Raw genomic sequence first — 55,721 nt, forward strand, 5'->3', positions numbered from 1 at the left:
AAGCCGGCGGGGTCGCCCGGTGCCCGTGCGAGCTTATCGAGCAGCAGTTTGCTCAGGAGTCGCGCCTGATCGGGTGAGAGCATTGGCTCGCGCAGCGCTCGGGCCAGCGTCTCGTAGGCGAAGCCGTCGCGTATGCGCGGGTCAGGGTGCTCCAGACAGGCGACCAGCCCCGCCAGCTCGGCACGGCCCGCGTCCGGGAGGTAAGCGGCCGGACTGAATTCCTGCGGTGCCCCGGCCCAGGGGCACGGGCTGTCGGCCCCGGCTGGCGCGGCGGGGATCGGCAATGCCAGCGACAGAGCCGTCACTCCCAGCGTCAGGAGCAACGCGTACCGGGTGCTGTCTGTCTTCAGCGGAGTACTTTCCATAATCTGCCGAGATTCCATCGTCCAGGCCCCTGCCGGCTGCCTGTTTGCTTTCCGGGGGGGGTGCTCAGGGATTATCGGGATCGCCCGGTCCGGACGGCACCCAGATGCCGTAGTCGCAGCGCAGGTAGGCCGTACCGCTCCTGACTTCGGTCCCGTGGGCGTAGGGCGTGCCGTTGAAGTAGCAGAAGTCCTCGCCCGGGATGCTCTCGCGCAGGGTCTCCGTATCCTCGTCGCTCTCATCCGCAATGGGGGAATTCCGGAGTTCCGGATCCTGTGCGCCTACGTCGATGACACCGTCGCTCATAGATGGATCTCCTGTTGCCTTCGCCTGCATCGGTCGAGCCGACCGCGGCTGACCGCTTTCGCATTTCCATAATACGCATGGACCGAAGTGCCAGGCGTAAGGGGTTGCGCGTACTCGCCGGCGGGTCCGACCGATGTCGGGCACCGTCAGCCCGCCTTCCCGTCGGCCCTCGGCAGCAGGAGGACCGGCGCGTAGACGATCGAGTACAGGAGGAAGGCGAGCAGCCACAAGGCGCCGGCAACGGCGACGGTCGTCGTATAGCCGAGCGGCAGCCAGACAGGCCCGAAGACCCGTGCCGCGACCGCCGCGAGCAGCAGCAGGTAGGCGGCCGTGACCGTCGGCGAGACCCGCAGTTCGCGGCCCGTGTGACCGAGCGATGCCCGGGTCATGACCGCCAGGATCATGGTGGCCGCGGCACCGGAGCCGAGGGCATGCAGCCACTGGGCGGCCCATGGCAGACCGCCCAGGAACCAGCCGGCCTTCAGCAGCAGGCCGATCGGCAGCCAGAGGTACGCGGCATGCAGTATCCACACGATCGGCTCGCGGAGAGTGCGCCAGCCCTGCCAGCCGGCCAGACGCACGGCCTGGCCGAGGCCGGCTGCGAGTGCGACCGCGCCAACCGCGCTGCCGCCCGGCCAGACGATATCCACCGGGATCGCGACCGCCATGGCGGCGATGACGAAGCGGTTCAGGTGAGTCGATGCACGCAGCCCCGGCGTCTCCCCGCGGCCGCGCAGTGCATTGGCGGTGAAGGCGGGCACGATGCGTCCGCCGATGACGGTGACCAGCAGCAGGACCAGGTTGAGCGCCGCGCGCACGGCCGTGTTGGCGAGGCCGGGATCACCCTGAGCGAGCGCGTAGACGAAGACGGCGTCGGCGGACCACAGGAACAGCAGCACGAACAGCAGCGGCGTGTTGCGGTTGGTGGCACGCAGCAGCGGCGGTGCGAGCAGCAGTGCCAGCATCGGCAGGAAGGCGAGTTCGGCCAGCGCGAGCAGCCAGAACGGGATCGCGTCGCCGGCGAACAGCGCGACGCGCCCGGCGAGCCAGAGGACCGTCAGCGCAACCAAAGGCAGGCCCGCGAAGCCGCGGTCACCCGTCCAGCTGGGCACCGCCGTCAGCATGAAGCCCGCGATGGCGGCGCCGACGAAGCCGAACAGCATCTCGTGACCGTGCCAGAGCTGGGCGGGCAGGGTCGCGAACGGGCCCGGCGCGGCGGGGTAGAGCCACAGCCAGAGGCCGATGGCGATGACGGCGTACCAGCCCGCGAGCAGGAAGAAGGGGCGGAAGCCGTAGGCGAAGGGAACCAGCTTGCGCAAGGTCGGTATCAGGCTACCACGGCGTGCAGTGCGCCGAGAGGATGGTGGGTACGGGCGATCGTGATCATCGCCGCATAGACGCACACGGCGGCGATCAGGAAGGCCAGGCGCTCCCGCCGGCTGTGGCCCCGCTTCAGCGCATAGCTGCCGAGCACGACGTAGGCGACCAGGAACGAGACCTTGGTCGTCAGCCAGCCATTGGCGAAGACCGCGCCCGGCAGGATGGTGAGCAGCATGAAGGCCGCGGTCAGGAGCACTGTGTCGATGGTGTAGCTGGCGTAGCGCAGCGGTGAGGACATGGCCCAGCGGGCTCCGCCCTGTACCGCGAGCCCGCGCAGCAGGAACAGCGATCCGCTCGCGATCACCGCGGCGACGTGCAGCCATTTGATTTCGGTGTAGAACTCGATCATGTCAGGTTGCAGGAACGTTCGGTTGGTTGTTGTCAGTCCGGTGGCGAGGTCCGGGGTGCCCCGCCCGCTCCGGGGAGCGCGGAGGGCAGGGGCGGGACACCCCGGCTCGCCTGCGTATGGCCTCAGCCGCGTGCGGCTCCGGAGCCCGCCGGCAGGCCCTCGCGCGCCTTGCGGGGCGCGATCCAGAGCCGGGCGACGAACCAGGCCAGCGCGATGCCGCCGATGCTGAAGATGATGTCACCGGGGACACGCATCCAGACCAGCATGTCGACGACGGGCTGCTGCATGAAGTCCGCGGAGCGGGCGTACCAGTAGCCGTTGTCGATAGCGGCCACAAGCTGCATCACGCCGAGAGGCAGCAGCGTCATCAGCGACATGCCGACCAGGCCGATGTTGAACGACCAGAATGCGGTCTTCAGCACCGACTCGTTCCAGCGTGCCGCCGGCTTCATACCCCGCAGGCAGAACAGCATCAGGCCGATGCCGAGCATGCCGTACACGCCGAACAGCGCGGTGTGGCCGTGCAGCGGCGTGAGGTTCAGGCCCTGCATGAAGAACAGCGGCAGCGGCGGGTTGATCAGGAAGCCGAACAGCCCGGCGCCCACCACGTTCCAGAAGGCCACAGCCGTAAAGAACATGACCGGCCAGTGATAGCGCGCCATCCACGGTGTCGCCTTGCCCAGCTTGTAGGTCTGGTAGGCCTCGAAGCCGATGTAGGCCAGCGGCACGACCTCCAGCGCGGAGAAGGAGGCGCCGACGGCGATGACAGCTGTCGGGGTACCCGTGAAGTACAGGTGATGGAGCGTGCCCAGCACACCGCCGGCCAGGAAGACGATGGTGGCGAACAGGACGGCCACGGTCGCCGTGCTGACCTTCAGCAGACCGAGGCGCGTGAACAGGAATGCGATGACGGCGGTCGCGAAGACCTCGAAGAAGCCTTCCACCCAGAGGTGGACCACCCACCAGCGCCAGTACTCGACCATCGAGAGGTGCGTGTGCTCGCCCCACATCAGGCCAGCGCCGTAGAACAGGCCGATGGCCACCGTGGAGAGGAACAGCAGCGTCACGATCGGACGCGACTCGTTACGCTGGCGGATCGCCGGCCACAGTGCGCGGCCGACCAGCGTCAGCCAGAGGCCGAGACCGATGAACAGGAACCACTGCCAGAAGCGGCCGAGGTCCACGTATTCCCAGCCCTGATGGCCGAACCAGAAGTTGTTCTCGAGGCCCAGGGTCTGCATGACGGCGAACCACTGGCCGGCGAAGGCACCGACCACGATCACCAGCAGGCACACCCACAGCAGGTTGACGCCCAGGCGCTGGAACTTCGGCTCGTGGCCCGAGATGGCCGGCGCGATGTACAGGCCGGTGCCGAGCCAGGCGGTGGCGATCCACAGCACGGCCAGCTGGGTATGCCAGGTGCGGGTCAGGGAGTAGGGCAGGACCTCACTGAGCGCGTAGCCGTAGAACTCCTGACCCTCTACCTGGTAGTGGGCGGTGAGGCCGCCGAGCAGTATCTGCACCAGGAACAGCGCGAGCACGATCCAGAAATACTTCGCGGTGGCGCGCATGGACGGCGTCACGTTCACCATCGCCAGGGGATCGGAGTCGGGCAACTTCTCGACCCGCTCCTCCTTGCCATGGGTGACGGCGTAGTACCAGCCGAGCAGCGCGATACCGGCGATCAGGAACAGCACACTGAACACCGTCCAGATGTAGGCGTTCGCCGGCGGGACGTTGCCCACCAGTTCCTCGGCGGGCCAGTTGCTGGTGTAGGTGATGTCCTTGCCGGGGCGTTCGGTGACGGCCGCCCAGGCGGTCCACCAGTAGAATGCCGACAGCGCGCGGCGGTGGTCCGCATCGGGCACCGTGTCGTTCTTCATCGCGTACGCCTCGCGCAGCGCGGCGGTCTCCGGCTCGTTCGCGAACAGGCTGTCGTAGTGCTTCGCAACCTCCGCAATCGCCGCCGCGCGGTCGGCGTCGATGGTGATCGAGCCCTGCTCCGCGTCCCAGGTATTGCGGCGGATGCGCTCCTCGAGGCGGGTCTGCAGCGCGGCCTGCTGGGGAGCGGGCAGATCGGCGTAGCCTTCCACCACGTAATCCCGCCGCGCCCAGATGTCGAGCGTGGCGATCGCCTCGCGGTGCAGCCAGTCGGCCGTCCAGTCCGGTGCCACGTAGCCGCCGTGGCCCCAGATGGAACCGAGCTGATGGCCGCCTATCGATTGCCAGACCTGTCGGCCGGTCTCGATGTCCGAGCGTGTGAAGACGAACTCACCGTCGGCGGTGACGACCCGTTCCGGCATGGGAGGGGCCTGGCGGTGGATCTCGCCGCCCATCCACAACAAGACACCGAACGACACGGCGAGCAGCGCCGCCAGTCCGGTCCAGAGTTTCTGTGTGGTAGTCATTTCCAATCTCCTCCAGGAATCGGGGGAGATGGTGCGCCGGGCGCCGGTGCCGCGCCCTGATCCAGGTCAAGTGGACGGTCAGTTTCTGAGGACGTTCTGCGCCAGCTCGTTCAGCCCGGCCAGGTCCAGCAGTTCGACCTCGCGGCGATCCACGCGGATGAGGCCGTTCTCCTGGAAGCGCTTCAGGATGCGGCTCACGGTCTCCGCGGCCAGACGCAGGTAGTTGGCGATGTCGGTACGCGCCATCGTGAGCCGCATGCGGGTGGGCGACAGGCCGCGGTCCGCATAGCGGCGGGACAGCACCAGCAGGAACGCCGCCATGCGCTCCTCTGCGGTGAAATCGCCGGCCAGCAGCGTGGCCTTGCCGATGTCCTCGCTCAGCAGCCGGAAGAGCTGCTGCTGCAGCCCGGGCATGCGCGTGGCCAGCGTCGCCATGCGCGGGAAGGAGAAGCGGCAGAGCAGCACCGTATCCAGTGCCACCGCATTACACGGGTAGCGGGACTGCGAGATGGCGTTCAGCCCGATGACCTCGCCGGGAAGGAAGAATCCCTGGATCTGTTCGCGGCCGGCCAGGTCCGTCACGTAGGTCTTCACCGTGCCGGCGCGCACGGCTGCAATCGCGTTGAACTCGTCGCCCTCGCGGAAGATGTGCTCGCCCTCCCGATAGGGTCCGACGTGCTCGACCAGCACGTGGAGTTCCTGCAGGCGAGACTTGTCGTAGCCGCTCTCCAGGCAGGCCGAGGAGAAAGCGCAGGTGCTGCAGAAATGCAGCTCGTCGCCGTCGTCCGCGAGGATGCCGGCGCGGCGCTCCAGTGCGCCCGCCTCACCGGTCATGGTGTGGCTCCACCGCGGCGCGGGACAGCAACCGGGGTCAGTGCCGGCCTGAAGGGACGGGATGTCGTCCGGCGGCGCCGGGGTCCTGGCCGGGTTTCTGGTAATCGGGCGTGAAGCACATCGCGATTATACGGATAGCGTCGCTGTCCCGCGAAAGGATTCGCATCTCGTCGGGCCCGATGGCGAGCCGGCCCAGTTCCTCGTGGCGGCGCAGTCTCGCGAGCGCTCCGGCGAAGTGCGCGGCGAAGTCCACCTGCCAACGGCGCTCGACGGCCCGGATGTCGAGCCTGCGGCGGCACAGCAGGTCGCGGACGATGTCGGCCCGCAGTCGTTCGTCCGGATCGAGCGCGTGGCCGCAGCACAGCGGCAGGCGCTCGGCGTCGATTGCGCTCTCCCAGGCCCCAACCTCGGAGAGATTCCGGCACCACACGTCGCCTATCCGGCTGAGCGCGCCCGCGCCGAAGCCGATGACGTCGCAGTCGCCCGCCGCGCAGTAGCCGCTGGGGCCGATGCCGAGCGTGCCCGTCGCGGCGGCGATGGTCAGGTCATCTTCGGGCAGGGCGTACTCGTCCGGACCGATCAGGCGGTAGCCGCAGTCGGTGAGCGCGTGATGAGCCGCCGCGGCGACGGCGCCCAGCGAGCGGCCGGTCAGCGCGATCCGTTCCGGCCGGTCCGCGACGAGGGCGGCGATGGCATCCGCCGCCATCTGCTCGTCGTAGGCAGCGTAGTCGAAACGCAGCGTGAGCCCGGTGCTGCGCAGGCCAGCTTCCCGGCACGCGGACACCGCCTGGAGCACCGGCTCGATGCTGCGGGAGCGTAGCGCCGCGGAGCGCCGGCCCGGCACCGTCACGGAGAGCGAGGCCCGGTTCAGCCCCGCCGCGGCGAAGCGCCTTACCTCGGCAGCGGCCGGTGGCGCACCGCCGAACGCCACCCGGAACTCCCGGGCTGGGTCGCGCGAGAAATGGAACTGTCGGCCGAGGCTCTCGACCACCTGCAGCACGTGGGCGACGTCGAGCAGGCCGCTGAAATGCTCCAGCACCAGCTGCACCACGTCCCGGTCCCGGTCGAACAGCGGGGCGATGCGCTCGATCTGGCGGAGCAGACGCTCGACGTACAATTCGCCGGCGGCTCTCGAATACGCCGCCGGCACGCCGTGGATCAGCCGCAACCCGCGGGGCGCGCAGATCTCCAGTGCCAGGGGATGGGGGATGGGCACGGAATTGCTGCGCCTGGCGGCGTCGACGAACTCGGCTTCCCCGAACGGCTTGCGGAACGTGGTCGGCGCGGGGAAGAAGTGGCACGCCTGCACGCCGGTGGACGGCCCGGGCCGGGGGCAGCGTTCGATGAGGGTCTCTCCGTGCATGGGCGCACTATGCGGCGCCGGTCGGGCATCCGCCTTGACCTGGGTCAAGGAGGCCGCGGCGCAGCGGGTCTAGTCTGCAGCCATGGACGATCGACGCACTGCACTGATCCTCACCGCGGCTGCCACCGCGCTGTTACTGGCGATGGCTCTCGCATCAGCCGGCACGGCTAGGGCTGCGCCACCCGCCGACGAGTCCCCTGCCGACGGCACGCCGCTCGAAGAGATCGTGGTGGTCGCCACGAAGTACCGCACGCCGTTGCGGGACGTCGCGGCGGACGTGACGGCGCTCACGCGTGAGGACCTCGAGGAGACGCTGACCGCCACGCTGCCCGATATGTTCCGCTTCGTGCCCGGCGTCAGCCACGAGGGTGCGGGGTCACGCTTCGGTGCCGAAGGCGTATCGATACGCGGGATCGGTGGTAACCGGGTCGCGCTGGAGATCGACGGCGTGCCGGTATCCGAGCAGTTCGCCATCGGCAATTTCTCGCACGCGACCCGGGACTTCATCGATCCGGCGCTGGTCGGACGTGTGGAGATCCTGCGCGGTCCCGCCTCGGCGCTCTATGGCAGTTCCGCGCTGGGCGGCGTGGTGGTGGTGCGCACCCGAGGCGCGCTCGCGGCCGATCTCGACGCCGCCACGGCGGGCGATGCGGGCTTCGTTCGCCACGGCCGCGACGACAGTTCTCATCTGACCGGCGGGCTGCACTGGGCGCGCGCCGACGGCGGTCTCGCCCTGTCGGTGGCCGGCGCTCACCGCGAGGGCGGTGCGATGGAGTCGGCCGCGGCCGAGGGTGCTGCCGACGAACGGGACTGGCGCCGCGATGCCGGGCTGGTCGGCCTGGCCGGCAGCACCGGTGCCGGCCGCGAGTGGCGTCTGACACTGCTCCGGCAGAGCGGGGACGTGACCAGCGACATCCGCTCGGTCCTCGGCGACGGACGTTTTGCCACCACGACGTCGCTCACGGGCGACGACCGCTCGGTGTTCACTCTGGCCAGCGGCGAGTATCGCCTGCCCCGGCCGCTGCCCTGGCTGGACGAGGCACTGCTGCGGGTGTTCCACGCGGCCGCCGACGTGCATCAGGATACCGTCGACGAACGGGCCGCCGCCGCTGCACCGGTGCGGCTGGCGCGCGAGTTCGATTACGAGCAACGACTCCTCGGCGGCGAACTCAATCTGTGGCGGGAGCTGGACGCGGGCGGCTGGTCCCATCGCCTGGGCTTCGGCGCGGAGTGGACCGAGCGCGAGACGACCGAGATGCGCGACGGCGTCGCGCAGAGCCTCGTCGACGGTTCGGTCAGCCGGCGCATACTCGGGGAAGAATTCCCGCTGCGTGACTTCCCGGTGACCGTCACCCGGGAGCTGGGGCTGTGGCTGTCGGATCAGGTGACGAGAGGCCCGCTGACGCTGTCCGCCGCCCTGCGCTACGACGAGAACCGCCTCGATCCGGAGCCGGATTCCGTCTACCGGGAAGACAACCCGGCCGTCGAGCCGGTGGCCGTCTCGGTCTCCGACGTCTCGCCGAAGATCGGCATCGTTTATCGCGCCGGGGCCGGCACCGACCTGTTCCTGCAGTACGCCCGGGGCTTCCGCGCGCCGCCGTTCGAAGACGCGAACATCGGCCTCGACATCCCGCTGTTCAACATCCGGGCGCTGCCCAACCCGGACCTCCGGTCCGAGACCTCCGACGGCTGGGAGGCCGGGTTGCGCTGGGAAGGCCGGCGCGCCCGGCTGGCATTGGCCGCGTTCCAGACCGATTACGACGATTTCATCGAGACGAAGGCGCGTATCGGTTTGGACCCCGCAAGCGGTCGGCTGCTGTTCCAGTCCCGGAATATCGATCGGGCCAGGATCCGCGGCGTCGAGGCGCGCGGCTCGGTGCGCCCGGCCGGGCGCCTGCGCGGCCTGACGCTGGAGGCCGCGGCCTACCTCGCGGAGGGCGAGAACCGGATCACCGGTGAGCCTCTCGGCAGCGTGGGCCCGGCCCAGGCCGTGCTCGGGGCGCGCTGGCGCTCGGACGACGATCGCACCGGTCTGCGCGCGGTCCTCACCCTCACGGACGGCTGGTCCCGGCAGGACGAGACCGGCGGAGAGCGCTTCGAGCCCGCCGGCTACGGCGTGGTGGATCTCTACGCGACCCGCCTGGTCGGCGATCACCTCACGCTGACGCTCGGCATCGGCAATCTGACCGACCGGTGCTACTGGCGCTGGGCCGACGTGAGCGGCCTCACCCCCGACGACCCCGTGTTGCCGATGCTCGCGCAACCGGGGCGGCATTACTCGATCGGTCTGCAGTGGGACTGGTAGTCAGTCCCCGACGACCGTCAAGGAGAAGACAGATGACCAAGCAGGAGAGACTAAGACGCTCAGCCCCCTGGCTGCTGTCCGGCGCCGTCATGGCCCTCGGACTGACGGCCGGCCTGTCGGCCGATCCGTCGGCCCAGGACGCGGAGGTCCACCGCGCCGAGACGGCCACCGATGCCATCGCGGAACTCATGAACACCGGCGAGACGCTGTATCGCACCCACTGCGCCGGCTGCCACCAGCCGACGGGACAGGGCTTGCCGGGCGCGTTCCCTCCGCTCGCGGGCTCCGACTACCTGATGGAGAGCCGGACCCGGGCGATCGAGACGGTGATCCTGGGGCTGACGGGACCGATCACGGTGAACGATCAGCAATTCAATGCCGTGATGCCGCCGATGGGCCACCTGGACAACGAGGAGGTGGCCGCCATCCTGACCTACGTGACCAATACCTGGGGCAACGAGGCCTCGGCCTTCAGCGCGGACGAGGTGGCCGCGGTGCGCACGGGCACCGTCGCCGAGGATCGGGCGACCGGCGAGCGCCATCCGGGCGCCAGCGAGGGCGAGATGCGCTATCAGGGTACTCCGACGCCGGTCGACTCGGAAGACGTCCGCCAGCGCATGGAGCCCGAGGGTCCGGCGCTGAGCCAGGCGGAATACAAGACGGCGACGCGGCTGTATTTCGAACGCTGCGCCGGCTGTCACGGCGTGCTGCGCAAGGGCGCCACCGGCAAGCCCCTGACCCCGGACATCACCCGGGACAAGGGCACGGAGTATCTGAAGGCGCTCATCACCTACGGCTCGCCCGCCGGCATGCCGAACTGGGGCACGTCCGGCGAGCTCACCGAGGCGGAGATCGACATGATGGCCCGCTTCCTGCAGCAGGAGCCGCCGGAGCCGCCCGAATTCGGGCTGGCGAAGATGAAGGAGACCTGGGAGGTGAAGGTGCCGCCGGAAGAGCGTCCGACCGAGCCTCAGCACGACCGCAACACGGCGAACTTCTTCGCCGTCACCCTGCGCGACGCGGGCCAGGTGGCCATCATCGACGGCGACACCAAGGAGGTGGTCTCGATCGTGCCGACGGGCTACGCGGTACACATCTCGCGGCCTTCGGCCTCCGGCCGCTATATCTACACCATCGGCCGGGATGCGCGCATCGACATGATCGACCTGTGGATGGATCCGCCCCAGGTGGTCTCCGAGATCAAGATCGGGCTCGAGGCCCGCTCCGTGGAGACGTCGAAGTACCCGGGCTACGAGGATAAGTACGCCATCGCCGGCGCCTACTGGCCGCCCCAGTACGTCATCATGAAGGGCGACACGCTGGAGCCGCTGAAGGTGGTCTCCACCCGGGGCATGACGGTAGACACCCAGGAGTACCATCCGGAGCCGCGGGTGGCGGCCATCGTCGCCTCCCACAAGCACCCGGAGTTCATCGTCAACGTGAAGGAGACCGGCCACATCCTGCTGGTCAACTACGCGGACATCGAGAACCTGACGGTGACCGACATCTCCGCGGCGCGGTTCCTGCACGACGGCGGCTGGGACAGCACCCGACGCTACTTCCTGACGGCGGCGAACCAGTCCGACAAGATCGCGGTGGTCGACTCGCAGGATCAGGAACTCGAGGCGCTGGTGGACGTGACCAAGATCCCCCATCCGGGCCGCGGCGCCAACCTGGTCGACCCGGAGTACGGTCCCGTGTGGGTGACGAGTGCGCTGGGCAACAGCAACATCACCTTCATCGGCACTGACCCGGAGGGCCATCCGGACCATGCCTGGAAGGCCGTGCGGGTGCTGGAGGGGCAGGGCGGCGGCTCGCTGTTCGTCAAGACCCATCCGGAATCCGACAACCTGTGGGTGGATACCCCGCTGAACCCCGAGGAAGGCGTCGCCCAGAGCGTGGCCGTCTTCGACATCAACGACCTCGATGCCGGCTACGAGGTGCTGCCGATCGCCGAATGGGCCGATCTCGGGCCCGGGCCGAAGCGCATCGTCCAGCCGGAGTACAACGTGGCCGGCGACGAGGTCTGGTTCTCGGTCTGGAGCGGCAAGGAGGAGGAATCGGCCATCGTGGTGGTGGACGACAAGACCCGGACGCTGAAGTCGGTCATCAAGGGTCCGGACATCGTGACCCCGACGGGCAAGTTCAACGTCCACAATACGGTGGAGGACGTTTACTGAGGTTGCAGGGGACAGTCGGCTCGACCCCGGACAGAGCCGACTGTCCCCGCTTTTCGCACGTCTTGACATTGATCAATGCGGGCTGCTCCGTTCCTATTATTCTTCGAGTGTTAAACTGCACACGGCCGCAAGCGCAATCTCCGTAGGGGTGTAACGAGAAATGGTGGCGCCGAGTTTCGGGGCCAGTTGACTCGCGCCACTGCGAGTGACTGCCGCCGGAATGACTCGAAGAGCCATATAGGACGAAGAATGAAAACCCGCACGAGCCGCAGTGTCCGGATACTTTCCTTCGCGGTCGCGATAGCGGTCGGTGTGCTCGGCGGCCTGGGCGCGTTCACCATCGGATACGGCAACGGTTTCTCGTACCTCACCAACGACCCGAAAGCCTGTGCGAACTGCCACATCATGCAGGGCCACTTCGACTCCTGGGTCACGTCCAGCCACCGGGACGTCGCAGCCTGCGGCGATTGTCATCTGCGGCACGATTTCATCGGCAAGTGGCTGACCAAGGCGGATAACGGCTTCTTCCACGCTCTGGCTTTCACCACCGGCAACTTTCACGAGCCCATCCGGATCAAGCCGCGGAACCGGCGCGTGACCCAGCAGGCGTGCCTGCACTGCCACGGCGATCTGGTGGATTCCATGCTGCCCGTCGAGCACGGCGGCGAAGTACAGAATTGCGTCCATTGTCACAGCGACGTCGGCCACTCGGGCCGGCGCTGACCTACGCGGGATACCTACGCGAGATACCCAGGGAGATCGATGATGAGAAACATGTTGCGACAACGCCCGGTCCTGTTCGGCCGGACCGGGGGAGGGAGTCAGCGGGGTGCCGCGGTGCTGCTCGCCGTCGTCTTCCTGGTCGCAGTGGCGGCCACGGCCGGCGTGACCTACGTGCTGATCACCATGTTCGCCCACAAGCAGGACGCCAAACAGCCGTTCGTGCGCGTGGTGGAGGTCAGCGAGATCACCACCGACCCCGAGCCCTGGGGCAAGAACTGGCCGCGCCAGTTCGACGGCTGGAAGTCCACGGCTGGCGACGAGTTCTACGGCGGCAGCAGCGCCATGCCGGAGAGCAAACTCGATTCCCACCCGTGGCTGAAGCGGCTGTACGCCGGCTACGCGTTCAGCATCGACTACCGCGAGGCCCGCGGCCACGCCTATATGCTCTACGACCAGGGCGTGACGGAGCGGGTGACCAAGAAGCCGCAGGCGGGCGCGTGCCTGCATTGCCATGCCTCCACGACCGTCCTGTATCGCATGGTCGGACTGGAGGCGATGGGCGAGGAGGTGACCGAGGAGAAGCTGGCCGCCGAATTCAACATGCCGGCCGTCCGCAGAGGCTTCGAGGAGCTGAGTACGATGCCGTATGCGGAGGTGCTCGAGGTCCTCTACGCCACACCGGACGGGACTCCCGGCGAGAACGAGCCGGTGTTTCCCCAGGCGCCGACCGGCGGCTTCACGGGCGAGTATGCCGGCGAGGAGGTTGCCGAAGGACACGCGATGGTCGGTGAGGCCCACCCGGTGACCTGCATCGACTGTCACAGCCCGGACGACATGAGCATCCGCGTCACCCGGCCGGGCTTCATGCAGGGCATCGCCGACCTGGCGGCGAGCGACGCGCCGGCGCCGCATCTGCCAAGCATCGAGCAGTGGCGCGCCGGCAACCGCAGCGAGCCCTACGACCCGAACAAATACGCCACCCGCCAGGAGATGCGGTCATTCACCTGCGGCCAGTGTCATGTGGAGTACTACTGCGCCAACAAGACGACGCTGACGTTTCCGTGGGGCAACGGCCTGACCGCCGACGATGCGGAGCGCTTCTGGGACGAGATGAAGTTCCCGGACGGCAGCGAATTCTACGACTACAAGCACGGCGAGACCGGCGCCGAGGTGTTCAAGGTGCAGCACCCCGAGTTCGAGCTCTGGAGCCAGGGCATCCACGCGCGGAGCGGCGTCAGCTGTGCCGACTGTCACATGCCCTACGAGCGCGAAGGCGCCATGAAGGTGAGTAACCACAACGTGCAGAGTCCGATGGAATTCGTGAACAGCGCGTGCCAGACCTGTCATAACGTGCCGGAGGACGAGCTGCGGGCTCGGGTGGAGGCGATCCAGTCCCGCACCGTGGCCATGACCGAGCGCGCCGGCCAGGCGATGACCGACATGCTGGATGCGATCATGGAGGCCAAGGCCACCGGCGCCAGCGAGGCCGACCTGCAGCCCGTCTACGACCTGCAGCGCAAGGCCATGTGGCGCCTCGACTACATCAGCAGCGAGAACTCCAAGGGCTTCCACGCCGATCAGGAGGCCGCGCGCATCCTGGCCGAGTCCATGGATTACAGCCGCCAGGCCCAGGCAGCGGCGCTGCGGATGCGCGCGCCCGAGGCACCGTCGACGAAGGACCTGCCCACGGAGGACGTGCAGGGCGTGACGCCGACGGACAAGGCGCCGGTACCGGAGGACTACGACCCGGAAATCTGATGTAGAAGGGCCTTCAGGCCCGATACGGAATCGGGATTGGGGAATCGGGGCTGAAGCCCCTCCTGCGACGAAATTGATGCAGGAGGGCCTTCAGGCCCGATCCCGAATTTCAACACTCGATCACGTTCACCGGCACTTCGATCACATTCACAGCGAGACCGCCGCGGGCGGTCTCCTTGTATTTGGTCTTCATGTCCCGGCCGGTGTCGCGCATGGTCTTGATCACCTTGTCCAGGGAGACGAAGTGCTGGCCGCTGCCCCTCAGCGCGAGTCGTGCCGCGTTGATGGCCTTGATGGCGGCCATGGCATTCCGTTCGATGCAGGGGATCTGAACCAGGCCCGCGATGGGGTCGCAGGTGAGGCCCAGGTTGTGTTCCATGCCGATCTCGGCCGCGTTCTCCGCCTGCTCCGGCGTGCCGCCCAGGCCCTCGGCCAGCGCGCCGGCCGCCATGGAACAGGCGGAGCCCACCTCGCCCTGGCAGCCGACCTCGGCGCCGCTGATGGAGGCGTTCTCCTTGAACAGCACGCCGATGGCGCCGGCGGTCAGCAGGAAGCGCACGATGTCGTCCTCGTCCGCGCCACGAAAGCGCACGAAATAGCGCAGCACCGCCGGGATGATGCCGGCCGCGCCGTTGGTCGGCGCCGTGACCACCCGGCCGCCGGCGGCGTTCTCCTCGTTCACGGCCAGCGCGTAGAGATCCACCCAGTCCATTACGGTCAGGGGGTCGCTCAGCGAGCGCTCCGCCTGTGACGAGAGCTGGGCGTGCAGCGCGGCGGCACGCCGCTCCACCTTCAGGCCGGGCAGGGTGCCCTCGGTGGCGCAGCCGCGGTCGATGCACTCGTCCATCACGCGCCAGATCTTCAGCAGCCGTTCGCGGGTCTCCGCCGGCGTCAGCCAGGCGGTCTCGTTCTCCAGCATGATGTCGCTGATCGCGAACCCGGTGCGTTTGCTGTGGCCGAGGAGTTCGACGGCGGTGGTGAAGGGGTAGGGCAGCTCTGTGTCGTCCTTCTTGATCGGCCCGTGCTCGGCGTCCTCCTCGTCCACCACGAAGCCGCCGCCGACCGAGTAGAACGCGGCCTCCAGCAGCGTCTCGCCGGCCTCGTCGAGCGCCGTGAAACGCATGCCATTGGGATGGTGGGGCAGCTTCTGGCGCCGGTCGAAGGTCAGGTCTTCGCGGTGATCAAAGCCGATCTCCCGCTCGCCGCCGAGTCGGAGCCGCCCGCCCTCGCGAACGCGCTCTACCCGCTCCGGGATGGACTCGACGTCCACGTCCTCCGGGTTCTCGCCCTCGAGCCCGAGGATGACCGCCTTGTCGGAGCCGTGACCCCGGCCGGTGGCGCCGAGCGAGCCGTAGAGTTCCACGCGGAGCCGGGCCGCACGGTCGAACGCGTCCGCCTCGCGCAGGCGCGCGACGAACTGGCCGGCCGCCTTCATCGGCCCCACTGTGTGGGAGCTGGAAGGGCCGATGCCGATCTTGAACAGGTCGAATACGCTGATGGCCATGAGCGGTCACCGTCGAGGAATGTGTCCGTATGATCGATCCCGGCGCGCCCCGATACAAGGGCCGGCGTCAGACGGACGGCTGAGACCCCGGGTGGCGGAGTTCGGCCAGCGCGTTGCGCACGACCCGCAGCGCCGAGCGCAGGAATAGCACCAGCAGGGCGACGGCGATCAGCAGGTCCGGCCAGCCGGACTGGAACACCCAGACGGCGCCCGCCGCGGCGATTACCGCCACGCCGTCGAAGATGTCGTTGCGCGAGCATTCCCAGACGGACGCCATGTTGATATCGGTGTCGCGCAGCGGTGTCAGCAGGGCGAGGCAGAGCATGTTGGCGCCGAGATTGAGCACCGCGGCCAGGGTCATCGTCTCGACCACCGGCACGCCCGGATGGAACAGGCTCCAGCCGATCTGCCCGGCTACGGCCAGGGCGGCGGCGGTGATCAGCAGGCCCTTGAACAGGGCCACCTTCGCCTTGGCCCTCGCCGAGGCGCCCACCACCGCGAAACTGAGCCCGTAGGTCACCGCGTCGCCCAGGTTGTCCAGCATGCCGGAGAGCAGGGCGGACGATCCGCTGAGGACGGCGGCCGCCACCATCATCACGAAGGTGGCGACGTTGGTCGCGAGCACGGCGGCCAGCACGCGGCGCTGCCGGCGCTGCAGGGCCGCCGTCTCGATCGTGTTTCCGCAGCAGCAGTCGCTCATCGTCTCCGACCGGGGTGCCCCAGACACGGACAGGGTCTACGCTCACGCCCGGCTGTGCAACTCCGCGCTATGCTATTGCCTGCACGGTCCAGCTGTGACGGAGGGCGGGACATGAGGCTCAACCAGATCACCATCCCCTGCGTGGATTATGCCGAATCCGTCGCCTTCTACCGGGCGCTCGGACTCGTCCAGATCGTCGACTCGCCGCCACGCTACGCGCGCTTCGAGAGCGCGAACGGCGACGGTGCCACGCTGTCGCTGCACACGGTCGAAGAAGCCGGCGGTCCGGCGTCCGGCGCGGGCACCGTGATCTACTTCGACCACGATTCCGCCGAGGCGCTGGACCGGCACGTCCGGGAGCTGGAAGAGCGGGGCGTGAGCTTCGACACGGCGCCGACAGATCAGCGCTGGGGGTGGCGAGAGGCGCGCCTCACCGACCCCGCCGGGAACGTGGTCTGCCTGATGTTCGCTGGCGAGAATCGCCGGTTCCCACCTTGGCGGATCTGATTCCGCCGGCGTCCGAAAGGCGGCCCCGGCCATGGCCGAGTCTTCTCACGATCGCTAAGATACACGCCCGATTTCAGAGACGCCTGCGTGGAAGCTCTCCTCATATCTACCTTCTCGGTGGCGCTGGCGGAGATCGGCGACAGGACGCAGCTGCTCGCGCTCGTCCTCGCCGCCCGATTCCGCAAGCCCGTGCCCATCATCGCCGGCATCCTGCTGGCGACGATCGCCAATCACTGGGTGGCCGCCGAGATCGGTGCGCTGATCGCCGACTGGCTGCCGCCGGACATCGGCCGATGGCTGATCGCCGGCGCGTTCATCCTGATGGGGCTGTGGGTCCTCATCCCCGACAGCGAGGACGACGCGGCCGCACGATACCCCTACGGCGCCTTCCTGACGACGCTGATCGCCTTCTTCCTGGTTGAAATCGGCGACAAGACGCAGATTGCGACCGTGGTGCTCGCCGCGCAATTCGAGGCGGTGTGGCTGGTCGTGGCCGGGACGACGATCGGCATGCTGGCGGCCAATGTTCCGGTGGTGCTGCTGGGGCACTTCAGCGCCGACCGTCTGCCGATGCGTCTCATTAACGTAATCGCCGCCGCCGTGTTCATCGCTATCGGCGTGGCGGTGCTCGCCGGAATCGGCGAATCTTCGAGCTAGTCCGATTCCGTAATAGCCCGTCGCACGGTGTCGAGGGACGGATAAGCCTGGCCGGGCGCCCGGTTGAATCGCTCGCGGAAAGCCCTGCGCTGGATCTGGTCAACGAGGTCGACCGGGGAGAGCGCCGAGTCAAAGGATTCGCCCGATCCGGCTCCGTTCACGCTCTCTGTATTCTGGTTCTTCATTGCCATTCCGCCGGTATTTCGACCCGAGAATAGTCCAGTTCTCCGGTCCCGGAAATGGGGGTATACCGCGGGGCTCGGCAACCTCCTGTTTTTGGGGTTGTCAGCCTGTCTCGGCATGTCTCCGGTAACCCTCTCGTAACAGAAAAGTGCGGGATTCTCCGCGGACGGCCCGCAGAATCGAGGCTATCGGTCGTCTGGCCGAGGCATATGCGCTTCGCGATATAACGCGATAACAACAAATACGTTCCCGGGGTTGCGGAGACTCCTTATTGTGCACTCTCGGTTGGCCAGGCTGGCCGTCGGGCAAGAGCGTCAACAGGAGGCGGGAGCCAATGACCGGAGTCTCAGCAGATCGGGCAGCAGATCGAATACAGCCGCCACTGACGGAAGATCGTCGCGAAAGGCTGCAAGCCGCGGTGGCCGACCTTTCGGATGCGCAACTGACCTGGGCGAGCGGTTATCTGGCGGGGCTTGCCGCCGCCGGTCGCGCGTCGGATCCTGCCTCGGCCCCGCCGGTCAGCGCCGGGCCTGACGCCCGGGAGCGCCTGACCATTCTCTACGGCTCCCAGACCGGTAACGGACGGCGCATCGCCGAAGCGATGCAGGCCGAGGCGGCTGGTCGCGGCCTGGCGTCGCGGGCCGTCAGCATGGCGGAGTACCGCCCGGCCGAGCTGCGGCGTGAGACGTTGCTGGCCGTGGTGGTCAGTACCCACGGCGAGGGCGATCCGCCTGACGATGCGGAGATGCTGCACGAATTTCTCTTCGGCCCGAAAGCACCGCAGCTCGGATCCCTGCGGTACAGCGTGCTGGCACTCGGCGACTCGAGCTATGCCGAGTTCTGCCGGACGGGTCGGGATTTCGACGAACGACTGGCCGCACTCGGTGCTAGCCGTTTCGGGGAGCGGGTGGACTGCGACGTGGATTACGAGGACCCGGCGGCGAGCTGGAGCGAAGCCGTACTCGATGCGGCCCGGGAGCGACTGAGCGCAGTGACGCCGGCGCCGCGGCTGCACGCCGTGCCGTCCGAGCCGCCGCCGGGCGTTGCGCCCGGCCCGATCATGGCGGAGGTGGTCACTAATCAGCGCATCACGGGCCGTGATTCCGACAAGCGAGTCCATCATGTCGAGTTCGCCGCCGAGGGCCTCGCGTACGAGCCGGGCGACTCGCTGGCGTTGGTCACGCGCAACCCGCCCGCCGTCGTGGAAGCCGTGCTCGAGGCCGTCGGGCTCGATGGCGGCAGCACGCTCAGCGATGGCCGCAGGCTCGCTGACGCGCTCGCTGCCGATTTCGAGGTCACCAAGGCGAGCGCCAGCTTCCTTGAACGCTACGCGCCGGCAAGCGGTGCAGCCTCGCTGGCCGAATTGCTCGCGGACGGACGCCGCAAGGAAATCGCGGCCTATCTCGCCGACCGCCAGGTGATCGACGTGCTCCACGACCACCCGGCGGCGCTGTCGGCGGACGAGCTCGTCGCCTGCCTGCGGGGATTCAAGCCGCGGCTCTATTCGATCGCGTCCAGTCCGCTCGCGAACCCGGACGAGGTGCACCTGACGGTCGCGGCCGTGGAGTACGACGCCTGGGGCCGGCGGCACTACGGTTCCGCGTCGACGGCACTCGCGGCGCTGGAGATCGGCGAGACGCTGGAGGCGCGCATCGAGCCCAACCCACGATTCCGCCTGCCGGCGGACGGCTCTGCGCCCGTCGTCATGATCGGCCCCGGCACCGGCGTGGCACCGTTCCGGGCCTTCCTCGAACACCGCGAGGCCCTCGGTGCCGACGGGCGAAACTGGCTGTTTTTCGGCGACCGCCGTTTCGCCAGCGACTTCCTGTACCAGATCGAATGGGCTCGATTCCGCAAGCGCGGCGTGCTGGACCGCATGGACGTCGCGTTCTCGCGGGATCAGGCGGACAAGGTCTACGTCCAGCACCGGCTGCGTGAGCACGCGCGGGATCTGTATGCCTGGCTGGAGGAGGGCGCTCACGTCTACGTGTGTGGCGACGCTACGCGCATGGCTGCGGACGTCCATGCCGCGCTGATCGACGTGATCGCCGAGGCCGGAGGACGCTCCCCGGAGCAGGCCGGCGAGTACCTGAAGGAACTGCGCCGCGCCGGCCGTTATCAGCGCGACGTCTACTGAGGAGGCAGGATGAGCGGCACACCGAGCGACGTCGAGAGAATCAAGGCGGGCAGCCGTCACCTGCGGGGCACTCTCGAGCAGAGCCTGGAGGACCGGCTGACCGGCGCGATCGCCGACGACGACACCCAGCTGTCCAAGTTCCACGGCATCTACCAGCAGGACGACCGGGACGTGCGCAGCGAGCGGCGGCGCCAGCGGCTGGAACCCGCCTACTCGTTCATGATCCGGGCCCGGGTGCCCGGCGGCGTCTGCACGCCCGCCCAGTGGCTCGCCATGGACGACCTCGCGCAGACCCACGCCAATGGCACCCTGCGTCTCACGACACGCCAGGCGTTCCAGTTCCACGGCGTCATCAAGACCTGGCTGCGCGCGACCATCCGCGGCATCAACGACTGCCTGCTGGATACGCTCGCCGCGTGCGGCGACGTGAATCGCAATGTGATGGCGGGGGTGAACCCGTGGCGCTCGGCGCTGCATGCGCAGGTGGCCGAACTCGCCGACGCGGTCAGCGCCCACCTGACGCCGGCGACCCGCGCTTATCACGAGATCTGGCTGGACGGCGAGAAACTCGACGCTGACCGGGACGAGCAAGAACCGATCTACGGCGCCACTTATCTGCCGCGCAAGTTCAAGATGGGCTTCGTGGTGCCGCCGGAAAACGACATCGACGTGTATTCCCAGGACCTCGGCTTCATCGCCATCGAGGAAGACGGCGAGCTGGCCGGCTTCAACGTGGTGGTCGGCGGTGGCATGGGCACGACACACGGAGAGCCCGATACCTGGCCGCGCCTCGGCGACGTCATCGGCTACTGCACGCCGGAGCAGGTGATCGCGGTCTCCGAGGCGGTGGTTACCACCCAGCGGGACTTCGGCGACCGGACCAATCGCAAGCACGCGCGGCTCAAGTACACCATCGAGGACCGCGGCGTCGACTGGTTCCGCGCCGAGGTGGAGCGCCGAGCCGGTCTCGGGCTCGCGCCGGCGCGGCCGTTCCGCTTCACCACTACCGGCGACCGCTACGGCTGGATCGAGGGCGACGACGGGCTGTGGCATCGCACGCTCTTCATCGAGAACGGGCGGGTTGCCGACCGGGAATCGGTATCGCTGATGACAGCGTTGCGCGAGGTGGCGGCTCTCGGTCGGGGCCGGTTTATTCTCACGCCGAATCAGAACGTGGCACTGAGCGGACTCGACGACGACGACCGGGAACGGGTGTCGGAGATCCTGCGACGGCACGGTGTCGATGGGGCCGGCTCCCCGTCGGCCCTGCGCAGCCACAGCCTGGCCTGCGTGGGACTGCCCACCTGCGCGCTCGCCATGGCAGAGAGCGAGCGCTATCTGCCGGACCTGGTGGGGCGGCTGGACCAACGGCTGGCGGCACACGGACTCGACGGCGAGCCGATCGTGATCCGGATGACCGGCTGCCCGAACGGCTGCGCGCGCCCGTATCTGGCCGAGATCGGCCTCGTTGGCAAGGCCCCGGGGCGCTACAACCTGTATCTGGGCGCCGGCTTCAGCGGCGAGCGGCTGAACCGGCTGCACCGAGAGAACATCGACGAAGAGACCATCCTGGCAGAGCTGGACGGTCTCTTCGGCCGCTATGCCGCGGAGCGAGACAGCGGAGAGCGCTTCGGGGACTTCCTGGTGCGCGCCGGTGTGATTCGGGCCGTCACCTCGGGGCCTGATTTCCGCGCGGGCGAGAGCAGGGTGGCATGAGAGCGCTCGGCGAGGACGACAGCCGCCGGCTCGCCGCCGAGGCGGCGAGCGCGAGGCTCGCGCCGCTGGCGGCCGCGCAGCGCATCGAATGGGCGCTGGAGTATCTGCCCGGCAGCCACGTGCTGAGCTCGAGTTTCGGCGCCCAGGCGGCGGTCAGCCTTCACCTCGCCACCCGCATCGATCCCGACATCCCGGTCATACTCATCGACACGGGTTATCTCTTCCCCGAGACCTACCGCTTCGTCGACGAACTGGTCGAGCGCCTATCCCTGCGCCTGCACGTCTATCGTCCGGCGCTGAGCGCCGCCTGGCAGGAAGCGCGCTACGGCCGCCGCTGGGAGCAGGGTGCGAGCGGCATCGATGAATACAACCGGCAGAACAAGGTGGAGCCGATGGAGCGGGCGCTCGCGGAACTCGGCGCCGGCACCTGGATCGCAGGCCTCAGGCGCCAGCAGTCGGACTCCCGCGGCAGCCTGCCGGTGGTCTCCGGAGACGGTGAACGCTGGAAGCTGCATCCCATCATCGACTGGACGGATCGGGACATCCACCGCTACCTGAGCCGCCATCGGCTGCCCTACCATCCGCTGTGGGAGCAGGGCTACGTCTCCATCGGCGACATCTACACCACCCGGCCGCTGCACGAAGTCGAGGATGCCGCCGCCACGCGATTCTTCGGCCTGAAACGCGAGTGCGGTCTGCACGAGATGGACTTCGGCAAGACGGGCTGAGTCAGTCCTCGGGCGGTCCGCCGCAGCCGCCGCGCAGCGGCAGGTCGACGTCGCGGAAGATCGCATCCACCTCGGATTGATCCGAGGCGGCGAGGCAGCGCTGTACGAGCGCGTCGGTCAGGTGCGGCGCGAACAGTTCCATGAAGTGGCTCATATAGCGTCTCAGCACGGTGTCCCGACGGAAGCCGATCCAGGTGGTGGAGCGGGGAAAAAGACCCTCGGCATCGATGGCCACCAGGTCCTCGCCGCAGTCGTGCGCCATGCTCGCGACGATACCCACGCCCATTCCCATCCGCACGTAGGTCTTGATGACATCCGCGTCGCGGGCGGTGAAGACGACGTCGGGCTTGAGGCCCTCGGCGGCGAACGCTTTCTTCAGCGATGACTCGCCGCTGAAGCTGAACACGTAGGTGACCAGCGGATGGCGTGCCAGGGCCTCGATGGTCAGTGGACCGTCGAGCCGCGCGAGTTCATGGTCGCGCGGCACGAGAATCGTGCGGTCCCAGCGATAGCAGGGCAGCATCACCAGGTCCGCGAACAGGTCCCGGCCGCCGGTCGCGATGGCGAAATCGATCTGGTGTGCCTCCACCATGTCGGCGAGCTGCTCGGAGGTGCCCTGATGGAGTTCGAGTGCGACGTTGGGATAGTGCTCGCGGAAGCGTGCGATCACGTCGGGGAGCACGTAGCGCGCCTGGGTGTGGGTGGTGCCGATCGCCAGCGTGCCGTCCGCTTCGTGCCGTGTATTCAGCGCGAGCGTCCGGATGTTGTCGATCTCCTGCAGGACGGTGCGCGCCCGCGCGACCACCTCTTCGCCCGCCGGGGTCACGTTCGCGAGACTCCGCCCCTTGCGCTCGAACAGCCGCAGATCGAGCTCCTCTTCCAGCAGTCGGATCTGCTTGCTCACGCCCGGCTGCGACGTGTAGAGCTTCTCGGAGGCGGCCGTGATGTTCAGGCCGTTGTCGACAATGGCCAGCAGGTAGCGCAGCTGTCGCAGTGTCATCGATTGCCCTCTGTCGTCTCCACATCCATCAGCGTCTCCCTGCGGCAGAATGATACGGGCTCGGTCTTGGCTGCGTTATAACGGCTCGGCATGTTTCCAGACCCTTTCATTATTTCTGACGCACGCATTCGCTCGCTATAGTCGGGACGTATTGCGAGACGCGAGCGACGAGTGGATTTCCTCCCCGTATTCCTGAGATTGCACGACGTACCCTGCCTCATCGTGGGCGGGGGCGAGACCGCCAGTCGCAAGTTCCGTCTGCTGGCCGCTGCGGGCGCACGGGTAACGGTGGTGGCGCCGAGACTCGCGGCCGAGCTGGACAGCGCACGGCAGGACGAGGCGCTGGTGCACGTCGACGGCGAATTCGAGCCGGCGCACCTCGACGGTCAGCGGCTGGTGATCGCTGCCACTTCCGACCGGTCGCTGAATCGATGGGTGGCCGAGCTCGCCGATGGCCGGGGGGTGCCCTGCAACGTCGTGGACGATCCCGGATCCTGCCGCTTCATCATGCCTGCCATCGTCGATCGCTCCCCCGTCATGGTAGCGATCTCTTCCGGCGGTACCGCTCCCGTCCTCGTGCGCCGACTGCGCGAGAAGATCGAGACGCTGCTGCCGGCACGCCTGGGCGCGCTGGCCGCGTTGGCAGGGCGCTGGCGATCACGTGTCTCCGGCCGCCTGCGCGACGGCGGGGCGAGACGGCGATTCTGGGAGCGCGTCTTCTCGGGACCGGCATCGGACGCGGCGCTGGCCGGACGTTCGGCGGAAGCCGAGCGCCTCATCGCACAGACGCTGTCGTCGGCGGCCGCCGGCCGCGACCGGCCCGCGGCCGGCATCGCCTGGCTCGTCGGCGCAGGGCCCGGCGATCCGGGCCTGCTGACGCTGCGTGCGCTGCAGGTCGCGCAACAGGCCGACGTCGTCCTCTACGATCGGCTGGTCTCGCCGGAGGTACTCGAGCTCACCCGGCGGGATGCCGAGCGCATTCCGGTGGGCAAGATGCCCGGCGGCCACTGTGTGACCCAGGAAGAGATCTCCGCGCTGCTGGTCCGGCTGGTGGGGCAGGGCAGGAAGGTGTGCCGTCTGAAAGGCGGAGACCCGTTCATCTTCGGCCGGGGAGGAGAGGAAGCCGAGGCGCTGGTCGAGGCCGGCCTGCCCTTCGAGGTGGTCCCCGGCATCACGGCTGCCGCGGCCTGCGGAGCCTATGCAGGCATCCCGCTGACACACCGGGAACATTCCCAGTCGGTGGTCATGATCACCGCCCACGGTAAGGACTCCATAGACCGGCTGGACTGGGCATCCCTCGCCCGGGACCGGCAGACGCTGGCGTTCTACATGGGCGTCGGGCGGCTGGGCGCGATCCGCTCGAGACTCCTTCAGCACGGGCGCGCGCCGACGACGCCGGTCGCCCTGGTGGAGAACGGCAGCCTGCCGGGCCAGCGCGTGCTGCGCGGGACACTGGCCGAGCTGGCGACGCTCGCGGAGCGCCACGAGGTGCAACCGCCCGCGATCCTGTTCGTGGGCGAGGTGGCCGCACTCGCGGGTCGGCTCAGCTGGTTCGAGGGCGCCGGGTTCTGCGGCGATACGGACGCGGCGACCTCCAGCACGGCGCCGCTGGCACTGTCGGCGTAAGAGGCCGACAGTCGGCGCCCGCCGGGCGGCGCTCCGGGTCAGTTACTCGCGCGCACGCTCAGTGCCGTCACGGTGAGAAGGATCAGTGCCATGCCGATCAGTTGCGTGGCCGTCAGGCTCTCGCTCAGCACGAGCACGCCGAACAGCGATGCCGTGACCGGCTCGATCATCGCGACGATGGCAGCGACGGCCGGCGCCGTCTCGCTCAGGCCGACCACATAGAGGATGAACGAGAGCCCTGCGCCGAGCACGCCGAGGGCGATGAACAGCGGCAACTCCGGCGCAGCCAGGACGGCGGTGACCTGCCCGGCGGCACTCGGCCAGATCAGGACGGTGGCAAGGACCGCGAAGGCGATGGCGAGGATTGCCGGCGGGCTGCCGTGCGGTGCGGCGTACTTGAAGCCGAAGATGAACAGGGCGTAGCACGCACCGGCGAGCAGTCCCGCTGCCACGCCCAGGAGCGTCACGTCGGCCGCGCCGGCATCGTAGACGCGCGTGAGCAGGACGATGCCGACCATCACCAGCGAGATGGCGATCCACTTGCGCACGCTGGGTGTCTCGAGCCTCAGCGCGAAGGACACCAGGAAGACGAATACCGGCGCGCAGTACATCAGCGTGGCCGCGATCGCGACGCTGCCCTGGGAGATACTGAGGAAATAGAAGGTGAAGTTACCGGCGACGCCCAGGCCGGCGACCGCCGACCAGATCCACAGCCACTTGTCAGAGAGGCCGGTTCGCTGCGGATGCACCGCGAGCCAGCCCAGCACGAACAGCAGGCCGATCACGCCGCGGTAGAACGCGACCAGGTACGCATCCCAGCCCTCGGCGATGAGTATGCCGCCGATCCCGCCCGATAGCCCCCAGCAAAAAGCGGCCAGGACGACGAAGACAGTCGCCGCGATTGCGGTACCGCGTTCGTCGGCCATCACGGACGACCTGCCGACGGTCGGATGGGGCAGGTCGCGAAAAACAGAGCGCTCGCCTCCTAGCCCGCCTTATCGTCGGCGTAGGTAGCGGCGAGCCGCAGCGCGCCATAGCCCTGCCACAGGGCCGCCTCGAGATCCTGCGCGGCGGCGGTCAACGCATCAACGCGCCGACCCTTCTCGACGGCCTGCCTGAAGGCGACGAGTGCCTGCCAGATATCGGGGTAGGTCACTGTCGCCTTGGTCTCGATGGCGGCATGCACGGCCACCTCTTCCCAATGCTCGATCAGTTCGTTCACGCTCGGCCCGCCGTTGCCGCCGCCGGTCCGTGCGCTTGCGATATTGCGAACGTCGGAAATCAAAGCTTCGATCTCTTCCTCGTAGTCGTCCAGGTGCAAGTGGAATTCTGCCAGATGTTGCGAGTCTACCTCGCCGTGGGCGAGGGCGGGCGCGGAGGGCTGCGCTGCCACGAGAAGGGCGACGAGTGCGGCGATCAGGTAGTGACGTATCTGCATGATGTTCCTCGGTGTCTGGTTGTCCTGTCCCGCGGACGATTGCACGGGGCACTGGTACTATAAACAATAATACGAATCATTCGTATCTAAAGGGTAGGGTTGCCCCGGGTCCTCGTCAAACCTGCCAGAGCATCCAGCATGTCTCCGACACCCCTTCCAACTGTTCAGGGAGCTTGCGGATTGCCTTGGACTCGCGCCGGGAGCTCGGGATAGCCTGAGCAGGAGGTTATCTCTTGACCACGGCGCGAAGGAGGTAATCAACATGCCGGAGCGACCTGACGTAGTGGTGTTCGAGGTGCTGGAAACATTGATCGACCTCGATCCGCTGGGGGGGCATGGCTGGAAAAGGTGGGCCAGCCGGCGGCCCTGCTCGGGCCCTGGTTCATGCGCTTTCAACGCGATGCCATGGCGTTGACCCTTGCCGGCTGTGTGCCCGTCTCGAGCAGAAGCCCGGAGACGGCTGCCTGCCCGCCGACGTCACCGGTGAAAGCCTCGTCGAGGTCGCGGATAAACTGGTGGCGCTGCACTAGGAGCCGTCGCCGCGTGAAGGAGAGGTATTCGTGTTAGCGACTGTCAGTCGGCGGCCTGCCGCGCCGTGCCGAGCAGTCTACGCACGTCTATCTGACCTCACTCTCCAATCGCGCCACGACGTAATGGCTCGCCTTTGGAGTGGGCTGCCAGACCTCCTCGACATGGAAGCCGGCATCGGCGATCCAATGCATGAACTGCGGTTCACGGAACACGCTGATCCTCGGCAGCACACCCAGCGCGCGGCCCACCGGCGCGACCCAGCGGAACCAGGCTGCGATGTCGCCGATGCACGGTGTACTCGAGATCAGCAGACCACCGGGCTTCAGCATGCGCCGCAGCTGGCGCAGCGTGCGCGGCACGTCGGCGACGAGATGCAGGATGCTGTGCGCAAGGATGACATCGTAGCGGGCGCTGGTGTCGAGGGCGTCGATGCTCGAGACCTCGAAGCTGACGTTGTCGATGGCGGCTGCCTCGGCCTTCTGCCGTGCGATCTCTATCATGCGCGGCGAGATATCGGTGGCCAGCATATGGGTGACCCGCGGTGCGTGATGCAGCGCCGTCGTACCGGTGCCGCAGCCGATCTCCAGTACGTGATCGTGGGGCTCGAGATGGCCGTCGGTCCTGGCGAGCTTGGTTTCGTAGGCCGCCTGATCGGGAACTGCCTTGCGTGCATAGCGCGGTGCGATGAAGTTCCAGAAGCGGGAGTCGGGATGCGGGCGGGTTATTGGCGGGGTACTCATGGTGTGCTCTCCGGGCCGGGGACGCCGGCGGGTTCATTGTGTCCGATACTGGCAACGCTTTTTCGCAGAAACCGGGCCTGTTGGCGAAACAGGTAACGTACGGGCGCATACTAACCATACGTATATGTTGAGGGAATTCCCTAATCGCGGATATCTGGTATACGTATCTGCATGAATTGGCAGGCGTTGGCATTTGATTGGAACCACGTGAGGGCATTCCTCGCGACGGCCGAGGAGGGTTCACTCTCGGCGGCCGCCCGAGCCCTGGGCCTCACGCAGCCCACGCTGAGCAGGCAGGTGTCCGGGCTCGAAGCGGAACTCGGCGTAACGCTGTTCGAGCGCGGGCGCCGCTCGATGGACCTGACCGAGTCAGGGCTGGCGCTGCTGGAACATGTGCGGGCGATGGGTGATGCGGCCACGCGAGTGTCGCTGGCGGCCACGGGCCGCTCGGAGCTCATCGACGGGCACGTCAGCATCACGGCCACCGAGCAGTTCGCCATCCACTACCTGCCGGGTGCCATCGAACGCGTACGCGAGCGGGCACCGGGCATCGAGATCGAGATCATCCCCGCCAACGCTTCACTGGATATCATCCGGCGCGAGGCAGACATCGCCGTCCGCCACGCGCGGCCCGAACACGGTGACCTGATCGCCAAACGCATCGGCCGGACGTCGGCTCACCTTTTCGGCGCCGCCCACTACCTGGACCGGATCGGTCGCCCGAGTGCACCTGCCGACCTGGCCGACGCCGACTTCATCGGCTTCGAAAACCAGGCGCGGCTGGTCGAGACGTACAACGCGATGGGTATCCCCGTTACGCGCGGGCACTTCAGGATCTACAGCGCCAGTGGCAGCGTCATCCTTGCGCTCATCGAGCGCGGGCTCGGTCTCGGATTCGTCACTCGCGACATCGCGGCGACGCGGCCGGTGCTCGAAGAGGCGCTGCCGTCACTGCCGCCGCTCGAGGTGCCGGTGTGGCTGGTGACCCATCGAGAGTTGCACACGAGCCGGCGCATCCGGGTCGTGTTCGATACCATCGCCGAGTTCGTCTCGGAGAACTGAGGTATGGTCGCCTGTCCGGAGATCCCTCGCCGTGCCTGCGGAGAAAGGGCGCGGCCTCGCGCTGACATCTCGAATGAAAGCGCAGCCGCGGGCATACTCGTATGAGGCTTCGAGAGGGAGAGGCTGCCGATGAAGGGTGTCAGGCAGAGAGCGGGGCCCACGAGCGAAGCGGCCTGGAAACGTGAGCTGCATACGGTGCGCAAGGTCCGGGCGGGCGAGTTGCGGCAGGTCGCCGCGGTGCTCGCCAGGGCGTTCTACGATGATCCTCCGACGTGCTGGACGATCCCGGATGAGGAGCGGAGGGAGGAGATGCTCTATCGGGGATTCCACTTCTACCTGCGCAAGCTGTGGTTTCGGCGCCACGGATTCGAGGTGACGGAGGAGTTCCGCTTTGCTGAGGACGCGCCGCCGTTGTGGCGCATGTGGCGGGTACCCGGGCAGGTTGGCGCTTAACGAGCCAGTCGTTCTGCGGCGGGGGGGAACCTTGAGTGTGCCGATCCTGATGTGATGAACTTCCATCGTGAAAGAGGGAGTCCGAATATTCTGGCTGCTGACGGGGCTGGCGTCGCTCGCCATCGGCGCCGTCGGCGTGGTATTGCCGTTGTTGCCGACGACGCCGTTCCTGCTCGTCGCCGCCTTCGCGTTCGCTCGTTCATCAGAGCGCCTGGACCGCTGGTTGCGCGAGCACCGTTCCTTCGGGACCTTGATCGACAACTGGCACCGCGACGGCAGCATCGACCGGAAGACAAAACGGGTCGCGCTCGTTGTGTTGTTGCTGACGCCGGTGATTACGTGGCTTGTCGGCGCGCCGTTGTGGATCATAGCCGTGCAGCTCGTCGTCCTGAGCGCGGCGGGGGCCTTCATCCTGATGCGGCCATCGCCGTCTGCAGCTCGCCGTGAGTGAACAGGATTCGTTTGAGCGTCGGACCGCGGACAATCACCGATAAAAGGGCGTCAACAGGAATATGAAAGCACTGTTTCTTGCACTCATCGTTCTCAGTCTGGCCGTGCTTGGTGCGCATTATCTGCGCTACGGAAACGTACCGGGCGTTGCAACAGCGCTGGCGCTCATCGGCCTTCTGTTCGTGCGCCGCGCCTGGGTTGCCCGGGTCGTCCAGGCAGCACTTGTTCTGGGCGCGGTCGAATGGGCGCACACGCTTTATGAGCTGGTGCAGATGCGCATGGCGCACGGCGCGCCGGTCGCGCGTATGGCCGCGATCATCGGAGTCGTAATCGCCGTCACGCTCGGTTCGGTATTGCTGTTCCAGGCCCGGGCGATGAAGCGAATGTACGGCTTGCAGCGGCGCGACCCGGCACCGAACTGAGGCACTCCCGTCTTCAGCTTCCAGCCGGAAACTGTCGCCGCCAGGCCGACAAACCGCCGGCCAGACTGTGCACATGGCGGTATCCCCGGCTTGTCAGCGATTCGGCGGCGACCAGGCTGCGGGAGCCCGATGCGCAGAATAGTACCAGGCGCTCGGAAGGCGGAAACGGCACGCCGTTCTCGATCAGTTCGGCGAGCGGGACGTGCTGCGAGTGGGGGAGATCGTCGGCCAGGCGCTCGTGCGTTTCGCGGACATCGATGAAAATCGGGTCTTCGCCCTTCGCCAACAGCTCCGCTGCCTCCGCCGGTGAGAGTTCGGAGATACCGCTGTCTTCGATAGCACTGCCGCTGCAGAATGCCTGGTAATCGACCAGATCGACGATGCTCGGTGTCTCGCCGCACAGTGCGCAACCCGTATCTCTCTCTATCCGGAAGGCCGAGAACGTCAAGGTGAGCGCGTCGTAGTGCACGAGCCGGCCGCTCGCGACCTCGCCGATGCCGGCGATCAGCTTGATGACCTCAGTGGCCTGCAATGTTCCCATGACGCCGGGCAGGACGCCCAGCACGCCGCCCTCTGCGCAGGAGGGGATCAGTCCCGCCGGCGGCGGTTCGGGAAACACACAGCGGAAGCAGGGGCCTCCAGCATGGTTATAGACCGACAGCTGGCCTTCGAAGCCGAGGATCGACGCCGACACCAGCGGGCGTCCCTCCAGGACGCAGGCGTCGCTGACCAGGTAGCGGGTGGCGAAATTATCGGCGCCGTCCGCCACCACGTCGTACGCGGCGACGAGTTCTCTGGCGTTGTCGCGGGTGAGTGCGCCGGGATACTCCTCGATCGTGATGTGGGGGTTGAGATCCCGCAGCCGCGCGGCGCCGCACGCGAGTTTCTCCTGGCCGACCTGGCTCGCGCCGAAGAGTACCTGCCGATGCAGGTTGGAGGCGTCCACGCGGTCGAACTCGACGATACCGATGCGGCCGACCCCCGCGGCGGCGAGATACAGCGCCAGCGGCGAACCGAGACCGCCGAGGCCGACGAGCAGCACGGAGGAACCCCCGAGCCTCGCCTGCCCCTCGGGCCCCAGTTCGCGCAGATTGAGCTGCCGGCTGTAGTGCGCGAGTTCAGCGTCAGTGAATGTGTCGCTGGTATCTTTCATCGGAGGATTCGGTGGTCCGCTTCCCGGGTTTCCTGCGGCGCGCCGCCCGCCGCCGTGCCCATAGTCGTGCCCTGATTGCGAGATCATAGCAACTGTGCCGGGGGGTGCCATTCCGGCGCCTCCGTCACGGGGATTCTGATAGTATTTTCACCAGGGAGCGCGGAGTACCGTGAGGGTGCCGCGCGGCGTCGCACTCCACCCCCTGGGGTACCGATATGAAAGATTCCGAGGCAGATCGCAGGGCTCTCGACAGAAGGCAGTTCATCAAGGTCTGCGCGGGCGCAGGCGTTGCGGTGGCGGCCAATCCGGGACTGATGGCGCGGCCCGCCGGCGAGTTGAGGCCGGGCGAATCCGTCCGGCTGGTGGATTCCGAGGGCCGGGCGCTGCGCGCCGCCGATCTGGCCGTGGGTGAAAGCTACGTCTTTCACTATCCGTACGTGACGACCCCGTGCTTCCTGATCGACCTGGGGGAGCGGGCGGAAGCCGGCGCCGAACTGGAGACGGCGGACGGCCGGGCTTACCGCTGGTCCGGGGGGGTGGGGCCCCGCGGCTCGATCGTCGCTTTCTCCGCGATCTGCGCGCACCGGATGAGTTACCCCACACGGGCCGTCAGTTTCATCGATTATCGGCACCAGCCGGTGTCCGGCGGCGGCGACTCGCCCTGGGGCCGCGGGCAGGTCATCTACTGTTGCTCCGAGGGCAGTGTCTACGATCCGCAGAACGGCGCCCGCGTGCTTGCCGGACCGGCATCCCAGCCGCTCGCGGCCGTACGGCTGGAGTACGACGGGGGCGACGACGCGCTGTACGCCACCGGCATGTACGGCGGCGACATGCTGGAACGCTTCTTCGCGACTTTCGGTTTCCAGATAGCGCTGGCGCACGGCAGCGACGACATCCGGCGTCCGGTGGCCGAGGTGACGACCGTCTGGCCCATGAGCGAGTATTCCCGCACCGGGGCCTGTTAGCGCCCGCCGGGCTTTTTTCCGGAAGTGTGGTCGGTGTGAAGGGCAGGGGCTCTCAGCCGCCGGCTCGTGCCGCCCTTTCCCGTTCCTCGAGTAACCCGACGAGCTCTTCGTGTCCGGCCGCTCTCGCGATTGCTGCGGGTGTTCGATCCCGGCTGTCGCGCGCCGAGCGGTCGGCGCCGTGCTCGACGAGCATCCGGGCGATGGTGGCGTTGCCCGTTGCCGCGGCGACGTGCAGGACGGTCGCCCCGGACTCCTGACGGGCCGAGAGATCCGTGCCGGGCGCCTCCAGGAGCATGCGTACGATACCTTCGCGGCCGCTGTGCACGGCACGCATCAGCGGCGTCCAGCCGTAGGCATCACGGATATTCTGATCGGCGCCGGCGGCGAGCAGGGTCCTCGCCACCGCCGTATGCCCCTTGACTGCCGCCACGCCCAGAGCCGTCCATCCCAGCTTGGCTTTCAGCGCGGGTAGTGCCCCGGCTTCCAGAAGCAGTCTCGCCACGTCCGGATCGCCGCCGAGGGCCGCATACATGAGCGGTGTGCCGCGATTGGCGTTCCTGGCGTTGGGGTCTGCGCCGGCCGCCAGCAGACGCGCAACGAGAGCCGGCGCCGGTTGCTGAGCGGCGTACATCAGAGCCGTCTTGCCGTCACCGGTCGCCCGGTCCGGATCGACTCCGCCGCCCTCGAGCAGGTGCGCGATGGCCGCCATGTCTTTGGCGGCGAGCGCCTCCGACCAGGCATCGCCGCCGCCCGCCGGCGCCGCGGCGATGCCGGAGGCGGCCATGAACAGGCCAAGCGCAAGCGCCGGGAAAGACACCACGCGCCGGTACCCGGCGGCGGTCGAAGGCACGGATACTCCTTGCGCCGCGCTGGACGTCAAACGCGCTGCCGTCAGGTCTGCGTCGCGGCGGAAGCGCCCGCTGCGGGTGCCTCGTGCCGGGCCGGAGCGCCGTGTTTGACCTCTTCGTACCAGACGTTGTGGTGCTGTTTGGCGAAGCCCTCGTCGACCTCGCCGCCCACCATGCCCTCAAGGACGCCTTCGACGCCCAAGGTACCCAGGTAAATGTGCCCCAGCGAGACGGCGATCAGGAACAGACCGCTACCGGCATGCACGATGTGCGAGAGCTGCATGGTGCTCCGCTCCCAGCCGAAGTTCGGGAACAGCAGGTAGAAGCCCGAGATCGTGAGCGCGATGCCGCCGAAGAACAGCAGCCAGAAGAAGATCTTCTCGCCTGCGTTGGCGAAGCCTGCCGGCGGATGGCCGTCACCGAAGAAACCGCCGGCCGATTTCAGCCAGGCGAAATCGTAGCCCCGGAAGATGTTCTTCGGGATCCAGATGAGCAGCATTACCACCAGCCCCGCGACGAAGGGCAGGGCGAGATAGTCGTGGATGGGTTTGGCCAGCTGCGCCCACGCGGCGAAGCCTTCCTTGCCCAACAGAGGGATGAGCACAGCGCGGCCGAAGATCAGACTCAGCCCCGTGATCGACAGCAGGATGAAGAGGATGGCGACGTACCAGTGCAAACCGCGCTCGAAGGCCGTCCACCGTTCCATCCTCCGTCCGGTCTTCTCCTCCAGCTTCTGCTTGCCGAGCACGATATGCTTGGCAGCCAGGGCGATGAGTGCCGCGATGACCAAAGAACCGCCGAGGAACGTAACAGGTCCGTTACGGACTTCCCGCCAGTTCTCGCCACCGTTCTGGATCAGGACACCTTTCTCCGGTCCTGGTACTGCCGAATAGCCGTTCGTGCCTTCGCGCACCTCCCGCCAGTACTCGGCACGGGGATTCACGGCCTCGGTGTCGGCGTCCGCCGACTGGGCCACGGCGAGCCCTGTATCGTGTATGACGTAGCCGACGAGCGGCAGCGCCATGGCGAGAAGGGACGCCAGCACGACGGTCAATATCATCGCGCGACGCCGTGACTTGCTGATGAGTTGCTTTGCAGCCATGGGCTAGGCTCCTCTTTCCGCCGCGACCGGGTCGCGGCCATGGATCCGTTCGCTGGTCCGGACCTGTCTACCGGTCCGTCTGTACCTGCAGAAATCGGTCATCCAGTTGCTTGCTGTACGCCGGGTCTGTCTCCTTGGCCAGTAGCGGATCTTTGCTACCTTTGTAGACGCCAGGCTCATGCAGAGTGACATCGACCTGATCGGTGCAACCGATCAAGCCGATCGACAGTACTGCCAGGGCCAGGGTCGACGCCAGGGGACGAGATCTCGTTGTCATTCCCGTTGCTTTCATTGTCTGTTCAAGCCTGTATCGCCGAGAAAAACTAGACATCGCGCTTGTAGGCCGTATCCCAGCCCCAGGTATCGGGACGACCGCCGCGTTTCGTAATCCGCTTGCGATATATATCCGCGACCATGTTGCCGTCGCCGGCCAGCAGTGCTTTGGTGCTGCACATCTCGGCGCACAAGGGCAGCTTGCCCTCGGCGAGACGGTTGCGACCGTATTTCTCCAGCTCAGCGGCCGAGTTGTCCTCCTCGGGCCCGCCGGCGCAGAACGTGCACTTGTCCATCTTGCCGCGCACGCCGAACGCTTCTTCCTGCGGGAATTGCGGTGCACCGAAGGGGCATGCGTAGAAGCAGTAGCCGCAGCCGATGCACAGATCCTTGTCGTGCAGGACGACGCCGTCGTTCGTCGTGTAGAAGCAATCTACGGGACAGACAGCCGCGCAGGGCGCGTCGGTGCAGTGCATGCAGGCGACAGAGATTGACTTCTCGCCGGGTACGCCGTCGTCGAGAGTGACGACGCGACGCCGGTTGACGCCCCAGGGTACCTCATGCTCGTTCTTGCAGGCCGTCACACAGCCATTGCACTCGATGCAGCGTTCGGCATCACAAAGAAATTTCATTCGTGCCATGATCGGGCCTCCTAGGCTGCGGTGATCTTGCAGAGCGTCGCTTTGGTTTCCTGCATCTGCGTGACCGAGTCATAACCATAGGTGAAGGCGTTGTTACATGCCTCACCTCGGACGTAGGGCGCTGATCCTTCGGGATACTTGTCGATCAGATCCTTGCCTTCGTACCAGCCGCCGAAGTGGAAGGGCGTGAATACCACGCCGCGTCCGACGCGCGGGGTTATCATGGCTTTGATCTTGATCCTGCCGCCCTCCGGGCCCTCCAGCCAGATCCACTGACCGTCGCGAACACCGGCATCGTTTGCATCAGCCGGATTGATCTCGGCGAACATATCCTGCTGGAGCTCTGCGAGCCAGGGGTTGGAACGCGTCTCCTCGCCGCCACCCTCGTACTCCACAAGGCGTCCGCTGGTGTGGATCAGCGGGAACTCCTTCGAGTAATCCTTGGCCTGGATCGAGGCATAACGGGTCGGCAGACGGTAATGGCTCTTGCGGTCCTCGTAGGTGGGGTATTTTTCCACCAGGTCTCGCCGGGCCGTGTACAGCGGCTCCCGGTGAATCGGTACCGGATCCGGGAATGTCCACACCACACAGCGTGCCTTGGCATTGCCGAACGGCGCGCAGCCGTGCTTGATGGCGACGCGCTGGATGCCGCCCGAGAGGTCGGTCTTCCAGTTCTTGCCCTCGGCCGCCTTTTTCTCCTCTGCGGTGAGGTCGTCCCACCAGCCGAGCTGCTTCAGCATGTCCGCGGTGAACTCGGGATAGCCGTCCTTGATCTCGGCGCCCTTGCTGTAGGAATTCTCCGCCAGCAGGTTGACGCCGTCACGCTCGACGCCGAATCGGGCCCGGAAATTGAGACCGCCTTCGGCAACGTGCTTGCTGGTGTCGTAGAGAACCGGCGTGCCCGGATGCTTCATCTCGGGAGTGCCCCAGGACGGCCACGGCAGGCCGTAATAATCGCCGTCACAGGGTCCGCCCTCTGCCTTCAGCGTGGTCGTGTTGAAGGTGTGCTTGTTCTCCAGGTGGAGTTTCAGGCGTTCCGGACTCTGGCCGGTGTAGCCGATCGTCCACATGCCGCGGTTGATCTCGCGCAGGATGTCCTCGACCAGCGGCTCGTCGTTCTCCACCTTCATGTTCTTGGTCAGCTCTTCGGCGAAACCGAGTTTGTTGGCCAGCTTGTACATGATGGTGTGGTCGGGGAGCGCCTCGAACAGCGGCTCCATGATCCGCTCACGCCACTGCAGCGAGCGATTGGAGGCGGTGACCGAGCCGTAGGTCTCGAACTGGGTGGCGGCCGGCAGCAGGTACATACCCTCCTGCCGGTCGGGCAGGACGGCCGTGTGCGTCGGATAGGGATCGACGACGACGAGCAGCTCCAGCGTCTCCATCGCCTTCTTCATCTCCGGGCCGCGGGTCTGGCTGTTCGGTGCGTGGCCCCAGAAGAACATCGCCTTGACCTGGTCGCGCTGATCGATCAGCCGGCTGTCCTCGAGGACACCGTCGATCCAGCGTGAGACCGGGATGCCGGCGGAGTTCATCGGGTTGTCGAACGGCACCGGCGCCTGACCCTCCTCGATATCGCCGGCCGTGTCGATATAGCCGGTGTCGAAGCGAGCCTTCAGCCAGTCGAAATCGACGTCCCAGACCTTCGCCCAGTGCTTCCAGGAACCCTCGGCCAGGCCGTAGTAGCCGGGCAGCGTGTGCGAGAGCACGCCGAGATCGGTGGCGCCCTGCACGTTGTCGTGTCCGCGGAAGATGTTGGCGCCGCCGCCGGATACGCCGATGTTGCCGAGTGCGAGCTGCAGGGCGCAGTAGGCCCGCGTGTTGTTGTTGCCGATCGTGTGCTGCGTGCCGCCCATGCACCAGACGATGGTGCCGGGCCGATTCTCGGCCAGCGTCTTCGCCGCGAGCTTCACTTCTTCCGCGGGGATGCCGGTGACGTCGTGCACGATTTCCGGAGTCCACTTGGCGACTTCGGCCCGGATCTCGTCCATGCCGTAGACACGCTGCTTGATGTACTCCTTGTCTTCCCAGCCTTCCTCGAAGATGTGCCAGAGCATGCCCCAGATCAGCGGCACGTCGGTGCCGGGGCGGATACGCATGAACTGGTCGGCATGCGCCGCCGTACGCGTGAAGCGCGGGTCGACGACGATCATCTTCGCGCCGTTCTCCTTGCCGCGCAGCACGTGCTGCATGGCGACCGGGTGCGCCTCGGCGGCGTTACTGCCGATGAAGAACATCGCCTTGCAGTTGTGCATGTCGTTGTAGGAATTGGTCATCGCGCCGTAGCCCCAGGTGTTGGCTACGCCGGCGACCGTCGTCGAGTGGCAGATACGTGCCTGGTGATCGACGTTGTTCGTGCCCCACAGCCCCGCAAACTTGCGGAACAGGTAGGCCTGTTCGTTACTGAACTTGGCGGAGCCCAGCCAGTACACCGAATCCGGGCCGGAACGCTTGCGGATATCCAGGACCTTGTCGCCGATCTCGTCGATGGCCTGATCCCAGGAGACGCGTTTCCACTTGCCGCCTTCCAGCTTCATCGGATACTTCAGGCGGCGTTCGCCGTGGCCGTGCTCGCGCACGGAGGCGCCCTTCGCGCAGTGCGCGCCGAGATTGAACGGGGAGTCGAAATCCGGCTCCTGACCGGTCCAGATGCCGTTCTGCACTTCGGCGACGATGCCGCAGCCCACCGAGCAGTGGGTGCAGACGGAGCGGCGGGTGGTGACTTCACCCTCCACTTTCTCCACCTTCGCCTCGGCGCGCTGGATCATCATCGTGGGCAGCGCGGCGGCGGCCGCGGTGCCGCCGATACCGAGACCGGCGCGGCGCAGGAAAGCGCGGCGGTCGACGGCGGTCCCAAGGGCGCCGTTCAGTGCGCCGTTGCTTTCAGTGGTCGTGAGATCTCGCTTCTTGATCAGCTTCATCGCTAATCTCCCCGTTTAGTTTCGGATGCGCTGCGGACCTGCCTCGCGGCAGTTCACAGGCTGGCTTTCTCGTAGTAAGAACGGATATGCGGTGTCTCCCGATATCCCTGCCGTTCGGGCTTGGCCGGCGCACGCGCCCCCTCGGATTCGACCATGACCGAACGGCCACCGACGACAACCGCGGCGGTAGCGCCACCCGCGACGGCGAGCGTTTTCAGAAAGTTACGGCGTTCGCCGGCGTCTACTCGCGATTTACGACTCATATCCAACCTCCAGTCCTGCGCCGCCCGTCGGCGCTCAGGAAACTCCGGACCTGCCAGGCCCGGTCGTCTGATCCACCATCTCCAGGTGATGCTGGTCCGTTTCGATAAATTGCTCGCCTAGCTGTCCCACGGCGCGATAGAAGCGCGCCGAACGTGCGCTCTGCATGTCCCGGAACAGGCGAGACATCCACGGTCCGACATGGCGCCCGAAGAATCGGGCTTGCGTCTGCAGGGAATCCGGATGCGCTTCGGTCACCAGGAACGCCATGATCTCGCACAGTGCCCCCGCATGGTCTTCAGGCTCGCGGATGTCTTCCCGGCGCTCGAACCCGAGTCGCTGCATATCGTCGCGCAGCGTGGCAAGCGGCTGCTCCATAAGGAATCCGGTGAGATACCAGGACGCGTAGGGGATCAGCTCGCCCCGGCCGATGCCGATGAACAGGGTCTGGTACTCGTCTGCGACCTGGGAGGGGTCTGTGCGCTCGGCGGCCTGAGCGAGCAGGTGCCAGGCGACGCCGAGTAGGCTGTCCTCCCGGTCGGAACCGCTTGCGGCCAGCAGGTCGAGCATTTCGGCGTCGGGGGGAGTGGCGAGCAGGTGGCCGAGAATTCGGTAGGTGTCGGCCCGAAGCCGGTCTTCCGGAACGACGGTTTCAGCGCCGCTCGATGCGGCGGCTTCTGTCGCTTGGTCCGTAGCCGGTATCTCGTTCACTGATTTCCCCCAGAAACGAGACGATGTATATCAAACCTGACACCGGATTGCACGGAATCCCCATGTCAACAGACGCCGCCAGATTCCAGAATACGGACACTCTGTGGCGCTTCTGTGCGACCGTTGCGACAATTTGTCGCGTACTTTGGAGATGACTTCCCCCGCATTACGGAAAGTCCCTACACGGTATTCAGTGATCCCGCTCGCCGGCGCCCTGTTGCGCTCGCATGAGGTCCTTCACACGGCAGGTGTCGCACATCTCCAGCCGGCGACGGTCCTCGTCGCTCTGGAACATCCAGTGACTCTCCAGCTTCCGCCTCATCACCTCGATCATCGACCGCGTCGCGAACGGCTTGCCGCAGGAGATGCAGCACATCGGCTGTTCTTCATGCAGCAGACGCGACGTGCTGCGCTGCGCATCGTCGTAGAGGAACCGGGGCTCCAGCGTGATTGCGTCCTCGGGGCAGGCCGTGTCACACATGCCGCACTGGACGCAGGAGCGCTCGACGAAATTCAGCTGCGGCAGACCCTGCCCCTCGCGCAGCGCGGAGGTGGGGCAAACCGCGACGCAGCTCATGCACAAGGTGCATGCCGCGGTGTCGACCCGTATCTGCCCGAATGCGGCGCCGGCCGGCAGCGGCACGACCTTCTTCGGGGCCGGTGCCTGCTCCAGCAGGAGATTGAGGGCCGTGCGCAGCAGCAGCCGCTTCTCCGGCGGCGGCGCGAATCGGCCCGGCCGGGCAAGCTCGAGCGCCGCGTCCGATTGCACGGCTTCGGCCAGGGCCCGGGAGTCAGTGGCGTCGACCACCTGAACGGCAGCCGGATAGCCCATGCCTTCCAGGATGGTGTCGGTGACCTGCGTCTCCCGGTCGAGGGCGTCGCGCACGCTGGCCGGTGTCTCGGTGCCCGTCAGGATGAGGACGCGGCCGGCGCCGTAGGCCAGGCAGGTGAGCCAGGCTTCCAGCCCCAGCGAGCCGACTTCCTCGAGTTCGATCGGCAGGACGCTCTCCGGCAGCCGGTCGGCCAGCGCTGCCGTCAAGGCTTCGGCCGAGGCGGCGTCGAAGAAGACCAGCCGCGGCTCGCTGCCGCCCGAGTCCTGGTAGAGCCTGAGCACCGTCCGCACGTAGGCGAGGAGGTCTCCCGTACTCGGGTACGCATAGGTGATCGCGCCGGTGGGGCAGACGGAGGCGCAGCTGCCGAAGCCCTGGCAGAGATTCGGGTCGACGGTGATGCGCTCGCCGACGGAGGTGATGGCCCAGGCCGGACACACCTCGAGGCACCGCGTGCAGCCCTTGATGCCCCGGTTCCCGTGAGCGCAGATCTCCGGGTCGTAGTTAAAGAATTTCGGTTTCTCGAACTCGCCGCGCATATGCGGAAGTTCCTCGAGGGCCGCCTCCAGCGCGTCGGCGTCGCCGCGCGGTGCGTAGTAGCCGGGCGGCGGGGCCTCCTGGCGGAGCAGCGGCGGATCGCCGAGGTCGAGCACGAGATCGAATCGCGCCTCGTCGATCAGCGTCATGACCGGCGAATCCTCGTCGTCGTCGCCGGAATCCGGCAGTGTGATCCTGTAATTCCCGAGGCTGCCGGAGAGGCGCGGCTGCCCGCCCCGGATCAGTGTGAATCCGTCCCGATCGCCGGCAGTCGGCCGCGACTCGCCGGGGGCGAACAGCGTCGCCACGAGGCCGTCGCCGAGACGCCCGGCCGTGGCCAGTGTCTCCTCTTCCTCACCGATGATCAGCACGCGGCCACGGGAGAGAAAGCTGACCAGCGAGGTCGGCTCCGCGCCAGTCCGATGGCGGCTGTCCAGCGCCTCGGCGCGTGCCCGCCCGTCGGTGGTCTGCTCAGGCAGGGTCAGATCGGTCATCGTCTTTGTCCGGCTCCATGTCTGTATCCACGTCCGTCGGCTCCGCCTCCCGGTCGTCGACCGCGACAGCCGCCACCGCGGACTCGTCCGGCGCCTCCGCTGCATCCGGGGCAGGCTCCTCGGCCGCCCGCGCTGCCAGCCTTTCGACCTCGCGCGCGATGCGATGACGCATCTCCGCGGTGATCACATCGCCGAGCGGCGCCGGATTCGTGTAATCCAGGTCGTAGTCGTCCAGGCCGTCGCGCAGATTGAACTTCGGCGAGCGGAACAGCTTGCGCAGCGCCTCTCGCTGCAAATCCGGAGCCACATCCGCTGCGAGGAAGGCGCTGTAGTCGGAATCCTCGTCCAGGGACTCGAGCGGCGGCAGCTCCTTTGGCCCTTCTGCGTCGGATCCCGCCCCGGCGTCCGCGCCGGCTTCGGCTCCGGCACTCGCCCCCGGCTCCGCCGGCGGCGGCGCTTCGAGGCCGGGGGCCGCCGCGGGCGCCGTTTCGGGCTCCGCGGACTCGATGCCCTCGCGTGCCAGCGCCTTGCGGCGCGACCAGCGGCTCAGGAACGGCTCGTTCGGTTCCGCCGTCTCGGTGGCGTTGTCCGCATTCACGTTCTTCCGGGTATCTTCACTCATCACTCGGACGCCTCTGACCAGTTCTTTCGCTTGCGCTTGCGGCGCTCGCGAGGCACAAAATGCTGTACCACGAACTGCTCGATGGACTGGTAGATTTCGGGCGGGATCGGCACGGCGAAGACCTGGTCGTCACTCTCCAGGCATACCGCGGCAGAGTCCTGGTCCGCCGTGACGCGGAACGGCGTCAGTTCGCCCTCCGGTGTCTCGTGGCAGATGACGAAGAGCGAGGGCTTCCCGGCGGTGAGGTTGTACCAGTACTCCTCCGCCAGGTCCTTGTAAAGCAGCAGGGAGAAACCCGGCCAGAGGTACTGCGCCTCGCCGTCTTTCTCGTAGATCATCTCGGCCCCCCCGCCGCCGACCGGGAGATTCTCTCCGGCGACGACGGACAGCGCGCTCCAGCTGGGCACCGACCATTGCCCGCGGCTCACCTGTGTGCGCTGCATGATGACCGCGACCGTGTGACTCTCCGGCTGACTCATGACCCGCGATGGTAGCGCAATCCGTACGCCCGCGTCCGACCCTTCGGCAGCGATATTTTGTCCCGCCGGTCAGGGAGGGCCAGTGGCCGACGGCGTACGGCGGATCCCGGGCAGGCCGGCCGTGCGCACGCTTCTTGCATACTCCACAATCGAAAGTCGGCGCCCGGTTACCGAGCGGGCCGCCCGACGATCGGCGTGCAGATCGGAGTGCAGAGATGAGCGTAACTTCTGACGAGAGCGATGCGGCAGCCCCCCGGCCCCCGGACCGGGAGCGGCAGGATACGCTGCCGCGTTTCATGAACGTCAAGCAGGTCGCCGCCTACCTGCAGGTCAACGAAAAGAAGATCTACGCGCTCGTGGCGGAGGGCAAGATCCCGGCGAGCAAGCTCACGGGCAAGTGGCTTTTTCCGCGGGATCTCGTCGATCAGTGGGTGCTCGAATCCAGCCACGGCGGTCTCCTGACCGACCGTATCGTTATAGCGGGCAGCGACGACCCCTTGTTGTTCCGCGCGCTCACCCGGGTCGCGAATTCGCTGCAGTCACAGGCGCTCATCAGCTACACCACGACGGGCAGTCAGCTCGGCCTGGCGCTGCTCGCCCAGCGGCGGGCCGACGTCTGCGCCATCCACTGGGGCCCGGCCGAGGAGAGCGCCTACCGTCATCCCGCGCTGCTGCGGCAGTTCGGCCATGCGGGCGACTGGGCGCTGGTCCGCCTGTTCCGGCGCGAGCAGGGTCTGCTGGTATCGCCGGACCTGTGGTCGGCAGATGCCGGCGTGGAGGGACTCTTCCGGCGGGACGTCCGCTGGGTAGAGCGGCAGGAGGGCGCGGGGTCCCAGCGATTCCTGCGAGAGCTGATCAGCCGCCACCAGCTCGACCCCGCGGACCGCCGCATCACCGGCCGCGCCGGCAGCGAGCGCGAGACGGCCTCCGTTATCGCCATGGGACAGGCCGAGGTGGGGCCGGGCGCGCGTGCCGCGGCGACCGAGTTCGGTCTCGATTTCGTGTCGCTCGGCTGGGAGGCCTTCGATCTGGCGCTGCACCGCGGAGTGTTCTTCCGCAATCTGTTCCAGAGGCTGCTGGAGCACCTGCGCGGCACGGAGTGCCGGCGGGAGGCCGGCATGCTCGGCGGCTACGATCTCGATGAGCTCGGCACCCTGGTCTGGACGGGTTCCGACTGAAGCGCGCCTAATCCTCCGTTGTGTACACGTAGATCTCGTGGTCCACCACGTGCTCGAGACCGAGCGCCGGTACCGTCAGCGTCAACTTCGCTTCCAGCTTGTCGGTCTGCGGGAATTCACCGTCGGCGAGCGCGTCCCGCACGGCCTTCTCGATCTCGCGCTGGGAAGTGATGCCCACGACTTTAAGGAATTTGCGTATCTCCGTGTTCAGGCGATCTTCGTCGATTTTTCTGTCGTTCACTGTCAGGTCTCCTGGTGATTACGAGAGGGATGACGGGAGGTGCCGAGTTTTCGTTCCAGCGTCTTGCGCGAAATGTCCAGGCGTCTGGCGGCGGCCGACTTGTTGCCGCCGCTCGCTTCGAGGACGCGGTTCATGTGATGGCATTTGACCTGTTCCAGCGTCCAGTCCAGCGGGTAATCGGGCGGTTCGGCGGAGTGCTCGCCGGGTTGCAGCGAGTCGGGCGGCAATCCGCCGAGGTGCAGCGTCCGTTCTACCACATTGCGCAGCTCCCGCACGTTGCCCGGCCAGTCGTGGGCCTCGAACGCGGCCAGGTGCGCCGGCTCCAGCGGCGTGGCCGGCAGGCCCATGTCGGCCGCCAGCCGATCCGCGAAATGGGCCGCCAGCAGAGGAATATCCTGCCGCCGCTCCCTGAGAGGCGGAACCCCGATGCGGATGACGTTGAGGCGGTAGTAGAGGTCCTCCCGGAAGCGGCCCGCCGCGACCAGGTCCGCCAGGTTGTCCTGGGTGGACGCCACGATGCGACAGTCCACGGGAATCTCCCGGTCGGAACCCACCGGCCGGACGGTTTGTTCCTCCAGCGCGCGCAGCAGTTTCACCCCCATCTCGATCGGCATCTCGTTGATCTCGTCGAGGTACAGCGTGCCCCCGCGAGCGGCGACGAATAGCCCCTCGCGCTTGCGGTCGGCGCTGGTGAATGCGCCCCGCGCATGGCCGAACAGCTCGCTCTCCAGCAGCTCCGGCGCGATGGCGGCGCAGTTGATCGGCACGAACGGGCCGCGGCGCCCGCTCTCCTCGTGCAGCAGGCGCGCGACGAGCTCCTTGCCCGTGCCGGTCTCACCCTCGATCAGCGCGGTCGCACGGGTTGGCGCGACGCGTCCGATCAGCGATCTCACCGCCTGGATGGCGGGGCTGTCGCCGATGAGTCTCCGCGACACCGCTGCGTGGTTGCGCGGGCGGGTCGGCGTGACGGGAATGCGGGCCGGTGCCGCCAGTGCCTCCACCAGTTGATCCGTCGAGAAGGGGCGCAGGAGCACGTCGGCGGCGCCGCCGCGCAGGGCCTCGATCGCCATCTTCGCCTGTTCTTCGCCGGCAATCACGAGGATCTCTTGCGGTAGTCCCTTGCACGCGTCGAGCGTCTGGCGCAGGGTGCTCCACGATGCCTCCGGATCCACCACCACCAGCCGGTGGAAGCGGCATCGCCCCATCAGCCGGCGCGCTTCGTCCAGATCCGGCGCCTGGTCCACGAGGAGAAAATGCCGGGAGAGCGCGCGCAGCAGGCGCGACGCTTCCGATGGAGCGCCCCCGACGAGCAGGATGGAGGTGGGTCGGGACACGGATTCTCCGGTCATCGTTCCTCAGGCGCAGCACGCCGGCGAGAGAACCGCAACAAGCGTAGGCTTTGCGTCAAAATGACGCAAGCGGATGATCCGGTCGGACAATTTGTCGCTGTATCCCTGGTGCGATGCCCGGTGAACGCCGCAGGCGACTGGTCCGCGAAGGGCTTTTCGTGCACGATTCCCGGCCGGCACGACAGACACGACAGCAAGGTGGATCCTGGCGACATGACAGACAGGCGGAAGCAGGTGACCGGCGTCATCCTCGCCGGTGGCCGGGCGACGCGCATGGGCGGTGTGGACAAGGGGCTGGTGCCGGTCAGCGGCAGGCCCATGGCCGCCTGGGTGCTCGACACCCTGGCTCCGCAGGTGGCCGAGGTGCTGATCAACGCCAATCGCAGTCATGAGAGTTACCGGGAGTTCGGATGCCCCGTCGTCGCGGACGCCGACCAGGAGTTCCGGGGTCCGCTCGCGGGCATCGAGAGCGGCCTGCGGGCGGCACGAACGCCCTGGGTCGTCTTCGCGCCGTGCGATTCGCCACTGCTCTGCGACGACCTGGTGCTGCGGCTGCACGCTGCCGCCTCCGCGGCGCACACGCGCATCGCAGTCGCTCACGACGGCCGGAGGCTGCAACCGGTCTTCGCGTTGCTGGAGCGCAGCCTTCACGGCGACCTGGTTCGTTATCTCGACGAGGGAGGGCGCAAGATCGACCGGTGGTATGACGCACACGGATATGCGACCGCCGATTTCAGCGACGTACCCGCGTCGTTCGAGAATATCAATGCGCCGGACGACAAGCGGGCCCTGGAAGAGGGCCTCGCCGAACGTGTCCGGACGAGCCCGAAGGACCGCGGATGAATATGAGTGGAAAGATGAACGAAGTTCACAAGCATGACGATTGTTGCGCCGACGGCCACGCCGGTGCGGCGCTGAAGCTGGCAGACGCGCGGTCGCGCATCCTCGCCGAGGCGCATCCGGTCGGCGGCGAAGAGATGCTGCCGGTGCGCAGCGCCCTCGGCCGGGTACTGGCCGCAGATGTCGTGTCGCGGATGGACGTCCCTTCGCACACGAACTCGGCCATGGACGGCTATGCCCTGAGCGGGAAGGAACTCGGCGCCGAAGGAGAGCTCCGGCTGAAAGTGATCGGCACCGCCGCCGCCGGCCGGCCGTTCGACGGCGAAGTGTCTGCCGGCGAATGCGTACGCATCATGACCGGGGCAACGCTTCCGCCGGGCGCCGATACGGTGGTCATGCAGGAGCGGGTCACGCGTGAGGGCGACACGGCGGTGATCGCGGACGGACAGACACCGGGGCAGCACGTGCGCCAGGCGGGCGAGGACATCGCAGCCGGCGACGTGGCGCTCGCGGCCGGCACGCGCCTCATGCCGGCCGAGCTCGGCATGCTCGCCTCGCTGGGCGTAGGCGAGGTCAGGGTTCGCCGCCGGCCCCGCGTGGCGTTCTTCTCCACGGGCGACGAACTGAGACCCGTCGGCGAGCCGCTCGCAACGGGCCAGATCTACGACAGCAACCGCTATACGATCCACGGCATGCTGACCCGGCTCGGCGTCGAGACCATCGACATGGGCATCGTGCCCGACGAGCGCGAGGCGGTGGAAAGGGCATTCGCGGATGCTGCGAGTCTCGCGGATGCCGTCGTGACCTCCGGCGGCGTCTCCGTGGGCGATGCGGATTACGTCACGCAGACCCTGGAGCGCAGCGGTTCGATCGGCTTCTGGAAAGTGGCGATGAAGCCGGGCCGGCCGCTGGCCTTCGGACACATCGGCGACGCGCTGTTCTTCGGCCTGCCCGGCAATCCCGTCTCCGCCATGGCCACCTTCTATCAGCTCGTGCAGCCGGCGCTGCAAGCGCTCGCGGGGATGCCGGACGCCGGGCCGCCGCTCTCCGTGAAGGCCGTCGCCGCCGTGCCGCTGCGCAAGAAGCCGGGCCGGCGCGAATTCCAGCGGGGCTGCCTCGAACGTAGCGGAGACGGCGGGCTCGCGGTGCGGCCCGCGGGCCGTCAGGGATCGGGCGTTCTGAGTTCCATGGGCGCAGCCGATTGCTTTATCGTGCTGGCCGAGGACACCGGCCCGATCGAGGCCGGCGACGAGGTCGAGGTTCAACCCTTCGCCGCCTTCGTGTGAGCGGCGCACAAGCAGAGAGGACGGCATGAGTCATTCGAGCGGCAAGCGTGAATTCGCCCCCTTGAGGATCGCGGTACTGACGGTGTCAGACAGCCGGACGGAGGAGACCGACAAGTCGGGCCGGCTGCTGGCCGAGAGGCTGGAGAAGGCCGGGCACCGGCTTGCGGACAAGCAGATCGTGCCCGACGACGTCTATCGCGTGCGGGCCGTCGTGGCGGGCTGGATCGCGGGCGACGATGTCGACGCGGTCATTACGACCGGCGGTACCGGCGTCACGGGCCGGGACGGGACGCCCGAAGCGGTAGCCCCGCTGCTGGACAAGGTGATCGACGGCTTCGGCGAGACGTTCCGTGCGATCTCTTTCCAGCAGATCCGGACTTCGACCATGCAGTCGCGAGCGCTGGCCGGCGTGGCGAACGGCACGTACGTCTTCTGCGTGCCTGGTTCTTCCGGGGCCTGCGCGACGGCCTGGGACGAGCTGATCGGCGCCCAGCTCGACATCCGCACCCGCCCGTGCAACCTCGCCGAGCTGATGCCCCGGCTGCTCGAGAAGTGATGCGCCGCGCGCGGCGGTACGGCACCCTATCGGCGGGAGTCTCCCTGACATGATGCTGCTGGTCGGCACGGAGAAAGGCCTGTTCCGCGTCCGCACGGAAGAGGCAGGCGGGCGCTGGCGCATCGACGGTCCGCATCTCGCTGGCTACCCGGTGCTGCATACTCTCGCCGCGCCCGACGGCACCCTCTATGCCGCGACGGCGCACAAGATCTGGGGTGCCCACATCTACGCGAGCACGGACGGGGGGGGCACCTGGTCCGCGCTCGAGGGCGTGCCGCAGTATGCGGCGGACAGCGGACGCGGGGCGACGAACTCGATCTGGTGTCTGGCGGCCGCCGACGACCGCCTGTTCGCCGGCATCGACCCCGCCGGACTGTTCGTGAGCGACGACCGCGGCGGCAGCTGGCAGCCGGTGCCTGGTCTGAACGAGCATCCGACGCGCTCCACCTGGGAGCCCTCCAGGGGCTGTTTCGCCGTTCACTCCGTCTGCGTCGATCCGAAGCGCCCGGGGAACATCGTCGCCGCGGTGTCCGCCGGTGGTGCCTATCGCAGCGAGGACGGCGGCGCGACCTGGCAGCCGGCCAACGCCGGCGTCCGCGCCGAGAACCTGCCGGAGCGCTATCCCGAGACCGGCCACAACGTGCACCGCGTCGTCATGCATCCGCGCCGGCCGGAGCGTCTGTACCGGCAGTGCTACAACGGCACGTACCGCAGCGACGACGGCGCACGCAGCTGGACGGAGATAACGGCGGGCCTGCCCAGCGACTTCGGCTACGGGATCGGGGTCGACCCGCATGACCCGGACATCGTCTTCCAGATACCCGAATCGAGCTCCCACCTGCGCGCACCGGTGGACGGCATGCTGCGCGTCTACCGAAGCCGGGACGCGGGCGCCACGTGGGAGTCAGCGAGCCGGGGGCTGCCCACGGAGCACGTCTACGTGACGGTGCTGCGGGAAGCGCTGGACACGGACTCGCGGAATCCCTGCGGCGTGTATTTCGGCACCTCCGGCGGCCAGTTGTTCGCGAGCGCGGATGCCGGCGGCCGCTGGCAGGAGATTGCGAGCTATCTGCCGCGCGTGCTGAGCGTAAAGGCTGTGCAGGGGTAGCCGGTCCGTGAATTCTTCAGTCTCGGAACTGGTCGATCTGCTCGGCGTGCGCGAGGGCATCGTGTCCGTCGTCGGGGCCGGCGGCAAGAAATCACTCATCTACGCGCTCGTCCGCGGTCACGGCGGGCGCGTGGCCCTGACCGCCACGGCACACACCACCGGTTTCCCGGCGGACCTGCCCGTCGAGCGGGTCGTCGACAAGGAGTCGGCGCTACAGGAGCGTATCGCGGAAATCCCGGGCGACCGTTCGGTCGCTTATGCCTGCCCGTCCGGCAAGCCGGGCAGGCACGCCGGCGTGAGCGCGGACACGATACGAGCGATCCACGAGCAGGGAGGTTTCGTCGCGACCTTCGTCAAGGCGGATGGAGCGCGGATGCGGCAGGTGAAGGCGCCGGCTCCGGACGAGCCGCTGATCGTGCCCGGCTCTGCCACGGTCGTTCCCGTGCTTTCGATCCGCGCGGTGGGCGAGCCGCTCACCGAACAGGTCGCGCATCGCGTCGAGCGCGTGGAAGCCGCCACCGGGCTGGCACGGGGCGCGACCATCACACCGGAGGCGCTCGGCCGCCTGCTGGCCAGCGGGCAGGGCGCGTTGCAGGGCACGGAAGGCGTGCGCGTTGCTCCGGTTATCAACATGGTGGACAATGCCCGGCAAGAGGAACTGGCCCGGGCCACCGCCACTGCGGCGCTCGCGATGACCTCGCGCTTCGACCGCGTGCTCCTGTGCAGTCTGCGATCAGGCTCGGAATCCGTAGTATCCGTCGTTACGAGATGAGCACGATCACCATACGCATACCCACGCCTCTCCGGCCATTCGTCGGCGATGCGGCTACCCTCGATGCCGATGCCGACACGGTGGGAGAGGCGCTCGAGCGGGTCGGCGCCGACCATCCGGGGTTCCTGCAGCGCCTCTTCGTCCGGCCGGGCGAGTTGCGGCCGTATGTGAACGTATTCGTCGGTGCCGACAATGTGCGTTCGTCGTCCGGGCTCGATACGCCGGTCGCCGAAGGCGACGTGATCAGTATCGTCCCCGCCGTGGCCGGCGGCTGAGCGAGGAACGGAGGGCGTATGGACCGGAAAGTACGACGGCTGGCCGATTTCGTGGCCCGGCAGGACACGGACGACGGCAGCAGCCGGAGCGAGGATCCGCTGGTCGACCGGTTCGGACGCGGCCTCCGCGATCTGCGGATCTCGGTGACCGACCGGTGTAATTTCCGCTGCACCTACTGCATGCCGGAAGAGAAGTACCACAGCGGCTTCAAGTTCCTCAGCACCGAGGAGCGACTCGACTTCGGCGAGATCGTCCGGCTGGTGCGTCTGTTCACGGGTGCCGGCGTGCGCAAGCTCCGGATCACGGGGGGAGAACCCCTGCTGCGCCCGGCCCTTGGCGACCTCATCGGTGACCTGCGCAGCGTGCCGGGCATCGAGGAGATCGCACTGACGACCAATGGCATTTTGCTGGCGCAGCATGCGGCGGCACTGAAGGCCGCCGGCCTGGATCGCGTCACCGTGAGTCTCGACGCAGTGGACGATGATCTGTTCCGGCGGATGAACGGGGGTCGCGGCGGGCTGGACCGGGTCATGGACGGCATCGACGCTGCGATCGACGCCGACCTTGCGCCGGTCAAGATCAACGCGGTCGTCCAGCGCGGCGTGAACGATGCCGCGGTCCTGGATCTGCTCGAACGCTTCCGGGGAACCGGCGCCATCGTCCGTCTCATCGAGTACATGGACGTCGGCAACATCAATCACTGGAGCGAATCGGATACCGTGCCGTCCGCCGAACTCCGGGCACGCATCCACGAGCGCTGGCCGCTCAGGGAGGAACGCCGAAACCACGCCGGTGAGACCGCCACCCGCTATCTGTACGAGGACGGGCAGGGGGAGATCGGCTTCATCTCCTCCGTGACCGAGCCCTTCTGCGGCTCCTGCCACCGCGCGCGGCTGTCGTCCGACGGCCAGCTGTTTACGTGTCTCTTCGCTACCGCCGGCACCGACCTGCGGACGCCGCTGCGCGGCGGTGCGGGCGACGACGAACTCCGCGATATCATCGATCGTGTCTGGTCGCGGCGGGCGGATCGCTACAGCGAACAGCGTGACGAGCTGCGCCGGAAGGGCCGTGGCATCCAGAAAATGGAGATGCACTACATCGGCGGCTGAACCCGGCCGGCGATGCCGCGTCATCGAGGGGAATGCGGGAGCAGCACCAATGAGCAGCCGTGACGAGATCCGCCGCAACGAACGCACCGTCGATGCGGGCGAAGCCGACGACGCGCGGGTCTGCTTCATCGGCGAGATCCGCACCCCCTGGCCCGACCGGGATGCGTGCCCGCGGCAGGGCAGTTACGACGGCCCCGAATGCCGCCTGGTGGTCGAGCCTGTCTGGCACCCGGCCCTCGAAGGGCTGGAAGCGAACGAGAAACTCGAGGTGCTCTACTGGCTCGACCGCAGCCGCCGCGACCTCGTGGCCCAGAGTCCCGGCAACGACGGCCGGACGAAAGGGACCTTCGCGCTGCGTTCACCGAACCGGCCCAATCCCATCGGCACGTCGCTCGTGCGCCTCGTCGGCATCGAGGACGGCGTGATCACGGTGCGCGGTCTCGACTGCGTCGACGGCACGCCGCTGCTCGACATCAAGCCCCATCGCTGTCCGCATGGCGGCAAGGCGGGCTGAGGGTGAGGCGGTCCCGTACAGGACCAACAAGCGCCCGGGTCTTGTGGCCCGGTCAACGGATCAGCACTGCCCACTCCTCGTCGGAGGAATGACTCCCGGCACACACTGAATGGAAGAACGCGCGGGAACAGTCGAGGGCTTCCAGTAGTCGTTCGAGCCGTGCCACACGTGCGTTGTCCGGCTCTTCGAGGCCGGCCGCCAATTGCCGGAGTGCTTGTGCCCGTCTTTCGGTGAATGCCTGGATCTGAAGATCTTGCTCCCGGGACATATCGGACCCCTTCAGTCCAGCGGCTCTCACCATTGACTCGATCTGTTTACAGCGAGCCTCAAGCATCTTCTCCAACGCATGGATCTCGGAATCAGTCGCCGTGTTGGATCGGCACATATGAGCACCTGTTGTCACTGCCTGCCCCCTGGTTGAACCGGCGCGATGTCTCAGGGTGATGACGCTCGCTAGTGCCAGCGTACGACGCCGGGGATTGCGAGTCATGAGACTCGTCACACTTTGGCCCCCAGGCGACCGACGTTCTGGCGCGGATACCCGCGGTGGACAGGACAGGTATCGGTGGTAAGGGCCAGACGCAACCCGCCCGTTTCCCGCCCGAATAGGACCACTGCCAACGTATTGAGCTAGACTGGAAGCTACCGACGGCCTTCGTCGTGACAGTCAGTGGGGGCAACGTGATGAGCGCGTATTTCGTATTCAATTACAGCGTGAAAGATCAGGACGCCTACAAGCCGTATCTGGATCAGGTTCCGAAAGTGCTCGAAGCTCACGGCGCTGAGATCCTGGCTGCGGATTTCGAAAGCGAACGAATCGAGGGGGATGCGGGCCACGTAACGGTGGTTTTGAGATTTCCCTCGAAAGCGGCTGCGAAGGAATGGTATCAGTCTCCCGAGTACCAGAAGATCATCGGACTGCGAACGTCGAATAGTGAGGGTATTGCAGCGATCGCAAACGCGGCCGGCGGCTGATCAGCTCGAAAGTCTCTGCTGCCCGGCACAAAAGCAGTTTCCTGAACTGTCGCAATTCGGCGACTGGTGACCCCTGTCAATGGTGCCACGATGGACTGCGACAGCAGGGTGGATGCTGTCGATACCCGTCTCAATGACGCTTCGAGCCTTGCACCGACGTCGCCGCAAGTACTGATCTGGCTTGCGAAATCGCGGCCTGGGGTGACACGCTCCGGGCGATCTCGACCTTGCGACCTGAAGGCAATGCCGAATCGAGCATGACTCGAACGACGGGGATGCCGTCAGTCTCTTCGGTGAAGGATCAGTCACGGCAAAGGAACCAGCCCGCGGCCGCGGCAATCGACGGCAGATCCCGAGGTACGTCGAGGAGAATCGCGGCGCTGGCACCTATCACCGACCAGACGATAAGCAAGGCCGCCTGCACGAACACACCCCGAAAAGCCAGGCTGCCGGATTGATGGCGCTGTCGCGAACCCGGTCGGTTTGTGCAGCGCTCCGCGCTATCCGAGCGACCAAAGACCGGGGTAGTCGACCGCGAAACCGAATTCATCGATCGAAATCTCGGCGCGGAAGCCGCTGGCGCTCTGGTACAGGACGGTGGAATCGCTCTTCCGGGTGTAAGTCTGCAGGGCAGGCCGGATCTCCAGATCGGGGAATACGAGCCACGCCGCGTGAACCTCCACGGAGGCGCCGATGTCCCTGCCCAGGCGACGGACCGGCATCAGATTGGTGACCGGGGAGAAGCCGAAATCCACATCCGTGCAGCCGGAAAGAGCGTCATCGCTCGCATTATCACGTGACCATCGGCCGCCGGTGCCGCGAGCAAGATCGAGTTTTCCGGAGTTGCCGGCGTGTGACCATCGGACCGCCGCGTGGCGAGTAAACCACTCGTCGTCCAGGAGTACGCGATAGTCCAGCCTCCACAAGCCCTCTGCGAAGCGTATGGCCATCCCCTCGAGGCGATACGTGCGGTCGCTGCGCCACAGACTCACGGTCTCGCCACCACCGTCTGTCAGCGAGCGCCAACACCGCTGAGCGACGAGATTCACGGTGGGTTTCCGGTTCGATGATGGTCCGTCGGGCCGTCGCTTTCGGTGATCACGGCATCCATGCGGACATCGTGCGCCTGCGGGTAAATGGTAGGCATGTGCCCGAACTCATGACAAATACCCACGGCAACGGGCCGTGGCTGCATCGCCGCGAGCGTCCGATCGTAGTATCCGCCGCCATTGCCCAACCGATGAAGATCTAGGTCGAATCCGAGCATGGGGACGAGGAGCAGCGTCGGCTCCACCAGGCGCCGGCTGCACGGCCGCGGAATCGACCACGGTCCATCTTCGATCATCTGCATTTCCGGCCGCCACGCCCAGAACGTCAGGGAGCCTCCGGACGACTCGATGACCGGAAGGCCGACGTCGATTCCCTGTTCCAGCCACCGGCGCGCGAGCGATCGCAAGTCGATCTCCCCTGGTAGCGGCCAGTAGAGCCCGATGCACTCATGGCCCTCGGTCAGGCGGGACCGGTGCAGTTCCCTGATGATCTGTGTAGCCGCAGCCGCCCTGACGGCGGCCGACAGTTGATCTCGTCTGGCACGAAGTCGCCTTCGCCGGGCGTCTCGCCAGTGCCTGATCTGCTCGGCGCCGGAGGGCGGCGAGACTTGAGCAGCGGGGAGGAGATCACCGCCGTAATCGGGATCGATCTCGTGGAGGTAACACGGCGGTGAGGCGTACTCCCGGAGCTCCGACTGAAATTCGGAGGCTCGCGCCGACGGTTTGTCACTTGAGTAGATGGTCATTTCGCCGGGTCTATTGATCCTGGGTCTGCAACTCCCGGATGACGGGATGGTGTGCCGTTCGGCGGAGCTGCGTAACCGGAGCTTCAGTCGAGAGAGTACACTGGGATACTGAGCGAGGCACATTACCGCGATTCAAAAGGAGGTCGGTATGAAGTTGATGACGCGTATTGTCTGTCTGACCGTTGCCATCCTTCCCGTGGTCGGTCTCACCTCCGCCGGGCGAGACCTCGCCGAGCCGGCGACCGCCGCGCTTTCGGGCGAGACACGAGCGCTGCTGATCCGTGAGATGCAGGCCATTGCACAGGCCATGGGCCTTGTCCACACGGCGATCGTGAAGGGCGAGCACGAAACCGTCGCCAGTGAAGCCGGAAAGATCCATGAGAGCTTCGTTCTCGCTCGGGAGATCACGCAGGCGCAGCGCGAGGAGATCGCGAGCCGGCTGCCGGAGGGTTTCGTCGTCGCCGACCGGACCTTGCACGAGCTCGCCGCCCGATTGGCCGAGGCGGGCCGGCAGGGCGACCCGCGCCTCGAACGATTGTGGTTCCAGGAAATGACGCGTGCCTGCCAGGCGTGCCATACGGATTACGCGGGCAGTCGGTTTCCGGGACTCACGGTGAAGGAAAGCGGCGACCGGCACTGAACCATCTCGATCAGCGCCAGGCCTGTTCGCTGCCGTCATGTTCTTGTTATTGCTGGTTGTCGGGCTGGACGCGTCGGCCGTCAGTTCACATTTTCCTCGGGCAGAGTCGCTTAGCGTGTCATTCCCGCTCGCGCGCGGTAGGTATTACGTGCTCCAGGGTGGTCAGAGAGTCGCCCAGGGAGAGCCTTTGGCGAAGGTCGGCAATTCCGGAAACTCAATGGAGCCGCACCTGCATATCGAGGCGAAGCGGAGCAGCGACGCGATCGGGCTCGTGGTCGATGAGCGAGTATCGTCGACCAACAGCCTGGTGAGGAATGATCCTGTATATCCATGAGTCCGTAGGCAACGTCGTCGATTACCGAGCGGTCGACTCCGTATCGCGCAAGGTGACGGTTCGAAGAAGCATACCCGGACACTGGCAGGTCGCGAGTAGGCGCGCGTCGCGGACTTGCCGGGGCTCGCTCGTCTCGCCTTCGTCGGATTTCATCGATTCCACGTGCACCCAACTCATGAGTGCGACGGAGACGAGCACCAGGACGATGCCGAGTGCGGCTCACCGGCATTGATCGAGCGGACTCCGGCTCCTGTCCGGCGACTGCGGGAAAGCCATAAGTAGTTGTGCGAACTGACTTCTCGTAGCGTGAGTGCTGGGATAACAGTCGATGACCGACGGACGCGCATTCAGAGCGCGGCCGATGTCACGACGCCGCTTTGTCGGTACGACGGCTTCGGCCGCATTGACCGGCTACCTGTCCCTGCTCCGGCCGGGCCTCGCAGCCTCCGCCAATCCCGGTGCGGCCGGCGTGGTGGGCGAACTTCGCGCGACGGATCCGGGCGGCATCGATCTCTTCCTGGAACACCGTGAACTGCTGGTGGGCGGTCGGCCCGGGGCCGCAATCGCCATCAACGGCTCGATTCCCGGTCCCGTGATCCGGATGCGGGAGGGCGGCGAGGCGCTGATCCGCGTTCACAATCGCCTGCCCGACTCCACGTCGATCCACTGGCATGGCATCCTGCTGCCCTTCACCATGGATGGTGTGCCGGGCATCAGCTTCCCGGGAATCGCGCCCGGCGAGACGTTCACCTATCGCTATCCGGTCCGGCAGAACGGAACCTACTGGTATCACAGCCACAGCGGGCTGCAGGAGCAGCTCGGCCACTACGGCCAGCTGGTGCTGGAACCCGCCGGGACCGATCCCGTCGACTATGACGTGGAACACTCGGTCGTCCTGTCCGACTGGACTTTCGAGGAACCGCATCGCGTCCTCTGGAAGCTGAAAACGATGGAAGGCTATTACAACTTCCAGCGTCCGACGCTCGCCAACATCGACGACCAGATGCGGGCCACCGGCATGAGTCTCGGCGAGGTGCTCGGGAAGCGACTGGCGTGGGACCGCATGCGCATGGATCCGACGGATATCG

General features: G+C 67.0%; 55 protein-coding genes and 1 pseudogene (2 of these 56 only partly in view). 29 read left to right on the forward strand and 27 right to left on the reverse strand.

What is annotated here, in order from left to right; genetic code table 11:
- From ACJMKZ_RS17120 to ACJMKZ_RS17150, 7 genes are all read right to left on the reverse strand, one after another.
- Positions 1 to 365, reverse strand: the 5' end (the start) of a protein-coding gene (locus tag ACJMKZ_RS17120) for a DUF2785 domain-containing protein (RefSeq protein WP_405234435.1). 565 nt of this gene lie to the left of the window's left edge; 365 of the gene's 930 nt are visible here — the first part of the coding sequence; it begins with the start codon at positions 363 to 365; its stop codon lies off the left edge, out of view.
- A 64-nt stretch (positions 366 to 429) separates the two neighbouring features.
- Positions 430 to 669, reverse strand: a complete 240-nt coding sequence (locus ACJMKZ_RS17125) for a hypothetical protein (RefSeq protein WP_405234436.1) — start codon at positions 667 to 669, stop codon at positions 430 to 432.
- 146 nt (positions 670 to 815) lie between these two features.
- Complete coding sequence (locus ACJMKZ_RS17130; RefSeq protein WP_405234437.1) at positions 816 to 1,988, reverse strand: NnrS family protein; 1,173 nt, start codon at positions 1,986 to 1,988, stop codon at positions 816 to 818.
- An 8-nt stretch (positions 1,989 to 1,996) separates the two neighbouring features.
- Complete coding sequence (locus tag ACJMKZ_RS17135) at positions 1,997 to 2,398, reverse strand: SirB2 family protein (RefSeq protein WP_405234438.1); 402 nt, start codon at positions 2,396 to 2,398, stop codon at positions 1,997 to 1,999.
- 122 nt (positions 2,399 to 2,520) lie between these two features.
- Entirely contained in the window at positions 2,521 to 4,806 is a 2,286-nt protein-coding gene (locus tag ACJMKZ_RS17140; protein ID WP_405234439.1) for a nitric-oxide reductase large subunit, read from the reverse strand.
- A 78-nt stretch (positions 4,807 to 4,884) separates the two neighbouring features.
- Entirely contained in the window at positions 4,885 to 5,640 is a 756-nt protein-coding gene (locus tag ACJMKZ_RS17145; RefSeq protein WP_405234440.1) for a helix-turn-helix domain-containing protein, read from the reverse strand.
- A 37-nt stretch (positions 5,641 to 5,677) separates the two neighbouring features.
- Entirely contained in the window at positions 5,678 to 7,003 is a 1,326-nt protein-coding gene (locus ACJMKZ_RS17150; RefSeq protein WP_405234441.1) for an oxygen-independent coproporphyrinogen III oxidase, read from the reverse strand.
- An 82-nt stretch (positions 7,004 to 7,085) separates the two neighbouring features.
- On the opposite strand from ACJMKZ_RS17150, the gene ACJMKZ_RS17155 reads away from it, so the two are divergent.
- The 4 genes from ACJMKZ_RS17155 to ACJMKZ_RS17170 all read left to right on the forward strand — a co-directional run bounded on the left by ACJMKZ_RS17155 (position 7,086) and on the right by ACJMKZ_RS17170 (position 13,969).
- A complete protein-coding gene (locus ACJMKZ_RS17155) occupies positions 7,086 to 9,308 on the forward strand; it encodes a TonB-dependent receptor domain-containing protein (RefSeq protein WP_405234442.1) in 2,223 nt (740 codons plus the stop codon).
- A 32-nt stretch (positions 9,309 to 9,340) separates the two neighbouring features.
- Complete coding sequence (locus ACJMKZ_RS17160; protein WP_405234443.1) at positions 9,341 to 11,488, forward strand: cytochrome D1 domain-containing protein; 2,148 nt, start codon at positions 9,341 to 9,343, stop codon at positions 11,486 to 11,488.
- Positions 11,489 to 11,737: 249 nt separating this feature from the next.
- Complete coding sequence (gene nrfH, locus ACJMKZ_RS17165; RefSeq protein ID WP_405234444.1) at positions 11,738 to 12,211, forward strand: cytochrome c nitrite reductase small subunit; 474 nt, start codon at positions 11,738 to 11,740, stop codon at positions 12,209 to 12,211.
- A gap of 51 nt (positions 12,212 to 12,262) precedes the next feature.
- Positions 12,263 to 13,969 (forward strand): ammonia-forming cytochrome c nitrite reductase subunit c552, encoded by a 1,707-nt coding sequence (locus tag ACJMKZ_RS17170; RefSeq protein ID WP_405234445.1) that lies wholly within the window; start codon positions 12,263 to 12,265, stop codon positions 13,967 to 13,969.
- A 109-nt stretch (positions 13,970 to 14,078) separates the two neighbouring features.
- Here the strand turns inward: ACJMKZ_RS17170 and ACJMKZ_RS17175 are convergent, their stop codons facing one another.
- Together ACJMKZ_RS17175 and ACJMKZ_RS17180 are read right to left on the reverse strand one after the other, a co-directional pair.
- A complete protein-coding gene (locus tag ACJMKZ_RS17175) occupies positions 14,079 to 15,473 on the reverse strand; it encodes an L-serine ammonia-lyase (RefSeq protein ID WP_405234446.1) in 1,395 nt (464 codons plus the stop codon).
- Between the two features lie 67 nt (positions 15,474 to 15,540).
- On the reverse strand, positions 15,541 to 16,173 hold the full coding sequence (locus ACJMKZ_RS17180; RefSeq protein WP_405234447.1) for a cation transporter: 633 nt from the start codon (positions 16,171 to 16,173) through the stop codon (positions 15,541 to 15,543).
- Positions 16,174 to 16,284: 111 nt separating this feature from the next.
- Between ACJMKZ_RS17180 and ACJMKZ_RS17185 the strand changes: the two genes are divergently transcribed.
- The 5 genes from ACJMKZ_RS17185 to ACJMKZ_RS17205 all read left to right on the forward strand — a co-directional run bounded on the left by ACJMKZ_RS17185 (position 16,285) and on the right by ACJMKZ_RS17205 (position 22,101).
- Positions 16,285 to 16,680, forward strand: coding sequence for a VOC family protein (locus tag ACJMKZ_RS17185; protein ID WP_405234448.1), 396 nt, complete (start codon positions 16,285 to 16,287; stop codon positions 16,678 to 16,680).
- An 87-nt stretch (positions 16,681 to 16,767) separates the two neighbouring features.
- Positions 16,768 to 17,337: a TMEM165/GDT1 family protein gene (locus ACJMKZ_RS17190; protein ID WP_405234449.1), complete on the forward strand. Its 570-nt coding sequence runs from the start codon at positions 16,768 to 16,770 to the stop codon at positions 17,335 to 17,337.
- A 517-nt stretch (positions 17,338 to 17,854) separates the two neighbouring features.
- Complete coding sequence (locus ACJMKZ_RS17195; RefSeq protein WP_405234450.1) at positions 17,855 to 19,657, forward strand: assimilatory sulfite reductase (NADPH) flavoprotein subunit; 1,803 nt, start codon at positions 17,855 to 17,857, stop codon at positions 19,655 to 19,657.
- Positions 19,658 to 19,666: 9 nt separating this feature from the next.
- On the forward strand, positions 19,667 to 21,373 hold the full coding sequence (cysI, locus tag ACJMKZ_RS17200; protein ID WP_405234451.1) for an assimilatory sulfite reductase (NADPH) hemoprotein subunit: 1,707 nt from the start codon (positions 19,667 to 19,669) through the stop codon (positions 21,371 to 21,373).
- The gene (locus tag ACJMKZ_RS17205) at positions 21,370 to 22,101 is read left to right on the forward strand and encodes a phosphoadenylyl-sulfate reductase (protein ID WP_405234452.1); all 732 of its coding nucleotides are present in this window, start codon (positions 21,370 to 21,372) and stop codon (positions 22,099 to 22,101) included. Before cysI ends, ACJMKZ_RS17205 begins: the two co-directional genes overlap by 4 nt.
- A gap of 1 nt (position 22,102) precedes the next feature.
- Here the strand turns inward: ACJMKZ_RS17205 and cysB are convergent, their stop codons facing one another.
- Positions 22,103 to 23,101: an HTH-type transcriptional regulator CysB gene (gene cysB, locus ACJMKZ_RS17210; protein ID WP_405234453.1), complete on the reverse strand. Its 999-nt coding sequence runs from the start codon at positions 23,099 to 23,101 to the stop codon at positions 22,103 to 22,105.
- Between the two features lie 171 nt (positions 23,102 to 23,272).
- Here cysB and cysG point away from each other — a divergent pair, with 171 nt between their 5' ends.
- Entirely contained in the window at positions 23,273 to 24,727 is a 1,455-nt protein-coding gene (cysG, locus tag ACJMKZ_RS17215; protein ID WP_405234454.1) for a siroheme synthase CysG, read from the forward strand.
- A gap of 38 nt (positions 24,728 to 24,765) precedes the next feature.
- Here cysG and ACJMKZ_RS17220 read toward each other — a convergent pair whose 3' ends face one another.
- On the reverse strand, positions 24,766 to 25,653 hold the full coding sequence (locus ACJMKZ_RS17220) for a DMT family transporter (protein ID WP_405234455.1): 888 nt from the start codon (positions 25,651 to 25,653) through the stop codon (positions 24,766 to 24,768).
- Between the two features lie 59 nt (positions 25,654 to 25,712).
- Entirely contained in the window at positions 25,713 to 26,165 is a 453-nt protein-coding gene (locus ACJMKZ_RS17225) for a hypothetical protein (protein WP_405234456.1), read from the reverse strand.
- 262 nt (positions 26,166 to 26,427) lie between these two features.
- Here ACJMKZ_RS17225 and ACJMKZ_RS17230 point away from each other — a divergent pair.
- A pseudogene (locus tag ACJMKZ_RS17230) lies at positions 26,428 to 26,591 on the forward strand (haloacid dehalogenase); the annotation flags it as partial.
- A 191-nt stretch (positions 26,592 to 26,782) separates the two neighbouring features.
- On the opposite strand, the gene ACJMKZ_RS17235 reads toward ACJMKZ_RS17230, so the two are convergent.
- A complete protein-coding gene (locus ACJMKZ_RS17235; RefSeq protein ID WP_405234457.1) occupies positions 26,783 to 27,436 on the reverse strand; it encodes a class I SAM-dependent methyltransferase in 654 nt (217 codons plus the stop codon).
- Between the two features lie 207 nt (positions 27,437 to 27,643).
- Here ACJMKZ_RS17235 and ACJMKZ_RS17240 point away from each other — a divergent pair, with 207 nt between their 5' ends.
- From ACJMKZ_RS17240 to ACJMKZ_RS17255, 4 genes are all read left to right on the forward strand, one after another.
- A complete protein-coding gene (locus ACJMKZ_RS17240; RefSeq protein WP_405234458.1) occupies positions 27,644 to 28,498 on the forward strand; it encodes a LysR family transcriptional regulator in 855 nt (284 codons plus the stop codon).
- Between the two features lie 129 nt (positions 28,499 to 28,627).
- The gene (locus ACJMKZ_RS17245) at positions 28,628 to 28,951 is read left to right on the forward strand and encodes a hypothetical protein (RefSeq protein WP_405234459.1); all 324 of its coding nucleotides are present in this window, start codon (positions 28,628 to 28,630) and stop codon (positions 28,949 to 28,951) included.
- A gap of 67 nt (positions 28,952 to 29,018) precedes the next feature.
- A complete protein-coding gene (locus tag ACJMKZ_RS17250; protein WP_405234460.1) occupies positions 29,019 to 29,402 on the forward strand; it encodes a YbaN family protein in 384 nt (127 codons plus the stop codon).
- A gap of 61 nt (positions 29,403 to 29,463) precedes the next feature.
- On the forward strand, positions 29,464 to 29,823 hold the full coding sequence (locus ACJMKZ_RS17255; protein ID WP_405234461.1) for a hypothetical protein: 360 nt from the start codon (positions 29,464 to 29,466) through the stop codon (positions 29,821 to 29,823).
- 13 nt (positions 29,824 to 29,836) lie between these two features.
- Here ACJMKZ_RS17255 and moeB read toward each other — a convergent pair whose 3' ends face one another.
- Positions 29,837 to 30,976 carry a molybdopterin-synthase adenylyltransferase MoeB gene (gene moeB / locus ACJMKZ_RS17260; RefSeq protein WP_405234462.1) on the reverse strand — a complete coding sequence of 380 codons (1,140 nt, stop codon included), beginning with the start codon at positions 30,974 to 30,976 and terminating at the stop codon, positions 29,837 to 29,839.
- A 215-nt stretch (positions 30,977 to 31,191) separates the two neighbouring features.
- On the opposite strand from moeB, the gene ACJMKZ_RS17265 reads away from it, so the two are divergent.
- Positions 31,192 to 31,941: a twin-arginine translocation signal domain-containing protein gene (locus tag ACJMKZ_RS17265; protein ID WP_405234463.1), complete on the forward strand. Its 750-nt coding sequence runs from the start codon at positions 31,192 to 31,194 to the stop codon at positions 31,939 to 31,941.
- Positions 31,942 to 31,993: 52 nt separating this feature from the next.
- On the opposite strand, the gene ACJMKZ_RS17270 is transcribed toward ACJMKZ_RS17265, so the two are convergent.
- The 9 genes from ACJMKZ_RS17270 to ACJMKZ_RS17310 form a co-directional block, all read right to left on the reverse strand.
- Positions 31,994 to 32,791 carry an ankyrin repeat domain-containing protein gene (locus ACJMKZ_RS17270; protein WP_405234464.1) on the reverse strand — a complete coding sequence of 266 codons (798 nt, stop codon included), beginning with the start codon at positions 32,789 to 32,791 and terminating at the stop codon, positions 31,994 to 31,996.
- A 41-nt stretch (positions 32,792 to 32,832) separates the two neighbouring features.
- Positions 32,833 to 33,891, reverse strand: coding sequence for a formate dehydrogenase subunit gamma (locus tag ACJMKZ_RS17275; protein WP_405234465.1), 1,059 nt, complete (start codon positions 33,889 to 33,891; stop codon positions 32,833 to 32,835).
- Positions 33,892 to 34,214: 323 nt separating this feature from the next.
- Positions 34,215 to 34,805, reverse strand: coding sequence for a formate dehydrogenase FDH3 subunit beta (gene fdh3B, locus ACJMKZ_RS17280; protein WP_405234466.1), 591 nt, complete (start codon positions 34,803 to 34,805; stop codon positions 34,215 to 34,217).
- 11 nt (positions 34,806 to 34,816) lie between these two features.
- Positions 34,817 to 37,726: a formate dehydrogenase subunit alpha gene (locus ACJMKZ_RS17285; RefSeq protein WP_405234467.1), complete on the reverse strand. Its 2,910-nt coding sequence runs from the start codon at positions 37,724 to 37,726 to the stop codon at positions 34,817 to 34,819.
- A gap of 53 nt (positions 37,727 to 37,779) precedes the next feature.
- On the reverse strand, positions 37,780 to 37,989 hold the full coding sequence (locus ACJMKZ_RS17290) for a twin-arginine translocation signal domain-containing protein (protein WP_405234468.1): 210 nt from the start codon (positions 37,987 to 37,989) through the stop codon (positions 37,780 to 37,782).
- A gap of 34 nt (positions 37,990 to 38,023) precedes the next feature.
- The gene (locus ACJMKZ_RS17295) at positions 38,024 to 38,698 is read right to left on the reverse strand and encodes a TorD/DmsD family molecular chaperone (protein WP_405234469.1); all 675 of its coding nucleotides are present in this window, start codon (positions 38,696 to 38,698) and stop codon (positions 38,024 to 38,026) included.
- Between the two features lie 190 nt (positions 38,699 to 38,888).
- The gene (locus ACJMKZ_RS17300) at positions 38,889 to 40,559 is read right to left on the reverse strand and encodes a 4Fe-4S dicluster domain-containing protein (RefSeq protein WP_405234470.1); all 1,671 of its coding nucleotides are present in this window, start codon (positions 40,557 to 40,559) and stop codon (positions 38,889 to 38,891) included.
- Positions 40,537 to 41,181, reverse strand: a complete 645-nt coding sequence (locus ACJMKZ_RS17305) for a DUF3306 domain-containing protein (protein ID WP_405234471.1) — start codon at positions 41,179 to 41,181, stop codon at positions 40,537 to 40,539. Before ACJMKZ_RS17305 ends, ACJMKZ_RS17300 begins: the two co-directional genes overlap by 23 nt.
- On the reverse strand, positions 41,181 to 41,660 hold the full coding sequence (locus tag ACJMKZ_RS17310; RefSeq protein ID WP_405234472.1) for a DUF3305 domain-containing protein: 480 nt from the start codon (positions 41,658 to 41,660) through the stop codon (positions 41,181 to 41,183). The genes ACJMKZ_RS17305 and ACJMKZ_RS17310 overlap by 1 nt, the downstream gene beginning before the upstream one ends.
- Before the next feature lie 296 nt (positions 41,661 to 41,956).
- On the opposite strand from ACJMKZ_RS17310, the gene ACJMKZ_RS17315 reads away from it, so the two are divergent.
- Entirely contained in the window at positions 41,957 to 42,838 is an 882-nt protein-coding gene (locus tag ACJMKZ_RS17315; protein ID WP_405234570.1) for a substrate-binding domain-containing protein, read from the forward strand.
- Between the two features lie 7 nt (positions 42,839 to 42,845).
- On the opposite strand, the gene ACJMKZ_RS17320 is transcribed toward ACJMKZ_RS17315, so the two are convergent.
- The gene (locus tag ACJMKZ_RS17320; protein ID WP_405234571.1) at positions 42,846 to 43,064 is read right to left on the reverse strand and encodes a DUF6494 family protein; all 219 of its coding nucleotides are present in this window, start codon (positions 43,062 to 43,064) and stop codon (positions 42,846 to 42,848) included.
- A gap of 17 nt (positions 43,065 to 43,081) precedes the next feature.
- Positions 43,082 to 44,413 (reverse strand): sigma-54-dependent transcriptional regulator, encoded by a 1,332-nt coding sequence (locus tag ACJMKZ_RS17325; protein ID WP_405234473.1) that lies wholly within the window; start codon positions 44,411 to 44,413, stop codon positions 43,082 to 43,084.
- Between the two features lie 228 nt (positions 44,414 to 44,641).
- On the opposite strand from ACJMKZ_RS17325, the gene mobA reads away from it, so the two are divergent.
- The 9 genes from mobA (at position 44,642) to ACJMKZ_RS17370 (ending at position 51,864) form a co-directional block, all read left to right on the forward strand.
- Positions 44,642 to 45,271 carry a molybdenum cofactor guanylyltransferase MobA gene (gene mobA / locus ACJMKZ_RS17330; RefSeq protein ID WP_405234474.1) on the forward strand — a complete coding sequence of 210 codons (630 nt, stop codon included), beginning with the start codon at positions 44,642 to 44,644 and terminating at the stop codon, positions 45,269 to 45,271.
- 14 nt (positions 45,272 to 45,285) lie between these two features.
- A complete protein-coding gene (moeA, locus tag ACJMKZ_RS17335; RefSeq protein ID WP_405234475.1) occupies positions 45,286 to 46,554 on the forward strand; it encodes a molybdopterin molybdotransferase MoeA in 1,269 nt (422 codons plus the stop codon).
- Positions 46,555 to 46,579: 25 nt separating this feature from the next.
- Complete coding sequence (moaB, locus tag ACJMKZ_RS17340) at positions 46,580 to 47,110, forward strand: molybdenum cofactor biosynthesis protein B (RefSeq protein WP_405234476.1); 531 nt, start codon at positions 46,580 to 46,582, stop codon at positions 47,108 to 47,110.
- Positions 47,111 to 47,159: 49 nt separating this feature from the next.
- On the forward strand, positions 47,160 to 48,218 hold the full coding sequence (locus ACJMKZ_RS17345; protein ID WP_405234477.1) for a WD40/YVTN/BNR-like repeat-containing protein: 1,059 nt from the start codon (positions 47,160 to 47,162) through the stop codon (positions 48,216 to 48,218).
- Positions 48,219 to 48,225: 7 nt separating this feature from the next.
- Positions 48,226 to 48,990 carry a selenium cofactor biosynthesis protein YqeC gene (yqeC, locus tag ACJMKZ_RS17350; protein ID WP_405234478.1) on the forward strand — a complete coding sequence of 255 codons (765 nt, stop codon included), beginning with the start codon at positions 48,226 to 48,228 and terminating at the stop codon, positions 48,988 to 48,990.
- The gene (locus tag ACJMKZ_RS17355; protein WP_405234479.1) at positions 48,987 to 49,265 is read left to right on the forward strand and encodes a MoaD/ThiS family protein; all 279 of its coding nucleotides are present in this window, start codon (positions 48,987 to 48,989) and stop codon (positions 49,263 to 49,265) included. Before yqeC ends, ACJMKZ_RS17355 begins: the two co-directional genes overlap by 4 nt.
- A gap of 18 nt (positions 49,266 to 49,283) precedes the next feature.
- Entirely contained in the window at positions 49,284 to 50,375 is a 1,092-nt protein-coding gene (gene moaA / locus ACJMKZ_RS17360) for a GTP 3',8-cyclase MoaA (RefSeq protein ID WP_405234480.1), read from the forward strand.
- A gap of 49 nt (positions 50,376 to 50,424) precedes the next feature.
- A complete protein-coding gene (gene tsaA, locus ACJMKZ_RS17365; RefSeq protein WP_405234481.1) occupies positions 50,425 to 50,889 on the forward strand; it encodes a tRNA (N6-threonylcarbamoyladenosine(37)-N6)-methyltransferase TrmO in 465 nt (154 codons plus the stop codon).
- 684 nt (positions 50,890 to 51,573) lie between these two features.
- A complete protein-coding gene (locus ACJMKZ_RS17370) occupies positions 51,574 to 51,864 on the forward strand; it encodes a DUF1330 domain-containing protein (RefSeq protein WP_405234482.1) in 291 nt (96 codons plus the stop codon).
- A 500-nt stretch (positions 51,865 to 52,364) separates the two neighbouring features.
- Here ACJMKZ_RS17370 and ACJMKZ_RS17375 read toward each other — a convergent pair whose 3' ends face one another.
- Together ACJMKZ_RS17375 and ACJMKZ_RS17380 are read right to left on the reverse strand one after the other, a co-directional pair.
- Positions 52,365 to 52,913: a putative glycolipid-binding domain-containing protein gene (locus ACJMKZ_RS17375; protein WP_405234483.1), complete on the reverse strand. Its 549-nt coding sequence runs from the start codon at positions 52,911 to 52,913 to the stop codon at positions 52,365 to 52,367.
- A complete protein-coding gene (locus tag ACJMKZ_RS17380; RefSeq protein WP_405234484.1) occupies positions 52,910 to 53,659 on the reverse strand; it encodes a 5-formyltetrahydrofolate cyclo-ligase in 750 nt (249 codons plus the stop codon). Before ACJMKZ_RS17380 ends, ACJMKZ_RS17375 begins: the two co-directional genes overlap by 4 nt.
- Positions 53,660 to 53,807: 148 nt before the next feature.
- Between ACJMKZ_RS17380 and ACJMKZ_RS17385 the strand changes: the two genes are divergently transcribed.
- The 3 genes from ACJMKZ_RS17385 to ACJMKZ_RS17395 all read left to right on the forward strand — a co-directional run.
- A complete protein-coding gene (locus tag ACJMKZ_RS17385; RefSeq protein ID WP_405234485.1) occupies positions 53,808 to 54,299 on the forward strand; it encodes a hypothetical protein in 492 nt (163 codons plus the stop codon).
- A gap of 37 nt (positions 54,300 to 54,336) precedes the next feature.
- The gene (locus ACJMKZ_RS17390; protein ID WP_405234486.1) at positions 54,337 to 54,633 is read left to right on the forward strand and encodes a M23 family metallopeptidase; all 297 of its coding nucleotides are present in this window, start codon (positions 54,337 to 54,339) and stop codon (positions 54,631 to 54,633) included.
- 361 nt (positions 54,634 to 54,994) lie between these two features.
- Positions 54,995 to 55,721 carry the 5' portion of a copper resistance system multicopper oxidase gene (locus ACJMKZ_RS17395; protein WP_405234487.1) on the forward strand. The gene runs 1,079 nt beyond the window's last position, so the window shows 727 of its 1,806 coding nt (coding positions 1-727); it begins with the start codon at positions 54,995 to 54,997; its stop codon lies beyond the right edge, outside the window.

Origin of the sequence: Lentisalinibacter salinarum (assembly GCF_040706555.1) — a bacterium.
In the GTDB taxonomy this organism is placed as follows: Bacteria; Pseudomonadota; Gammaproteobacteria; order Steroidobacterales; family Woeseiaceae; genus Lentisalinibacter; species Lentisalinibacter salinarum.

Coding starts and splice junctions, on each gene's coding strand:
- moaB (WP_405234476.1), top strand. CDS start 46,580: ATGAGTCATTCGAGCGGCAAGCGTGAATTCGCCCCCTTGAGGATCGCG.
- ACJMKZ_RS17205 (WP_405234452.1), top strand. CDS start 21,370: ATGAGAGCGCTCGGCGAGGACGACAGCCGCCGGCTCGCCGCCGAGGCG.
- nrfH (WP_405234444.1), top strand. CDS start 11,738: ATGAAAACCCGCACGAGCCGCAGTGTCCGGATACTTTCCTTCGCGGTC.
- ACJMKZ_RS17355 (WP_405234479.1), top strand. CDS start 48,987: ATGAGCACGATCACCATACGCATACCCACGCCTCTCCGGCCATTCGTC.
- ACJMKZ_RS17310 (WP_405234472.1), bottom strand. CDS start 41,660: ATGAGTCAGCCGGAGAGTCACACGGTCGCGGTCATCATGCAGCGCACA.
- moeA (WP_405234475.1), top strand. CDS start 45,286: ATGAACGAAGTTCACAAGCATGACGATTGTTGCGCCGACGGCCACGCC.
- ACJMKZ_RS17305 (WP_405234471.1), bottom strand. CDS start 41,181: ATGAGTGAAGATACCCGGAAGAACGTGAATGCGGACAACGCCACCGAG.
- ACJMKZ_RS17290 (WP_405234468.1), bottom strand. CDS start 37,989: ATGAGTCGTAAATCGCGAGTAGACGCCGGCGAACGCCGTAACTTTCTG.
- ACJMKZ_RS17220 (WP_405234455.1), bottom strand. CDS start 25,653: ATGGCCGACGAACGCGGTACCGCAATCGCGGCGACTGTCTTCGTCGTC.
- ACJMKZ_RS17390 (WP_405234486.1), top strand. CDS start 54,337: ATGTTCTTGTTATTGCTGGTTGTCGGGCTGGACGCGTCGGCCGTCAGT.
- ACJMKZ_RS17285 (WP_405234467.1), bottom strand. CDS start 37,726: ATGAAGCTGATCAAGAAGCGAGATCTCACGACCACTGAAAGCAACGGC.
- ACJMKZ_RS17170 (WP_405234445.1), top strand. CDS start 12,263: ATGTTGCGACAACGCCCGGTCCTGTTCGGCCGGACCGGGGGAGGGAGT.
- ACJMKZ_RS17175 (WP_405234446.1), bottom strand. CDS start 15,473: ATGGCCATCAGCGTATTCGACCTGTTCAAGATCGGCATCGGCCCTTCC.
- ACJMKZ_RS17150 (WP_405234441.1), bottom strand. CDS start 7,003: ATGCACGGAGAGACCCTCATCGAACGCTGCCCCCGGCCCGGGCCGTCC.
- ACJMKZ_RS17135 (WP_405234438.1), bottom strand. CDS start 2,398: ATGATCGAGTTCTACACCGAAATCAAATGGCTGCACGTCGCCGCGGTG.
- ACJMKZ_RS17235 (WP_405234457.1), bottom strand. CDS start 27,436: ATGAGTACCCCGCCAATAACCCGCCCGCATCCCGACTCCCGCTTCTGG.
- ACJMKZ_RS17255 (WP_405234461.1), top strand. CDS start 29,464: ATGAAAGCACTGTTTCTTGCACTCATCGTTCTCAGTCTGGCCGTGCTT.
- ACJMKZ_RS17275 (WP_405234465.1), bottom strand. CDS start 33,891: ATGGCTGCAAAGCAACTCATCAGCAAGTCACGGCGTCGCGCGATGATA.
- ACJMKZ_RS17225 (WP_405234456.1), bottom strand. CDS start 26,165: ATGCAGATACGTCACTACCTGATCGCCGCACTCGTCGCCCTTCTCGTG.
- cysB (WP_405234453.1), bottom strand. CDS start 23,101: ATGACACTGCGACAGCTGCGCTACCTGCTGGCCATTGTCGACAACGGC.
- ACJMKZ_RS17155 (WP_405234442.1), top strand. CDS start 7,086: ATGGACGATCGACGCACTGCACTGATCCTCACCGCGGCTGCCACCGCG.
- ACJMKZ_RS17245 (WP_405234459.1), top strand. CDS start 28,628: ATGAAGGGTGTCAGGCAGAGAGCGGGGCCCACGAGCGAAGCGGCCTGG.
- ACJMKZ_RS17185 (WP_405234448.1), top strand. CDS start 16,285: ATGAGGCTCAACCAGATCACCATCCCCTGCGTGGATTATGCCGAATCC.
- ACJMKZ_RS17140 (WP_405234439.1), bottom strand. CDS start 4,806: ATGACTACCACACAGAAACTCTGGACCGGACTGGCGGCGCTGCTCGCC.
- ACJMKZ_RS17180 (WP_405234447.1), bottom strand. CDS start 16,173: ATGAGCGACTGCTGCTGCGGAAACACGATCGAGACGGCGGCCCTGCAG.
- moaA (WP_405234480.1), top strand. CDS start 49,284: ATGGACCGGAAAGTACGACGGCTGGCCGATTTCGTGGCCCGGCAGGAC.
- ACJMKZ_RS17195 (WP_405234450.1), top strand. CDS start 17,855: ATGACCGGAGTCTCAGCAGATCGGGCAGCAGATCGAATACAGCCGCCA.
- ACJMKZ_RS17315 (WP_405234570.1), top strand. CDS start 41,957: ATGAACGTCAAGCAGGTCGCCGCCTACCTGCAGGTCAACGAAAAGAAG.
- ACJMKZ_RS17345 (WP_405234477.1), top strand. CDS start 47,160: ATGATGCTGCTGGTCGGCACGGAGAAAGGCCTGTTCCGCGTCCGCACG.
- mobA (WP_405234474.1), top strand. CDS start 44,642: ATGACAGACAGGCGGAAGCAGGTGACCGGCGTCATCCTCGCCGGTGGC.
- fdh3B (WP_405234466.1), bottom strand. CDS start 34,805: ATGGCACGAATGAAATTTCTTTGTGATGCCGAACGCTGCATCGAGTGC.
- ACJMKZ_RS17385 (WP_405234485.1), top strand. CDS start 53,808: ATGAAGTTGATGACGCGTATTGTCTGTCTGACCGTTGCCATCCTTCCC.
- ACJMKZ_RS17145 (WP_405234440.1), bottom strand. CDS start 5,640: ATGACCGGTGAGGCGGGCGCACTGGAGCGCCGCGCCGGCATCCTCGCG.
- ACJMKZ_RS17160 (WP_405234443.1), top strand. CDS start 9,341: ATGACCAAGCAGGAGAGACTAAGACGCTCAGCCCCCTGGCTGCTGTCC.
- ACJMKZ_RS17265 (WP_405234463.1), top strand. CDS start 31,192: ATGAAAGATTCCGAGGCAGATCGCAGGGCTCTCGACAGAAGGCAGTTC.
- cysI (WP_405234451.1), top strand. CDS start 19,667: ATGAGCGGCACACCGAGCGACGTCGAGAGAATCAAGGCGGGCAGCCGT.
- ACJMKZ_RS17370 (WP_405234482.1), top strand. CDS start 51,574: ATGAGCGCGTATTTCGTATTCAATTACAGCGTGAAAGATCAGGACGCC.
- tsaA (WP_405234481.1), top strand. CDS start 50,425: ATGAGCAGCCGTGACGAGATCCGCCGCAACGAACGCACCGTCGATGCG.
- ACJMKZ_RS17125 (WP_405234436.1), bottom strand. CDS start 669: ATGAGCGACGGTGTCATCGACGTAGGCGCACAGGATCCGGAACTCCGG.
- ACJMKZ_RS17380 (WP_405234484.1), bottom strand. CDS start 53,659: ATGACCATCTACTCAAGTGACAAACCGTCGGCGCGAGCCTCCGAATTT.
- ACJMKZ_RS17300 (WP_405234470.1), bottom strand. CDS start 40,559: ATGACCGATCTGACCCTGCCTGAGCAGACCACCGACGGGCGGGCACGC.
- moeB (WP_405234462.1), bottom strand. CDS start 30,976: ATGAAAGATACCAGCGACACATTCACTGACGCTGAACTCGCGCACTAC.